The organism is Micromonospora sp. NPDC005413, from assembly GCF_040606435.1.
In the GTDB taxonomy this organism is placed as follows: domain Bacteria; phylum Actinomycetota; class Actinomycetes; order Mycobacteriales; family Micromonosporaceae; genus Micromonospora.
In genome coordinates this window covers 1-57,671 of sequence record NZ_JBEXEV010000018.1, presented here as the reverse complement: position 1 = coordinate 57,671, position 57,671 = coordinate 1, and the positions used below count along the sequence as shown (strand labels likewise).

Sequence of the window (57,671 nt, the reverse complement as noted above, 5' to 3'; positions counted from 1 at the left end):
TGGAAGCGGCTCTCGGCGTGGAGGCGCTGCATCAGGTCGTGGACGGTGCGGCGCACGGTGCGCTCGGAGAGCCCCAGCTGGCGGCCGATTGCCTCGTCGGTTCGCCCCTGGCGGAGCAGCCGTAGGATGGCGACGGCCTGGTCGGTCAGGCCGTGCTCGCCCGCGGTGGACGGCTGCGGGAACGGCGTGCTTTGCTCCCAGAGCATGTCGAAGAGCAGGCACAGCGCCGAGACCAGGCGGTTGCCGCGGATCTCCAGCGCGCCCCGGCCGGAGCGCGGCTCGATCGGGACGAGCGCGAACTGCCGGTCGACGAGGGTCATTCGCACCGGCGCCTCTGGCATCACGCGGCTCTGCTCGCCCTGCTCTGCCATCAGTTCGGCGTATGCGCGGGAGGCGGCGTCGTGCAGCGTGCACTCCTGATAGATGTGCCGGATTGTCACCCCTCGGGACAGGGCGATCCGGGTCAGCGTCTTGCCGGTCTCGATAGCTTCCGGCGGCATCGCCCGGCCGGTTGTCAGCGTCATGAAGCTCTCGGAGGCGGTACGGGCGTGCTCGGCGAGGCGGTCGCGCACCGTGTCGAGCCCTTCCAGCCGGACGATCTCCTCCCGCTCGCGGTGGGTGTCGTGGCTGGCGGCGCGGGCGAGGACCGAGGCGCGCGCCGCCTGGAGCTTCGCCTGCTGCGCGATCATCTGCTGTTCGGCTTGGTCGAGCATAGCGAGCGGGCCGATCTTGGGGCTCACCGCGCGTAGGGTGCCCGGCCGGCTGGTCGACGGCGTGATGAACGCGCGGTCGGCCAGGGTGGAGAGGGCGTCGTGGACGACCGTCTCCGGGATGTCGAGGTTCGTGACGAGCTCGTCGACGTCCCACGTCGGATGATCCAACATCGCCCAGTACACGGCTTCGGCAGTTGCCGACACACCTAGCCGTTCGAGCAAGATCTCCTCCATTGTGTTCACCGATTGATCACATTAGTTGAATCCGGGTCCTCCGCAAGGTCTCGAAACGGTGTCCGTTCGTCGACAAGGCCCTGGCCGGAGGGGGTCGAAATGGTGAACACGGGCAGGCATGCCCACCAACAAGACAAGTGGGTCCGCCGACCGCAAAATCGACAATCGTTGATTCCGGACGTCCGCTCAGCATGCCGGAACCGGCCGTGGCCGGTTCCGGCAGCGCCCGGAGTGATGACGCGGACATCGCCCGAACCGCACGCTCATTCCGGCGCCCGCAACCAAACGGGCGGCAGACGAGGGAGGTGCCCGATGCACATCGGGGCCGGAGTGGACAGCCGACGCATTCGCGACCACCGCGGCGAACGCATCGCGGATCCGAATCATCGAGGTACCCGGCCGTTGTCCGGGGTTCGTCTCACATGGGCGCACACGCAGACCTGGTCGGCCCGGTTCAGCGGAGGCTCGCCGTGCTGTTCACCCGGATCGCGCTGCGGCCGCCGCGCGATGATCACGACCTGTCCGCCGGCGAACTGACGGACCTGCTGTGGCTCAACGCCGCCGCAGCCGATGGCATCCGGCATATCCGTGCCCGCGCCTTCGCCGGACAGATGGAGGTCGCGGTCTTCACAGTCGCCTCGGAGCAGGCGATCTCCGACTACATCGTGCAGCGGGTCTGCCAGCGCGCGATCCGCAGCGTGCCGGCGCTGCGGGGCTGGACGGTCACCTAGCCCCCGCCCGGACGGGGAGGTCGCGTTGGAACGTGTCGCGGTGAGCGTGCCCGGGTACGACCGGCCGGCCCGGCCCGCGGCGTTCCGGGTGCTCGGCCCGTTGACCCTCACCAGCGGCGCGGACGCGCTGGTCCTGCCGCCGTCGAAGGTGACCTCGCTGCTCGCGGCGCTCCTGTTGCACCCCGACGAGGTGGTCTCGGTCGGCGCGCTGCAGCAGGCGATCTGGGGCGACGAGCGGCCCGCCTCGGCCAAGGCCGCACTGCAGACCTGCGCGCTGCGGCTGCGGCAGCTGTTCAGCCGACACGGCATCACCGGCAGCGTGATCAAGACCGTGCCGGGGGGCTACCGGATCACCGCCACCGCCGAGACCGTCGACCTGATGCGCTTCCGCGACCTGGTGGTCCGCACCCGCGACGAACCGGACCCGGAGGCGGAGCTGGCCATGCTGGAGGAGGCGCTGGCGCTGTGGAGCGACCCGATGCTGGCCAACGTGCCGTCGGAGGCGCTGCACCGCGACGTGGTACCCCGGATCAGCGAGGAGCGGGTCCGGGTGATCGAGCGGGTCTGCGACCTGAAGATCGGCCTGGGCCGGGATCGCTCCGTGCTGGTGGACCTCTGGACCGCGACCCGCGCCTACCCGGCGAACGAGCGCTTCTCCGCGCAGCTCGTCTCGGTGCTCTACCGCACCGGCCGGCAGGCCGACGCGCTGGCCGAGCTGCGCCGGGTCCGGGAACACCTCGGCAACGAACTCGGCGTCGCCCCCGGCCCAGCGCTGCGCGCGCTGGAGCTGACCATCCTGCGCGGCGAACCGCCCACCCCGGCCGGTCCGGTGGCCCGACCCGCCACCGCGCCGACCCAGCATCCGGTCGCGCCCGGCTTCGTCGGTCGGGTCGCGCTCGGTCGTACCATCGCCGATCGGCTCCGCGCGGGCTGCCCGATCGTGGCGCTCAGCGGCCCGCCCGGCGTCGGCAAGACCGCACTGGCACGGCACGTCGGGCAGCTCGTCGCGGACGACTTCCCCGGCGGCCACATCCGGGTGGAGATGGGCTCGGCCACTGGGTCGGCGTCGCCGCTGGAGCACGCCGAGCGGCAGCTGCTCGCGGCGCTCGGCCGGGGCGCTGGCACCCCCGGCGGCCGACGGCTGCTGCTGGTCGATGACGTGGTCGACGCCAGCCAGGCGCGCGAGCTGCCCGCTCTGTTGGCGCCCGGCGACGCTCTGCTGCTGACCAGCCGGCGGAGCCTCTCCGGTCCAGTCGCACGGCTCGGTGGCTGGCTGCACCGGGTGGAGCCGCTCGACCCTGCCGACTCACTGCAGGTGCTCGGCACCGCGCTCGGGCCCGAGCAGGTCGACGCCGACCGGCAGAGCGCCGCGGAGATCGCGGCGCTCTGCGAACACCTGCCGCTGGCGCTGCGCATCGCCGCCATCCGGATCCTGCTGCGCGCCCGGATGAGCCTCGCGGAGGCGGTCGAGTGGCTGCGCGCAGACCCGCTGGGCCGGTTGAGCCTGCCGGGCGAGCCGGACATGTCGCTCGGCTACCGCTTCGACGAGGCGCTGTCCCGTGCCGGCGGGGCGCTGGCGGCGGCGTTCGTCTGCCTGGCCACCGCGGCACCCAGCCCGATCACCGTGGGCCGGGCCGCGGAGCTGCTCGACGTCGAGCCGGCCACGGCTCGCGACCTGCTCGACGGGCTGGTCGACCACAGCCTGGTCGAGGAGGCCGCGGACCACTACTGGATCCGGGGGCTGCTGCGGCACCACGCCCGGGCCTCCGCCGACCGGCCCGCACCTGACCCCGGCCCGCCACCACACCCGTATCGAGCGAAGGGATCCCTGTGATGAGCACTGCCTACGAGACGGTGGCGCAGAGCCGGCCGCGGATGCGCCACGACGTGCTGTTCACCCGCACCGAGGACGGAGTGCTGTTCCACAACGCCAACAGCGGTTTCCGGCTCTCCTCCGCCGCCGCGTACCGGCTGGCGTCGCTGCTCGTCCCGCACCTGAACGGGCGTAACCGAGTCGCCGACATCTGCGCGCCGTTGCCCTCCGCGCAGCGCGCCATGATCGGCGAGCTGGTGAGCGCGCTCTACGCGCGTGGCTTTGCCCGCGACATCCCGGAGGATGAGAGCGACCCGGCGACGATCCTCGGCCCGGCGGTGGCCGCCCACTTCGCCACCCAGATCGCCTACCTCGACCACTACGCCGACCGGGCACCGCAGCGCTTCGCCACCTTCCGGGCCACCCGGGTCGCGGTGCTGGGCACCGGCCCCGCCGCGGTCGCGTGCGCCGCCGGCCTGCTACGCAACGGCGCAACGGCGGTGACCGTCTCACCGGCGGTCTCACCGGTGCTCGCGCCGGAGCTGGCCGGGCTGGACGCGGCGGGCTGCGCCGCGACCGTCGGGGCGCTGCCCACCGCCGGCGGCGAGGTCGGCTGGCCCGAGCTGGCCCCGGCGGAGATCGTCGTGGTGGCCGCCGGCGACGACGCGCCCCGCGACACCCTGCGGCTGCTCGCGGCGGGTATCCCCGTCGACCGGCTACTCCTGCCGGCCTGGGTGGCCGGCGGGCGGATGCTGGTCGGCCCGGTGCAGGGCGCGGGCCGTACCGGTTGCTGGTGCTGCGCGATGCTGAGGCTCGGCGACAACGACGAGACCGGCGCCGCCGGGCAGGTGTGGCGCGCCGCCGCGTTACCGTCCGGGGCCTCGCCGGCCGCTGCCCAGCCGGACGGGCCGCTCGCGGCGATGGTCGGCAACCTGCTGGCGTACGAGGTGTTCCGGCTGACCACCGGCGCGCTGCCGGCCGAGACCGACGGCAGCGTGATCGTGCAGCATCTCGCCTCGCTCGACGTGCTGACCGAGCCGTTGCTGCCGCACCCCCGGTGCGCCTTCTGTCGCCCGGGGCCGCCGGAGCCGGCCTGGGCCTCCATCGAGCTGGACGCGGCCACCCCCGAGGCCGAAGAAACGGCGGACCAGTCCGCGCAGGCGCAGGCCGCGGTGGCGCAGCTCGCCGCCCACCAGCCGCTGCTCCAACCGCACCTGGGGGTGTTCCGCCGCTACGACGACGAGCGGTGGGACCAGAGCCCGATCAAGATCGGCGCGGTCGAGTTCACCGACGGCAGCGGCCGGCGCCGCACCGTGAGCGCGTTCGACGTCCACCACGTCGCGGCGGCTCGGCTGCGGGCGTTGCGGGTGGCGGCCGTCGTCGGCACCGGCCACACCGCGGTCGGCGGAACCGCCCCCGACGACGCACCGCGGGTCGACGCCACCCGCCTCGGCCTCGCCTCGGGGTGGGGCGACACCGCCGCCGACGCCTGGGCGGCGGCCCGGTCACTGCTCACCGGCGAGGCGGCGGCGGTGCCGACGGCGGTGCTGGAGCCATTCGGGGCGGCGAACCGCGGTCGCGGCGCAGAGCCGACCAGCGCCGGTGGGGGAGCGGGCGGCGACCTCACCGAGGCGGTCCGGTCCGGGCTCGCCTCGGCGCTTGCCGGACACGCGCTGCGGCAGGTCGTCGCTGGCCGGACCATCGCCCGGCGGATCCGCCTCGAGACCATCGGCACCGACCCCGAGCTGGTCTTCCTGACCAAGTCGGCGGCGAACCTCGGCGTCGCCGTGGAGCTGCTCGACCTCGGCGGGCAGCCTGACATCGGGGTGACGGTGCTGCTGGCGCGCTCCTTCGACCCGACCCGCGGCCAATGGTCGTCCGCGTTGGCCGCCGACCCGGCGTGGACGGTGGCGGCTGTGGCGGCGCTGCGCGACGTGCTGGGCCAGGCGCAACTGCGCGCCCAGGACCCCGGCGCGGTGCCGGACATCGGTGACCCGGTGCTCGTCGACTTCGACGCCGGCACGGTGCCGGTGCACGCCGAGGTGGACGCCGCCGCCGGGGTGGTCCACCCCTGGGCCGACGTGCTGGACCGGCTGCGGGAGCACGGGTACGACGTGCTGGTGGCGCCGGTCGGCGGCGCGGACCTGGCTGCGGGCGGGCTGGTCGCGGTGAAGGTTCTGCTGGCCGCCAGAGACGACCGATGAGCGGCGGCGGGTCTGCGACCGACGAGCTGGTCTGCGCCGGGCTGGCCCGGCTGCTCGCCGAGCGGGGCTGCGACGCCGAGGTGGTCGCGTTGGGGGTGCGCGACGAGCTGAACGCGACCGCCCAGCCGGCGCGCGCGCCCCGGGTGCTGCTCTACGGGCAGCTGGCGCTGCTCGGGCCGATGCCGCCAGCGGCGGTCTGCCCGACCTGCCTGGCGCGCCGCTGGCAGGCGGTGCGCCACCGGGACCTGCGCGACGCGGTCGAGCTGGGCGGCGACACCGTGGCGGCGGGCCCTTGGCCGTACGCGACCCCGTTCGTCGCGGACTTCCTGCATGCCCTGCTCGACGCGCACCGTGCCGCCGGCGCTGCGCCGGACGTGCCCGGTAGCCCCGGCGCCGCGGTGGGGGAAGTCGGCATGGTGCTCCAGGTCGACCTGTCCACCCTGCGGGTGTACCGGGCTCCGCTGCTGCCCGACCCGGAGTGCCCGAGCTGCGGCGGTGGGATCGCCGACGCGCCGGAGCTGGCCGCGATCGAGCTGCCCGCCACCCCGAAGCCGGCGCCAGGTACGTTCCGCAGTCGGGACCTGGACGATTACCGGCTGAACGTCGAAGCGTTCGCCAATCCGGTCTGCGGCGCGCTCGGCGCGACCCTGTGGCAGGACGTCACCTCGCTCTCCACCTCTCCGGCGGTCGGCTCGTTCACCCTGCGCAGTGGCGGTTACCTGCGAGAGACGCTGTACGGCGGGCACGCCGACAGCTACCGGCGCAGCGCCCGGATCGCAGTGCTGGAAGGGCTGGAGCGCGCCGCTGGACTGCGCCCGCGCGGCAAGCGCACCGTCGTCACCGCGACCCTGCGGGAACTGGGCGGCGACGCCCTGGACCCGCGCGAGTGCGGGCTCTACACGGACGCGTTCTACCAGGCCAACCCGTATCTCCACCAGTTCGACCCGGACCGGCCGATCACCTGGGTCTGGGGCTGGTCGATGCGTGATCAGCGCGCGCTGCTGGTGCCGGAGATCCTCGTCTACTACCACGCGGCGACTGTCGAGGAGCGCTTCGTCCAGGAGACGTCGAACGGCTGCGCCTCCGGCGGATCGCTGGTGGAGGCGGTCTACCACGGCCTGATGGAGGCGATCGAGCGCGACGCGTTCCTGCTGGCCTGGTACGGCGGCCGGTCCCTGCCGGAGATCGACCCGGTCAGCATCGACCGGCCGCAGACCCGGATGATGATCGACCGGCTGGCCATGTACGGCTACCGGGCCCGGTTCTTCGACACCCGAATGACCTTCGACATCCCAGTGGTGACCGCGGTGGCCGTCCGCGAGGACGGCGGCCTCGGCGCTCTCGCCTTCGGCGGCGGGGCGAGCCTCGACCCGCAGGCCGCGATCACGGCGGCGCTCTGCGAGATCGCCACCGACTCGGTCATGGTCCGGGTCCGCGCCGGCGCCGACGAGCCCCGGTTGCGCCGCATGGTGACCGACTTCTCCCAGGTGCAGGGCCTGCACGACCACCCCTTGCTCTACGGCCTGCCGGAGATGGCACGGCACGCCGCGTTCCTGCTGGAGCGCGGCCCCCGGCCGGCGCCGATGGCGCAGCTGTACGAGCGGGACCGTCCCGCCCCGCCGGCCACCGCCGACCTGCGCGACGACCTCGAACGCTGCCTGAAGACGGTGACCGCGCAGGGCTTCGACGTGATCGCCGTCGACCAGACCACGCCCGAGCAGCGTGATCTGGGCCTGGCGACGGCGAGCGTGGTGGTCCCGGGGCTGCTGCCGATCGACTTCGGCTGGCTGCGCCAGCGCGCCCCGCACGCGCGGCGGTTGCGGACCGCGTTCCGCACCGCCGGGCTGCTCGACCGCGACCTGCGCGACGACGAGATCCACTCCGTTCCCCACCCGTTCCCGTGAGGTGCTGCCATGACGCCTGAAAATCCCGGCCTCGCCCACGCGTACGCGACCGCGATCCTGCGCCGCGGCCGTGAGCCGATGCCTCCGGTCGACTTCACCCCCAACTGGGGCGACGCACCCCGCCGCGGCAAGTACTACCCACAGGCGGGCGCCTTCGGGCTGCCCGCACCGCCGAGAGCCGACGTCGATCTGGACACCGCGCTGCGCGGCCCGGGCGACGCCGACGAGCCGTTCACGCTGCCGCTGCTGGCCGGCCTGCTGCACCACTCGTACGGGCTGCTGGGACGGCGCCTCGGCATCCAGGCCAACACCGACCTGGCCGCGCTGCCGTCATACGCGCACGCCAACTGGCACCGTGGCACCGCCTCCGGTGGAGGCCTCTACCCGTGCAGCGTCTACTGGGTCGCCGGACCCGACGCCGGGGTCACCCCCGGCGTCTACTACTACGCGCACGCCCGGCACGCGATGCAGCGGCTGCTCGGCGGCGACGTCAGCGCCCTGGTGAACGCGGCGGTCGACCCGCCCCGCCCCGCCAGCCAGTTTCTGGTCATCGGGGTGAAGTACTGGCAGAACGCCTTCAAGTACAACAACTTCTCGTACCACGCCGTGTCGATGGACGTGGGTACGCTGCTGCAGACCTGGCGGCTCTGGGCCGGCGCCCAGGGCCGGCAGATCCGGCCGGTGCTCTGGTTCGACCAGGCCGCCGTCGCCGAACTGCTCGGGCTCGCCCCCGACGACGAGGCGCTCTTCGCCGTCGTACCCCTGACCTGGGCCGCGCCCGCCCTCGCCGGCCCGGCGGAGTCGGTGCCGCGGCCGGCGATGGTCCGGGTCCGTCACCGCGACCAGGAGCGGTCCCGGACTCTACTCGGCTTCGACACCCTGCAGCAGATCAACCGCAGCACGGCCGCGGCGGTCGAGCGGCCCACCACCGGGGCACTGGCGCCCGCCGCCGCCCACCCGGCGCCGCCGGGCGCGACCAGCGTGCCGCTGCCCGCCGCAGCGCCGATGACGCTGCCCGTCGAGGCCGCGCTCACCGCCCGCCGAAGCAGCTTCGGCCGGCTCCTGGCCCACCGGCCGATGGCGGCTCAGCAGCTCGCCGCGTTGCTGCGGGCCACCGCCGCCAGTACCGTGCCGTCCGAGATCGACGGTCCCGCCGATGGCGCGCTGGCCCGGATCTACGCCTTCGTCAACCACGTCGCCGACGTGCCAGCCGGGGGATACGTGTACGACCCGCAGGAGCACAGTCTGGTCGCCGTCAGCGGTGGCCCGCCGGGAGCCTTCCTGCAACGCAACTACTTCCTGGCCAACTACAACCTGGAGCAGGCCGCGGTCGTGCTCGTCCCGACGGTGCGTACGCACGCCGTGCTGGATGCCACCGGGGACCGGGGCTACAACCTCGTCAACGCCACCGTCGGCGCGATCGCCCAGACCTTCTACACCGCTGCCGCCGCGCTGCGTCTCGGCGCCGGGGTGGCGCTGGGTTTCGACAGCGTCTCCTACGTCGAGGAGCTGGGGCTCACCGAGAGCGGCGAGTTTCCGCTGCTCATCATGCTCGCCGGCGACGACCGCGGGCAGCTCGGCGACTACCGTTACGAGCTGCGGTGATCCCGGCCGTGTTGTCGCAGAGTCCGCCGCGCAGCGCCGCCCCCGCCGGGTGGCGCACCGGCGCCTACTTCACTGCCCGGGTCACCGGCCTGCCACTGTCGACGGTCGATGCGCTGCGCTGCCCCACGGCGTGCACCTGGGCCGAGGACGTGCTCGCCTTGGAGCACCGGCTCGCGGCCGACGGGGCGCAGCTCAGTCAACTCCTCTACGAGCTGGTCAACGACAACGAGGACGAGTCGGCCCGGCGGCGGCTGCTGACACTGCGCCGGCAGATCTTCAACAACGTCCTGCCGGCCGCGCCCGAGCCGGCGCTCGCTGCGGTCGCGCAGACCCGACCCGAGGCCCTACCCGGCGTGCAGCGCTGGCTGGAGCGCCGGGCGCGGCTCGCGCGGCGGCACGACGAGGGAAGCGCGATCTTCGCCGCCGACGTCACCCGGGCCCGCGCGCAGCTGTGGCGGCTGGCCGACGAGCCGCGCCTGCGCGGCGGGCTCCAGCTCGCCTCACCGACTCTGGACGAGCAACTAGCCGCCGGAGCTCCACCGGAGCTGACCCGGCCGGCCAACAAGCGGACCCGCCGCGTCGAGCGCTCGTTGCTGTCCTACCTGTACCGCACCGCGTGCAAGACCAGCCCGTTCAGCACCTTCACCGCCGTCGCCCTGGGCCGCTTCTCCGACACCGGGTCGGGGCTGGAGATCACCGTTGGTGAGCAGTGGCAGCGGCATGTCCGGCTCAACGTCGTCCTGGTCACCCGGCTCGCCGACCTGATCAGTGCCGACCCGCAACGGCGCGGCGACCTGTCGGTGGAGCTGAGTCCCGGGTGGCGCCGCGACGCCGACCGGATCCGGTACGTGCGGCATTGGGTCACCGCTGGCGACGACAGCGCCGCGGTCAGCTTCGACTCGGTCCGTGACGGGCTCTTCTTCCTGCGCCGCAGCGGCGTCCTGGACGAGCTCACCGCCCTGCTTCAGGAGCGCGGCACGATTCGCTGCGTCGATCTGGTGGACCGGCTCTGCGCGGGGACCGGGGCCGAGCGAGGAGACGGTGAGGCGTACCTGTCGACGCTGCTGCGGCTGGGCATGCTCCGGCTGGTCGGCCTCGACACCGACGTGCACGTCGCGGACCCGATCCGGGTGCTCGCCGGCACCCTGGGGCAGCTCGACCGGCCGTGGGCCGAGCGGCTCGCCGGCCGGCTCCAGGAGATCACCGAGCTGGTCGACGTCTACCGACAGGGCGACCTCGGGCAGCGTCGCGAGCTGCTGCACCGGCTGCGGGCCGCGCTGTGCGCGGCGATGCAGTCGCTGGGGGAGGAGAATCCGACCCTGCCGCAGACGCTGCTCTACGAGGACAGTCGGGTCGCCGGTGAACCCGTCACCGTCGCTGCCGAGCCCTGGCGGCGGCTGGTCGGTGCGGACCTCGCCGCCGTGGAGCGGGTGCTGCCTGCCTTCGATCAGAACCTGCCGCACCGGATCATGTTCCACGGGTTCTTCCTGGCCCGGTTCGGCGTCGGCGGGCGCTGCGGCGACCTGCTGCGGCTGGTCGAGGACTTCCACGACGACCTTTACGACCAGTACTCGTCCTTCACCGCGGGGCGCCGCCCGTTCGGCGACGACGGCAGCTACACCCCCGAGGAGAACTGGCTGGGCCGGCCCGAGATGACGGCGCTCGACCATGCCCGGCAGCTTTTCGCCGGGCGGCTGGCCGCGCTCGCCGACGCCGACCCGCAGCGCACCGAGCTGCCGCTGCCGGCCGAACTGCTCGACGAGGTGGGGACGCTGCTCGGCGACACCACCCGCGGTGTCCACCCGCAGGGGCACTTCGTCCAGCTGGCGCTGCGCGAACCCGACCCGCTGCTGGTGCTCAACCAGTCCTTCGGGGGGCTCTCCTTCCCGTTCAGTCGGTTCACCCACTGCTTCGACGGCGACACCCCGACCCTCGCCGAGCGGCTGCGCGCCCAAGCGGCCGAGGTCACCCCACCGGACGTGGTCTTCGCCGAGCTGACCGGGGGCGCGGCCACCACCAACCTGAACCTGCACGCCCGGCTCACCGACTACGTCGTCGTCTGCCCCGGCGAGACCAGCAGCGTCCCGGCCGAACGGCAGCTCACCCTCGACGACCTCTACCTCGTGCACGACCCGCAAACCGATCGGATCGTGCTGCGCTCCACCCGCCTCGACCGGGAGGTCGTAGCCGTCTACCTGGGCTACCTGGTGCCGATGGCGCTGCCGCAGATCCCGCGCACCCTGCTGCTGCTGTCGCCGGCGTCGATGGTGCGCCTCGACGTGTGGCGCGGGGTGCCCGCGTTGGCCAACGCCGACGGGGTCACCACCCGGCCCCGGCTGCGTGCCGGCAACGTCGTGCTCAGCCGCCGCAGCTGGTCGGTACGGGTACGCGACCTGCCCGACGCGGGCGACCCCGGCGCCGACCCGGCGGCGTTCCTCGACTGGCGCCGGTGGCGGGTCCGACACGGCGTACCCGAGCAGGTCTTCGCCACCGTCTATGCGGCCAACCCGGACCGGCTGGTGACCAACCCGAAGCCGCAGTACGTCGACTTCGGCAGCCCGCTGTCGATGCAGGCGCTGCGGGCCGCCCTGGACGGGCCGGACGACCGGGTCGTACTGCGCGAGCTGCTGCCCGCCGCCGACGAGCTGGCCGCCCACGGCGAGCACGGCGGGCACGTCAGCGAGCTGGCCGTGGAGACCTTCCGCACCGAGGAGAGGAAGACCCGATGACCGTGTCCGACGCCGCGCCCACCGACGCCGAACACGCCGCCGACTCGCGCGGGCAGTGGCTTGCGCTGCACGTCTTCTATGCGGCCAACCCGCAGCCGCTGCTGGTCGAGTGCGTGGCGCCGCTGATCCGGGAGCTGACCGAGCAGAACCTGCTCGCCGGCCACTTCTTCATCAACTACTGGCTGGAGGGGCCACACGTGCGGCTGCGGCTGCGGCCGCGTACCCCGGCCGACGAGCCGGCGGTGCGGGCGCGCGCCGAGGCGGCGGTCAGCCGGTTCCTCGCCACCCGCCCCGCGCTGTACGCGATGGGCACCGGCTACCTGCGGGAGCTCTACGACATCCTTTTCGAGCTGGAGTTCCCCGCCGGGCGGCCGGCGGAGCTGGTCGACGCGAACGGGCAGATGCTGCTGCAGCCCAACAACTCCTACAGCTACCGGCCCTACGAGCCGGAGTACGGCAAGTACGGCGGGCCGGCGGGCATCGAGGTCGCCGAGTGGCACTTCCAGTACTCCAGCGACACCGTGCTGCGGGCTATCTCGTCGATGAACCTGCACCTGCGCCCGGTGCTGCTGGGCACCGCCGCGCAGCTGATGACGGTGCTCGCCGGCACGTTCCTGCCCGACCGGGATGAGCTGGTCGAGTTCCTCGACCGGTACCACCACTTCTGGCACCGGGCCTTCGCCGGCACCAGCCTGATCGGCGTCGACGAGTACACCCGGATGTACGACAGTGTCGCCGGTGAGCTGGGCGGACGGGTGGGGCAGATCCTCGCCCTCGTCGCGCAAAGCGAGACCCAGCGCCTGCCCGGTTTCCTGCGCGGCTGGGCCGAGCACGCCGTCCAGCTCCGGGAGAAGGTGCTCGCGCTGGCAGCCTCCGGTGAGCTGAGGGTCAGCGCATGGAGCGGCGGCGGCGACCGGGTGATCACCGACCCGGGGGAGGCGCTCGCGTCGCTGCTCTCGCCGTACCTGCACATGACCAACAACCGGCTGCACGCCACCATCCGCGACGAGGCGTACCTGTCCTATCTGCTCGCCCGGGTGCTGCGCGACCAGGCGGTGCCGGCGTGACCGGTTCGGGCCTGCTGGCCAAGCGCCCCCGGCTGCGCGAAGATCTGATCTTCTCTCGGCCGTTGCAGCGCGGCCCCGACACGGTCTACCTGGTCAAGGACCGGCGTAGCGGCCGGGCGTTCGAGATCGCTCCGAGGGAGCAGTTCCTGCTGCGCCGCCTCGACGGCGCCCGATCCCTCGCCGAGGTCGGCGCCGAGTACGCCGCCGAGTACGGTCGCCGTCTCGGCGATCAGCACTGGACCCGGCTGCTGTGGCTGCTGCACGAGCGCGACCTGCTATCCGCGCACCCCGCCGGTCCAGCCACCGCGCTCGGCGGCGGTGGCGGCGAGCGCGCGGCGGCCGGACCGGTGCGGCCCGGCGCGCTGGGTTGGTGGGCGCGCCGACTGCGGCGGCTGCTGCACCCGGCGGTCTCCGCGCTGCTCGCGCTGCTCGTCGTCGCGCTGCTCGTGGTGGTCGGACTGCGGTTCGGCCCGCTGTGGCAGGCTGCCCGCCCCGCTTTCGGCGACCCGGTCTGCCTGGTCGCGCTGGCGCTGCTCGCCTGGTTCGGCGCGGCGCTGCACGAGTTCGCCCACGCGCTTGTTGCCGTCCACTTCGGTGCCACCGTCAAGCGGATCAACCTGATCACCCTCACCTGCAAGATCGAGGACTACCTCTACCTTCCGCGGCGGTCCCAACAGGTGATGATCGCGGCGGCCGGCGGGGTGGCGAACGGGCTGGTCCTCCTGCTCGTCGGTGCCGCCCTCGCGGCGGTGCCGGGTGCCTTCGCCGACCGGCTCTTCAGCGCGTACGTGCTGGTCGGCGCTGCCCAGACGCTGATCAACGTCATCCCCCTGCCGCCGTTGGACGGCTACAAGATCGTCAGCCACCTGCTGGGCCTGCTGAACCTGGCCCCGGAGAGCCGCCGCTATCTGACGACGGCCCCCCGGCGGCTCCTACGCCGACCCGGCCCGCGCTACCCGCGACGGACCGCGGTCTGCCTCGGACTCTTCGCCGTGTGGTGGCTGCTCGCGATCGCCGCGGTCGCCGGCGTCGTCATCTTCTTCGTGGGCGCTCTGCTCCAGCCCGTCTTCGGAGCACTCGCCCATATTCTGCCCGCCGCGATCGTCGGCCTGACGATCGCCGGCTGGCTGGCCCGGCCACGCCGGGAACGTCCCGCGGACCGAATGCCGTCCCAACCACTCCATCAGGACAACCAATGAAAGGCGAGCCGATGTCACCCACCGACGGTCCAGCGATTGTGCTGGACGCCGTGAGCAAGTCGTATGGCGAGGTGAGGGCGGTCGACGAGATCTCCATCTCGATCGGCCGCGGCGAGTTCTTCGGTCTGCTCGGCCCCAACGGCGCGGGCAAGACCACGCTCATCGAGATGATCGAGGGCCTGCGTACCCCCGACACCGGCAGCGTCGCCGTGCTGGGCATGTCGCCGGCCCCGCGCAACCTCGACCTGCTGCCCCTGATCGGTGTGCAGACCCAGCGCTCGGCGTTCTTCACTCGGCTGACCGCCCGCGAGCACCTGGTGACGGTCGCTGCCCTCTACGGTCTCCCCCCAACCGCCGCCGAGCGGGCCCTGGAGCTGGTCGGGCTGACCGGCTCAGGCGACATCCGGGTCACCAACGTCTCCGGCGGTCAGCGCCAGCGCCTCGCCATCGCCTCCGCGCTCGTGCACGACCCGCAGGTGATCTTCCTGGACGAGCCCACCGCCGCGCTGGACCCACAGGCCCGCCGCGACCTCAGCCAGATGCTGCGCAAGCTCAAGGAGATCGGCAAGACCATCGTCTACACCACCCACCACCTCGACGAGGCGCAAGGGCTCTGCGACCGCGTCGCGATCCTCTCCGCCGGGCGGATCCTCGCCCTCGACAGCCCTCGCGGGCTGATCGCCCGCTCCGGCATCGGCACCCGCCTGGTCGTCCCCGCCGGCCGGCTCAGCCCCGAGCAGGCCGGCAGCCTCGACGGCGTCGACGGAGTCGGCGTCGAGGACGACGCGCTCGTGCTGCATACCACGCAGACCGCCCGAGTGCTCGCCGCTCTCGGCGCCGAGGCCGACCTGAACGACGTGGAGACCCGGCCGGCCACCCTGGAAGACGTCTACCTCGAGCTGATCGGAGCGCCGCAGGCATGAGCGCATACGCCGCACTCTCCCGGGCCACCTACAAGGCGACCGTCCGCGACGCCACAACCCTCTTCTTCACCTTCGCCTTCCCGCTGGTCTTCCTGGTCATCTTCGGGCTGATCTTCCGCGACCAGCAGGTCGGCGACACCGGCCGCGGATACGTCGACTACATCGCTCCGGGCGTGCTCTCCTGGGGTCTGGCCAGCGCCGCCCTCTTCGGGGTGTCGTTCACCCTGATGCAATGGCGCAACGACGACCTGCTGCGCATCATCCGGCTCTCGCCGACCAGCATCTGGTCGGTAATCGGCTCCCGCTACGTCGTCGCGCTGGGCATCGGGGTGGCGCAGAGCCTGCTCTTCGTCGGCATCGCCATGCTTCCGGTCTTCGGCATGCGCCCGGATTCGACATGGCCGCTCGCCATTCCGATCATGCTGCTCGCGGTGACGGCGTTCCTCGCCCTCGGCCTGATCGTCGGCTCCCAGGCGAACACCCCGGAGGCGGTCGCCGCGATCGCCAACTGCATCGTGGTACCGATGGCCTTCCTCTCCGGCTCGTTCTACCCCCTCGAACTGATGCCGGGCTGGATGCAGGTGATCTCCCGGGCGCTGCCGCTGCGCTACGTCAACGACGGCATGGCGTACGCCTTCACCGGCTTCGGCACCATGAACGACTATTTGCTCGCCTGCGCCGCGCTGGTGGCCTTCGGCGCCGTGTTCGCGGTCATCGGGGTGCGGACCTTCCGCTGGAGCAACGACTCATGACCGCGACCGCGGCGGCGGCAGCGCGCCCTGCCCCGCTCTCCGCCGCCGCGGCCCGACTGCGGGAGCACCTACGCCGCCGCTGGACGGCGCAGCCGGTGGGTGGCGAACCGCGGGTGGTGACGCTGGGCGACGCCGACGCGCTCGCGGCGGCCGGGCCCGATCGGCGCGACGCCACCGTGCACCTCAGCGCCGCCGCCGTGCTGATCGGCCCGTCCGGTGGCGCGGCGGGCCGGGCTTGCGGGCACTGCCTGGCCATTCGGTGGCAGCGGCTGCGCACCCGCAGCGAACGCGACGCCCTGGAGGTCGGCGACAAGATGACCGCGGTCGGCCCGTGGCCGCAGCTGACCACCTACCAGCTCGACGCCGTCTGGGACCTCTACCGCGTCGTCCACGCCGGCCCGCCGCTGCCGCCGCCGAGCTGGGACCGGCACAGTGCTCCGCTGCCCCGGGTCAGCCAGCTCGACCTGGGCAGCCTGCGGGTACGCAGCTATCCGGTGCTGGCCGAACCGCTCTGCGCCAGCTGCTCCGTCCCTCGGCCCGACACTCCCAACCGTCCAATGCTCGCGCAACAGCCCCGGCCCAAGCCCCGCCCCGACGTGTACCGGCTGCGCGCCCCGGGCGGCTATCCGCTGCCGGAGGCCGCGCTCGTCAACCCGGTCTGCGGCGCGCTCGGCGCGGGCACCCAGCTCACCATCACCTCACCGACCACCGCGCCGGTGACCGGCAGCGTCTTCATCCGCGGCTACGGCGGGCTGCTCGACGTCTCCTGGAGCGGCCAGTCCAGCGGCTACGACGCGAGCCGCTCGCTGGCCTACCTGGAGGGGCTGGAGCGCTACGCGGGCACCCACCGTCGGCGCAACGTCACCCCGGTCGTCGCCGCGTACGACGACCTCGGTGCGGAGGCGCTACACCCGGACCGCTGCGGCAGCTACCCCGACGCGGTGTACGCCGCCGACCCGATCCTTCGCCGCTTCGACCCGCAGCGGCCGATCCCGTGGGTGTGGGGGCAGAACCTGCACACCGGCAAGCCTGTGCTGGTGCCCCGTCGGCTCTGCTTCTACAGCTCGCCGGCCGCGGGCGACACCTTCCTGCTCTCCTCCTCCAGCGGTTGCGCCACCGGAAGCTGCCTGGAGGAGGCCGCCCTGTTCGGGCTGTTGGAGCTGATCGAGCGCGACGCGTTCCTGCTCGCCTGGTACGGCAACCTGACGCTGCCCCGGATCGATCTCGACACCTGCCCGCCGGCAGTGCGCGCGATGGCCGACCGCGCCGAGCTGCAGGGCTATCGCCTCTACGCCTTCGACAACCGGATCGACCTCGCCGTACCCGTGGTCACCAGCCTCGCCGTCCGCCACGACGGCGGTCCCGGCCTGCTGTCGTTCGCCGCCGCGGCGCACATCGACCCGGAGCAGGCGATCGCCGGCGCGCTCGCCGAGGCGCTCACCTACATCCCTCATCAGCCCGGCACGGTCCGTCGGCGCCGGGCCGAGCTGGAGCGGATGGCCGACGACTACACCCTGGTCCGCCGGCTGCCGGACCACTCGGCGCTCTTCGGCCTGCCGCGGATGTCGGTGCACGCTCAGAGCTACCTCGACAGCGGTGACACGCTGCCCGCCTGGAAGGTGTACGCCGGCTACCGGCCCCCGAGCACCCGGGACCTGCGCGACGACCTGCACCGGGTGCTCGATCTGCTGGGCATGCAGGGATTCGAGGCGATCATGGTCGACCAGACCACGCCGGAGCAGGAGGCAGTCGGGCTCTGCTCGGTCTGCCTGGTCGTGCCCGGCCTGCTCCCGATCGACTTCGGCTGGACCCGGCAGCGGGCTCCGCACCTACCGCGGCTGCGGAGCGCGCCCGCGGCGGCGGGTCTCGCCGACGCCGAACTCACCGACGCCGACCTCCGCCTAGTACCACACCCCTTCCCATAGTGCCGCCTTAGCTGGCGGGACGGGAGTCGAACAGAGACGTCGGGCCGCCCACCGGGCGTCCCGACGTCGTACCGCCGTCGCTCAGGCCGAGCAGCTGGTGGTGGAGGTGGTGCTACTGCAGGTCGAGGTGGTGCCCGACGAGGAGCAGGAGGCGAGGATCGCCTCGGACGCGTCGGCGTAGTCGGAGATCGCGAAGGTCTCCGACTCCAGCTCCAGGATCTCCTCGGCGAGGGCGTTGAGGTCGGTCTCGGGCGCCATGGTAGCTCCTAACGGTCGGTGTCCGGCCGGCTCGTCCGGCCCCGCCGCAAGCACACCCCAACGCGCTCACCGATCGCCCACGGCCGCCATCGCAAACCGCTGTCATTCGATGTCAGCGAAGTGACAGCGGTCTGGGCTTGGCTGACGCCATGGCACCACCCGGAGCGCAGACCGCCGCCCGCCCCGCCGGCCCAACAGTCGATCCGGAGACCATCGCCGACGCGACGCGGCTCTACCGCGACCTACACGCACATCCGGAGCTCTCCGGCGTGGAGGAGCGCACAGCCGCCCGTTTCGCAGCCGCGCTGAGGGAGATCGGCTGCCAGGTCACGACCGGAGTCGGCGGGCACGGCGTCGTCGGCGTCCTCGGCAACGGTGCCGGCCCGACCGTACTGATTCGGGCGGAGCTGGACGCGCTGCCGGTCGCCGAGGAGACCGGCCTGCCGTACGCCAGCACCGCCACCGGCGTGGACACCGACGGCCGGACCGTACCCGTCATGCACGCCTGCGGGCATGACCTGCACCTGGCCGCGGCGGTCGGCGCCGCAGGCCACCTGGTCCGAGACCGGGACGGCTGGCAGGGCACGCTGCTGATCCTGGGACAGCCGGCCGAGGAGACCATGCGGGGTGCGGCGGCGCTGCTCGACGACGGCCTCTACGAGCGGTTCGGCCGCCCCGATCTGCTCCTTGCCCAACACGCCGCCCCGCTACCGGCGGGCATGGTCGCCCACGGCACCGGCCCGATGACGGCCGGCTGCGTCACCCTGAACATCAGCGTGCCCGGACGGGGCGGACACGCAGCCACCCCGCACCTCTGCGTGGACCCGGTGGTGCTCGCCGCGACCATCGTCGTGCAGCTGCAGGCCGTGGTGGCCCGGCAGGTCAGCCCGGCCGATCAGGTGGCGCTCACCGTCGGTACGCTGCGCGCCGGCCACCATCCGGGAGTCATCGCCGAACACGCCACCCTCGGAGTGACGATCCGGGCGCTGCACGAGCCGACGCTGGACCGCGTGCTGAGCAGCGTGACCCGCACCGTCCGGGCCGCCTGTGAGGCCGCCGGCAGCCCGCGCGAGCCGACGATTCGGGTCGTCTCGCGTACCCCCGCCTACGTGGGGCACCCGGCCACGACCGCACGGGTGCGGGCCGCCCATGAGCGGGTGTTCGGGCCGGAGCGGGTCGGCTGGTGGCCGCCCTCCCTGGCGTCAGAGGATTTTCCGTTCCTGACCGCCGGGGGTATCCCGAGCAGCTACTGGATGCTCGGCACCGTCGGACCACGCCAGTGGCGGGCGGCGCCCGGCGCGAGCGCGGCCGAGAAGCTCGGCAACCTGCCGACGAACCACAGCCCGGCCTTCGCGCCGAGCATCGGGCTGGCGCTGCCGGCTGGTGTGGTGGCCCTGGTGGCCGCCGCACGGACCTTGCTCGCCACGGATCCGCGATCGTCGGAGCCGCTGCCCCCGCCGTCGCAGCCTCCGTCGCCGTCGCAGCCCGCGTCGCCGAGGCCGGAGCCGGAGGGATAAGCGGCTGGATCGGGCCGGTTGAACGGGTCGCCGGGCTAGAAGGGTCTGCCGGCGGCCCTCTACATCGAGATCCACGGCTGTAACGATTCGGGTTACAAAGATCCCTTATGCCCTCCGCCCCGGAGGGCTCCCTCTCGGCGGTGGGCACTCTACGGCCATGAGGGACGGCGGGACGCCCTCCCGGAGAGGGGGCGGCACCACGTCGGACACCACCGGCAGAGCGACCGCCACGTACGCCCAGCGACTGGTCCACCGCGAGACCGGCCGATAGCCGGGAGCGTCCGGTTGGTGCTGCGGACCGCAGGCGTTGGCGAGCCCGGCGAACAGGAGACCGCCGGTCACCAGCGCGATCCGGGCGCCGAGGTCCCGCCAGTCCGTGGGGCGTCCCGCCAACGCCGCCGGGATCTCGAAGAGCAGATGCAGCGGGAACGCGACGACCAGGAGCAGCGCGGCCGCCGCCCAGCTTCCGGCGGCTGTGGCGCGGCCAGAGAACTTGACCGCGGAGATGATCAGCATCGCGAGGGCGACACCGACGCCCACCGCTCCCCACCCGGCCCAGAACGGCAGCGTCTCGACGTGGTCCGCGCCGCATCCACCCGCCGGCTCGACCAGATTGGCTCGGTCGCAGGCGGTGTACCCCCACCGGCCACCCGCGATCCTGTGATCTTGATGCGGGTGTGGCGGGCGCTGAGTTCGGTGAAACGGCGGCGAGCGGCGCGGCGGTGGGCGCGGCGCAGTTCCGACCAGACCGCGTACTGGCGTACCAGGCCTCGGTGGCCGGTGGGGACGGATGCGAGCAGGCGGTTCAGCCAGCTGGGTAGCCGCTCCAGGTGCTCGTTTCGTGTTACCTGAAGTAGGTCTTGGCTGGTGGCCCGGGTCGGGCTCTGGACCGCCCCGGGCCAACCACGTAGCGCGGCTCCGCAGCGGCGCCACCTCCTCAGCTCAGCGTTTCACCCGCCAGCCTCAGCTCAACGGGTCACCCGCCAGGCCCTGGTGATGGTCTGCGCGATGCGGTTGCCGTCCCGGTCGACGGCGGTCACCCGGACGGTGGCGAACTCCGCCCCGGCGGGCGCGGCCGGGATCGTCGCGGTGACCTCCCGGTCGCCCCGGGTCGCCGCGTCTTGCCAGTGCGCCCCGTCGTCGTACGACACCGCGACGTCCACCGTGAACCGGCCCGGCCCGGTCGCCCCGGGCTGGTAGCCGGGCCGCAGCACCAGACGGTACGGCCGGTCGGCCCGGACCGTGTTGCTCAGGTCGGTGTCGATCTCGTAGCCGAGCTGCGACAGTGGCAGCACCGCCGGCTGGTCACCGCGTGGTCGCCCGGAGCGGAAGGTCCAGGTCGTCGACGTCGCGGTGGAGGTGGTCCACCAGGGCCGGTCGGAGAACCGGTCCCGGATGACGTCGAGCCGTAGCTCGTACCGCCCCGTGCTTCCCGGCACGGTGAACTGCGCGGCCGAGGCGGTGCTCCGGCCGACGAGCGTACCGTCCCGGCGCAGGGTCAACTCGGCACGGTCCGAGCTGCCGTCGATCCAGCCGTACGCCGTGGCGTCGCCGTTCGCGTACTGCGGAACGGCCACCCGGATCGCGTCGCGCGCCCGGTTCACCGGCAGCCCGTACGCGTGATTCGGGGTCACAGTCGCCGGCACCGCCGGGCGGGTCAGGGCCTGGAACCACACCTCACGCACCCGGTCGCCGGCCTGGTACGCCCGGAGCGGACCGTACATCTCGCCTCGCGGATTGCCGACCACGTACGCCTCCAGGATCGCGCTGGTCCGCCAGGCGACGCCCCGGGTGCTGACGTAGTCGGTCCGCCGATGCGCGGCGGTGATCGTCCTGCTGAACCCGAACCCGGTCAGCACCCCGTCCGGGAAGCCGGCCCGGGTGTCCCGGGACAGCATCTCCGGCGCGTGCTGGTGGAACTCGGACTCCACCGTGGCCAGCGCCAGCTCGGACCTCGTGTAGTGCAGGTCCTCCGGGATCCGGCCACGCTCCGGCAGCAGCAGATCGTATCGGTACGGCGACAGGGCGACGGCGTCCAGCGAGATCGTCACCGGGCCGTCCGCCAGCCGGTCCCGCAACTGCTGCGCGACTGTGGCGTCGATGCTGTACGCCGGGACCGTCGAGCCGTCTCCGTTCATGTAGTAGAAGCCCGAGGTCGACCCGGCCAGCAACACCATCCGCGCACCGGCCTGACCCGCCGCCCGCAACTGCGCGATGCCCGGTGGTTCCTCACCGTCTCCGTCCTCGTCGAGGCGCAGCAGGACCACGGCGTCCCGGGCCCCGGCCTTGGCCAGTTCGGCAGGCGTGCCGTCGCCACCGTCGACCAGCCGGGCGCTGCTCCGTCCGTCCAGCAACGGTGCGTCGAAGACCGGCAGCGGCTCCGGCAGGGTGAAGCCGTCGGCGCCGGTCACCGTCGCGGTGAGCGTCGGCACGGCCAGATCCCACCGGCTGAAGAACTGGAAGGTGCCGGTCGACACCGGTCGGGTCGGCGCGGCGTACACCCGGCGCGTCTGTTCCAGGCTGAGCAATTCGCCGGAGAGCAGCGTCGCCGCCGCCGTGCTGCGCTGCCAGACCAGGGCGGCCCGGGTCGCCGTGCTCCGTTGCGGGGTGTCGATGCGCATCTCGCGGGCGGTCCGTGCGTCCTGACGGAGGGTCCGGTCCCGGTCGATGATCAGCTCCGGTTCGCTGAGCATCGTGGCATCCTTCGGGAAGCCCGATTCGGCCATCCCGAACACCCAGGTCGTGAGGGCGTAGCGCCCGGCCGGCAGTTCGATGGTGGCGGGCCGCCCGTTGAAGAGATGTGCCCAGTGGGTCGCGCCGGTGTCCAGATTGAACAACTGGCTCCGGCTGTTGAAGCCGCCCGGGGCGTGGCCGTCGCGGTCGACCGCCTCGATGGTCAGCGTCCGCGTCGGCGGGACGAGGTCGAAACCGATCGGGGTACGCAGTTCCGCACCACCGCCCTGGGCGGTCAACAGCCCGGCGTACAGGTTCGGGACGGTGGCGCTCGGGTCGAGCCGGACGACCGCACTGGCCCGCCCGCCGGCCGGGATGGTGAGCCGGGTCGGCGAGACGCCGAGCACCGCCCGCCGCTGGTCAGCGCCCAGGTCACGGGCCTCGGCGGTGAGGGTGAGGGTCACTGGCCGGCGGCCGGAGTTCGTGAAGCCGACCGTAGCCTCCCGAGCCGGCGTGCTGGCCGGGATCCTGCCCAGCGCGATGGTCGCGGTGTCGACGGTGACCTGTTGGTCCAGGGCCGCCGCGACGTTGACCCGGCCGGCCCCCTGCGTCTGCACCGGTGTGCCCCGGGTCTCGGTTGCGCTGCTGACCAGGGCGGCCTTGAGTTGGCCGGCCCTCCAGTCCGGGTGCCGCTGGGCGAGCAGCGCCGCCGCTCCGGCGACGTGCGGGGCGGCCATCGAGGTGCCCGACATCGCGGTGTAGTTGGCGTCGACCACCTCGCCGAGGGTGGTGCCGGCGGCGCGGGCCGCGACGATACCCACCCCGGGAGCGGTGACCTCCGGTTTGACCACGCCGTCAGCGAGCCGCGGTCCACGGCTGGAGAAGCTGGCGATCTGGTTCCGTCGGTCGACCGCGCCGACCGTCAGCGCGCTGTCGGCAGTACCGGGGGTGGCGACGGTCTGCCGGCCGGGGCCGGCGTTGCCGGCGCTGACCACGAAGAGAGTGCCGGAGCTGGCGGTGAGCGCGTCGAGTGCCTCGGTGACCGGGTCCGGCCCCGGGTCCGCCTGGGCGCCGAGGCTCAGGTTGACCACCCGGGCGCCCTCGCGTACCGCCCACTCCATTCCGGCGATGATCCAGGAGAGGTCTCCCGAACCACCGTCGCCGAGCACCTTGCCGATCAGCAGCCGGGCTCCGGGGGCCACCCCCTTGCCGCCCGGGCGACCGGCGGTGCCGCTGCCGGCGATGGTGGCGGCGACGTGGGTACCGTGGCCGACCCGGTCGGTGGTGTCGGCCGTCTCGGTGAAGCTCGCCGCGGCGCTGACCCGGCCGGTGAGGTCAGGGTGGGTCGGGTCGTAGCCGGTGTCCAGGACCGCGACCTTGACGCCCTTGCCGTCGTAGCCGGCCCGCCAGCCGTCGGGAGCACCGATTTGGGGCACGCTCTCGGTCAGGTCGGCGTGGACCTGGCGGTCCAGCCACAGCTTGCCGAACCCGGTCGCGAGGGTGGCGACGCCGTCGGCATCGACCTTCGACCGGCCGGGTGAGCCGGCAGAGACAGCGGCGACGGTGGCCCAGAAGTCGCGGGCCCGGGCCTTCTCCTCCCGTACCGCGATCGCCCCGATGCTGGTCAGTTCGCGCTGCCGGGTGGCGCCGGCCGGGGTGGCCGGTGCGGCGGCGCGGAGCCCCGGTGCCTTGGGGGCACCGGTGAGCAGCAGCGGCAGCGTCGGCCGGGCCGCGTCGTGGTAGCCCTTGGCGACCAGATCGGTGATGTTGAACAGGGCCGGATCGACCCGCCCGGCGGCCACCAGGGGGAGCGCCTCGTACGGCGTGACGTGAACATCGCCGTCGCGTTCGGAGAGTTGGAAGCCGAGCCCCTTCGGCGTACCGCGGTCGTCCACCTCGGCGACCTGTCGTCCATCGGGGAAGGTGGCGAGTCGGACCACGTCCCCGGTCACCAGGGTGACGGTGTGTACCGTCGCCGCCGGTCCGTTGGACGATGCTGGCGTGACTGCGCCACCGTCCGGTGCGGCGGCGGCCGGTGGAGTCCCAGCGGCCAGGACGGCGACGGCGACCGCGAACGCGACAACCGTACGTGACACTTTGACCACGAAGTCTCCCTTGACGTGCTGTTAGATCATCGAGCAGCGTCACACTTCGTCGCCGCAGCGGTAAAGAATCCAGGGTGAGCGCAGCTGCGCCATGACCCAGATGCGCCAGGAGGTTCGTTCGTGCTGAGACCCGCCGGGCTGAGCGCGGTGGAGGAGTCCACCTACCTCACGCTGATCCGGCAGGGCGGCGCCCGGGTGACGGAACTCGCGGACCGGATGGGACTGTCGGAGGCGCGGGTACGACGCGTCGTCGCGGTCCTCGAACGCGAGGGCTTCGTGCACCGCACCCCGCCACCCGGGGAACGGGTCGTACCGGTGCCGCCCGACCTCGCCGTCGAGCAGCTGATCCGGCGCCGGTACGCGGAACTGGAACTGACCCGGGAATCGGCGCACCGGCTCGCGGCCGAGGCGCGGGGCCGGGCGAGCAACCGGCGTACCGAGGAACTGATCGAGATCGTCTCGGGGCGGGCAGCAGTCGGCCGGGCCTTCGAACGGGTGCAGCGGACCGCCCGACGGGAGATGCGGGTGCTGGTCGCACCGCCGTACGCGAACCCGGCCTCGGTGAACGCCACCCAGCTCGACCTGGAGGCCGCCGGGGTTACCTACCGGGCGGTGTACGACAGCACGGCGCTGGACGACGCCGAGTTCGCGGCCAACGCCGCCGCCCACATCCGCTCGGGGGAACGGGCCCGGCTCGCCGTGGCGCTGCCCACGAAGCTCGCCGTCGCGGACCGCACCCTGGCGCTGTTGCCGCTGGCCTGGAGCGCGTCGGCGCACAACGCGGCGTTGCTGGTGCATCCGTGTGGACTGTTGGACGCCCTCGTCGCGCTCTTCGAGACGGTGTGGACCCAGGCGACGCCCCTGTCGGCGGCCGGGGTGGCGGTGTCGACGGCCGACGGCATCTCCGCCGAGGACCGGCACCTGCTCGCACTGCTCGTCTCGGGCCTCACCGACGAGGCGGCCAGCGCCCGACTCGGCGTGAGCCGGCGGACCGTCGTACGCCGGGTGCAGGTCCTGATGGAGCGTACCGACTCCCGGTCCCGGCTCCAGCTCGGCTGGCAGGCCCGCGAGCGCGGCTGGCTCTGAGCGGGAGACGGGACCGGGGCGAAGTTCGGAAAGGACCGATCGTGGGTGCCGGGGGAGCGGGCCGTCGCCGCCGACTATCTCGGCAGCACCTTCTCGATGACGGCCTCACCCGCGAACTCACCGAGATCCGTGAGCAGTTGGCCGTGGCCCACGCCGACCTCCGGGAAGCTCCCCGGCCAGCTGGCGCAGCCATACGTAACTGACGCCCAATCGAGCGTTGCCAGCTGTTCGATTTCCTCATCCCATCGAGCCGGTCAGGCGGCGCCGGAGAGCCGTCTTCACTCGCCCACCGACGTGCGGGAATTCGGTTGGTCCCAGGTCAACGCTTGGTTACCGTCTTCCACCGTGACACGCCCAGGTTTTGACTCGTACCTGATCTGCGCGACGCCCCGCTCGGGAAGTACCTTGCTGTGCGGTCTGCTGGACTCGTCCGGGGTTGCCGGCCACCCAGCCTCCTACTTCAATCGCAAGAGTTTGAATGAGTACGCCGACGACTGGCGTATAGCACGACCGCGTGATGGACGGATCGACGAAGCGTTCGTTCGAGCGGCGCTAACCGCCGGCAAGACTGCGAACGGTGTCTTTGGCGGGAGGATCATGGCAGAGACGCTGCCGGAACTGATAAGTGGCCTTGCCGCCGCCGCATCTATACCAGCGGTGACGGATGTAGACCTATTGAGCGCCCAGTTGGGTCAACTCAGATTCGTTCACCTGCGGCGACGCGACGTCGTGGCCCAGGCGGTGTCGTGGGCAAAGTCACTGCAAACCCATTTCTGGCATCCGGGCGAAGCCGTCGCGCCCGGACGCCAGGATCCTCATTACGACGAAGAGCTGATTGGTCGGCTTGTCGCCACGATCGAGAGATCCGAGGCGGACTGGACAGTCTGGTTCGCCTCTCACAGCATCGTGCCTTGCGAGGTGACGTATGAGGAGTTGGCGGCAGATCCGCCCCGCACTGCACAAAAGGTGCTCGACTATCTCGGTCTGAATGGTCCGCCGGATCGGCAACTGGTGGTCGGGCACCGTCGACAGGCCGATCAACTCAACGCAGACTGGATAACGAGATTTAAGTCTCGCTGAACCGTCGCCTGCCGTGTCGGCGGGGGTCGCGCCGTTGGCGACGAGGTCGCTCGTCTTTCCCGCCGAGCGATTCCAGACTGTTGTCGCGTGTCCCGTCTTCGCCAGGGCGGCTGCAAGAGCGCTGCCCATCGCGCCCAGTCCGAGAACGCTCACCTGGACGTCGTGGTTCGTGGTCATGTTTCTGGGGTCGGTAGGCGTCGCGGGCGTTGTGGCGTAAGGCTTTGGCGATGAGGGGTCGCGGAGCGTCAGCCGGCCGTCAGGCCGTCACCCAGACGGAGATCGGGCGGCTACCCGCCTACGGCGGCGGCTCCGGCGCCCAGCCCGAGACGGTCCACCGCGGCGGACACGAGCTCGTCCGGAGGCAGCGCGACGTCGAGCACCAGCCCCGACTCGCCCGGCTCGAACCGTTCCAGGATGGCCAGCTGAGAGTCGAGGAGGCTCGCCGGCATGTAGTGCCCGGCGCGCTGGGCCATCCGCTCCCGGATGACCTCCGCCGTCCCGTCCAGGTGGACGAAGTCCACGCTCGGTGGCCCCTGCCGGAGCACCTCCCGGTAGGACCGCTTCAACGCCGAGCAGGCCAGCACCGTCGACACGCCCTCGGCGTTACGGCTGGCCATCCAGTCGGCGAGGGCGCGGAGCCAGGGCCAGCGGGCGGCGTCGTCGAGGGGTACGCCGGAGCGCATCCTCGCCACGTTGGCCTCGGGGTGGAACTCGTCGGCCTCGGCGAAGGTCAACCCGGTGAGGGCGCTGATTCCCCTGGCCACGGTCGTCTTGCCCGCCCCGGACACGCCCATCACGACGACATGTCGGGGCAGGGGAGTGGCACGGTGCTCACCAGTCATGGACGGTCCCGTCCTTGAGGCGGTTGAACGGCAGGTAGGCCGGCACGTACGGGAACCGGTCGGCGGCCTTCTCGTCGAGCTCGACGCCCAGCCCCGGCTGCTCGCCCGGATGGAGGTAGCCGTCGGCGAATGTGAAGGACTGCCGGAAGACCTCGTCGGTCAGGGCGCCGTGTCGCATGTACTCCTGGATGCCGAAGTTGTGGATGGCCAGGTCGAGGTGCAGGGCGGCGGCCATGCCGACCGGGGAGATGTCGGTCGGGCCGTGGATGCCGGACTTGATCTGGTACTGCGCGGCGAAGTCGAGTAACTTGCGCATCGCGGTGATGCCGCCGGTGTGGGTGACGGCGGACCGGACGTAGTCGATCAACTGTTCGCGGATGAGCGTCTGGTAGTCCCACACCGTGTTGAAGACTTCGCCGATCGCCAGCGGCGTGGTCGTGTGGTGGCGGACCAGGCGCAGGGCCTCCTGGTTCTCGGCGGGAGTGCAGTCCTCGAGCCAGAACAGGTCGTACGGCTCGAGGTCCTTGCCGAGTCTGGCGGCCTGGATCGGGGTCATCCGGTGGTGACCGTCGTGCAGCAGCGGAAGCTCGGGGCCGAACTCGTTGCGTACCGCCTCGAAGACGCCGGGCAGGTGGCGCATGTAGGAGCGGGTGTCCCAGTCCTCCTCGGCTGGCAGCGGGGTGCGCTGCGCCGGTTCGTAGTCGTACCGCTTGCCGTCGGCGCTGGGCTGCGCGGCGACCCCGTAGACGGCGTTGATGCCCGGGACGGACGTCTGGACCCGGATCGATCGGAAGCCGAGTTCGAGGTGTTGGCGGATCGAGTCGAACAGCTCGGGGACGTCCCGCCCCGACGCGTGGCCGTACGCCATGATGCCGGTTCGCGACGCGCCGCCCAGCAGTTGGTAGAGCGGCATGCCGGCGGCCTTGGCCTTGATGTCCCAGAGCGCGACGTCCACGGCCGCGATCGCCGCCATGGTCACCGGTCCGCGCCGCCAGTACGCGGAGCGGTACAGAAACTGCCAGGTGTCCTCGATGCGGTGCGGATCGCGTCCGATCAACAGCGGGACGACATGGTCGCGCAGGTACGAGGCGACCGACAGTTCCCGCCCGTTGAGGGTGCCGTCGCCCAGGCCGGTGACCCCGTCGTCGGTGGTGATCTTCAGAGTGACGAAGTTGCGATCCGGGCTGGAGACGATGACGTCCGCTGCGACGATCTTCACGAGGTGCCTTTCTCAGGTGCCGCGCTGGGCGGGTTCAACGGATGGTGCTTCCAGTCTCGTGTCCATCCAAAAGGGACAGTTCGTTACGGCGCGGCAGGCCCTCCCAGTCGCCGTGACCGGAGACGGCGAAGGCGCCCAGAGTCACGGCGCGGTGCAGGCGGCCGTCGAGGTCGAGTCCGTCGAGATGCCCGGAGAGGTAGCCGGCGCTGAACGCGTCACCGGCGCCGACCGCGTCCACTGCGGTCACCGGCACCGCAGCGACGTGCCGGACGCCCTGGTCGGTGTGGGCCCGGACGCCGTCGGCGCCGAGCTTGACCAGGACGGTCTGCACGCCGCGCGCCAGCAGGCGCGCGGCGACGGTGGACTCGTCTGCCCCGGGCTCGTCGACGAGGTCCAGCTCGTCGGCCGAGGCGATGACCAGCGAGGCGTACGCGGCCAGCGGGGTGAGCGCCTTGCGGGCCGCCTCCCGGGTCCAGAGCCGGGCCCGGTAGTTGACGTCGAGGCAGACGACCGTTCCGGACCGGGACGCTGTCTCGGCCGCCCAGGTGGCGGCCTCGCGGGCGCTGCCGGACAGCGCCGGGGTGATCCCGGTCAGATGCAGGACCCGGGCGCCCTCGGCGATAGGTGTGCGGACGTCCTCGACGTTCAGGGCGGACCCGGCCGAGCCGGCCCGGTGGTACCGCACCCGGGTCACGTCGGCGGTGCGCCGTTCCAGGAACATCAGCCCGGCGGGACGGGCGGGATCCGTGGCCACGCCGTCGACGCGTACGCCCTCGGCGCGCAGTTGCCGCAGCACGTACTCGCCCAGCTCGTCGTCGCTGACCCGGCCGACCCAGGCGGTCCGGTGGCCGAGCCGGGCCAGTCCGATCGCGACGTTGGACTCCGCGCCGGCCAGGTGCATGGTCAGGGCACCCCCGACGGCCAGCGGTCCGGCCGTCCGCAGCGACACCAGTGACTCGCCGAAGGTGAGCACGTCGACCGCGGTCATGAGACCGGCCGGTGGGTCGCCGCCGCCAGGTAGGCGCGCGCCCGGGCGCGCAGCGCGTCGAGATCGCCGCCGGCGGCGGCGTCGCCCACCAGCGGGCCGCCGACGCCGACGGCGATGGCCCCGGCGTCCAGGTAGGCGGGCATCTCGGCCAGGCCCACCCCGCCGACCGCGACGAGGGGAAGCTCCGGGAACGGGTCGCGCAGCGCCCTGAGGTACGCCGGTCCGCCGAGCGAGGCGGGGAAGAGCTTCACCGCGGACGCCCCCATCCGGACCGCGGTGTACGCCTCGGTCGGGGTGAGCGCCCCGGCGGCGACCGGTAGTCCGCGGCGGACGGCCTCGGGGATGGACTCGACGACGGCTGGTGTGACGACGAAGTGCGCTCCGGCGGCGGCCACGTCGGCGACGTCGGCGGCGGTGAGCACCGTCCCCGCGCCGATCAGCGCTCCGGCCGGCGCGGCCGCCCGGATGGCGTCGATGGCGTGCAACGCTCCCGGCGTCGTGAGGGCCACCTCGACGATGCGTACGCCCTCCTCCAGCAGCGTTATGCCGGTGGCGATCGCGGCGGCGGTGTCGGTGCCGCGGATGATCCCCAGCACGCGGGCTGCGGCGAGTTCGCCGGTCAGGTCGAAGGTCATGCTCACCACTCCGCGTAGGAGCCGTCGGGGTGCCGGAAGGTGGGGCTGCGCCAGACGTGCCCACGCTTGTCCGCGGCCCGAACCGCCTGCTCGTCGATCTCGATGCCGAGCCCGGGCGCGGTGAGCCGCTCGATGTGCCCGTCGACGAATTTCAGCGGCGTGGTCTCCACGACGTAGTCGAGCACCTCGGCGCCGAGGTTGTAGTGGATGCCGATGCTCTGTTCCTGGATCAGGTAGTTGGGTGTGGCGAAGCCGATCTGCAGGCACGCCGCGAGGGCGATCGGCCCGAGTGGGCAGTGCGGAGCGAGCTGCACGTCGTACACCTCGGCGAGCGCGGCGATCCGGCGTACCTCGGAGATCCCGCCGGCGTGCGAGAGGTCCGGCTGGGCGACCGCGATGCCGGCCTGGAAGACGGGCAGGAACTCCTGCCGGCTGTAGAGCCGCTCTCCGGTCGACACCGGCGTGGTCGTGGACCGCACGAAGTCGCCGATGAGGTGGGAGTTCTCCGGTACGACCGGCTCTTCGAGAAAGAGCGGCCGGTACGGCTCGAGCAGCGGGGCGACGCGGCGGGCGTTGGCGAGGGTGAACCGGCCGTGGAAGTCGACGGCGACGTCACGCTCGTCGCCCAGCACCTCCCGGGCGGCGGCGACCCGCTGGACCACCCCGTCCAGTTCGGCGACCGACGCGATCGGGCTCATCCGCCCGGACGCGTTCATCTTGACGGCCGTCAACCCGGCCGCCATCTGGGCCGCGATGTGGTCGCGGACCTCGCTGGGCTCGTCGCCGCCGACCCAGCCGTAGACCCGGATCCGGTCCCGGACCGGGCCGCCGAGCAACTGGTGCACCGGCGCCCCGTACCGCTTGCCGGCGATGTCCCACAGCGCCTGGTCCAGGCCGGACACGGCGCTGGCCAGGATCGGGCCGCCCCGGTAGAAGGAGCCCTTCGTCATGGTCTGCCAGTGGTCCTCGATCCGCAGCGCGTCCCGGCCGATCAGCAGCTCGCTGAGCTGCTCGACCGCGGTGCGGACGGTTTCGGACCGGCCCTCACAGGTCGCCTCGCCCCAGCCGACGATTCCGGATTCGGTCTCGACGCGGACGAAGAGCCACCGGGGCGCGACGAGGAAGGTCTCGACCCGTGCGATTGTCGTCATGGTGTCCTTAGCCCTTCGTCGCGCCGGCGGTGAGGCCGGAGACGACGTACTTCTGCACGAACAGGGCGATCAGCATGATCGGCAGGGTGACGACGCTGGCCGCCGCCATGAGGCCGCCCCAGTCGATGCTGGCATAGCCGACGAAGTCGAAGATCGCGACGGGCAGGGTCTTGGTGTCCGCGCCGGAGAGCACCAGGGCGAACATGAAGTTGTTCCAGGAGAAGATGAACGACAGGATGCCGGCGGTGGCCACGCCTGGGATCGACAGCGGCAGCGTGACCCGGCGGAACGCCCCGATGTGGGTCAGCCCGTCGACGAGCGCCGCCTCCTCGAGTTCGACGGGGAGGCTGTCGAAGTAGCCCATCATGATGTAGACCACCAGCGGCAGTGACACGAACATGTGGCTGACGACGAGCACGCTGAACCCGCCGACCATCTTCAGGTTGGAGAAGACGTAGTACCAGGGCACCAGCAGCGAGACGCCGGGGATGACCCGCGCCATCAGCACCACGACCGCGGACTTCCTCATGTTGAAGCGGCTCATGGAGTACGCCGCGGGCACACCGAGGACGATGGAGAGCACCGTGGCCGCGAAGGCCACCCAGAGGCTGTTGCCGATGAACTGGACGTAGTTGGCCTGCTCCAGGACGTTTGCGTAGTTGTCCATCGTGGGCGAGAAGACGAGCGCCTTGCCCGTGTCGTAGATGTCGACGTTCGTCTTGAACGACGCGGCGACCATCCAGAGCAGCGGTGCGAGCAGCGCGATCACCACGACGGTGAGCGCCACGACGCGGAACACCCGGTACGTGGGGCGGGGCTTCATCGCTGCGCCTCCTTCCTACGAGACGTCAGGGCCCACATCGATCCGATGATGATCAGGAAGAAGATGATGAGGACGGTCGATGAGATGCCGTACTCGTTGTAGTCGAAGCTCAGGCCGTAGGCGTACACGTTGAGCGTTTCGACCTCGTGGAACGAGCCGCCACCGCGGCCCTTCGTGGCGTAGAGGATGTCGAAGGTCTTCAGCGCGTCGATGCCACGCAGCAGGATCGCGACGATCACGGTCGGCATCACCAGCGGCAGGGTGACGTGCCGGAACCGCTGCCAGGTGCTGGCGCCGTCGATTCGCGCCGCCTCCTGGGGCTCGTCGGAGAGCGAGCTCAGGCCGGCGAGCAGGATCAGCACCACCATCGGGGTCCACTGCCAGACGTCGATGAAGATCGTCGTGGGCAGCGCCGAGTGCTGGCCGGCCAGCCACGGTTGCGGGCCGATGCCGACCCAGCCGAGGACCTGGTTCGCCAGGCCGATGTTCGGGTCGAAGATGAGCCGCCACATCATGCCGACCGCGACCGGGGTGGCGACCAGCGGCATCAGGATGGCGACCCGGACCCATTTCTGACCCCGGAACGGTCGCCACAGCAGCAGCGCGACCGCCATGCCGAGGACGACCTCGAACAGCAGCGCGACGACGGTGAACGCGGCGGTCCGGGCGACGGCCGGCCAGAACCGGCCGGTGTCCGAGAGCACCTCGACGTAGTTCTGGAAGCCCACGAACTCGGATTCCGCCCGGACCGAGCCTTCGGCGTCGGTGAGGCTGAGGTATCCGGTCCAGGCCAGCGGGAAGATGATCAGCGCGGCGACGAAGACCATGGCCGGCGCCGCGAAGAGCCATTTGCGGTGGTCGTTGGCCCAGCGGGCCCACGCCGGCGTGTCCGGCGTCTCCGAGGTTGTACGGGGGGGTCTGGTGGGGGTGGTCACTGCTGCCATGAGATCTCCGGGGTGGGCGGGCCGGACGGGGGTGGCGGAGCCGGACCGGCCCACCACCCCCGCGCCAGGCTTACTTGGCCTCGTCGTCCAGGAACTTCTGGAACGCTGCGTTGGCGGTGTCGGCCGCCGCCGCCGCGTCCTTGCCGGCGATGGCGTCGACGATCGGCTGGCCGACGATCTCGCGGGCCTGGGCGACCTTGTTGACCAGCGGGCGGTCGTGACCCACGCCTTCCTTGGTGCTGGCCGCGATGGCCTCGACGAGGTCCTTCGGGTACGTCGCGGTGCCCTCCGGGTTGGTCCAGACCGAGCTACGCGCACCCGGCACGCCGGACTTCTGCTGCGCGAGCGTCTGCTCCTTGCTGGTCGCCCACTCGACGAACTTCCAAGCGTTGCTCTGGTTCTCGGAGTTGTCGTTGATGCCCAGCGCCCAGGAGGGGATGTTGTACGGCTTCGAGCCGGCGGGGCCCGCCGGGAAGGGTGCGAAGCCGACGGTGTCGGAGACCTTCGACTTGGCCGGGTCGGTGGCGTTCTTGTAGAGCGAGTTGGCCTCGGTGTAGAACGCGGCCTTGCCCTGGGTGAAGATGGCCATCGCCTCGGGCCAGCTCATGTCGGTGCTGACGTTCGCCGGGCCGTGGTCCTTGAGGAGCCCGCCGTAGTAGGCGTACGCCTGCTTGGCCTGCTCGCTGTTGACGGAGGCCTTACCGCTGCTGTCGACGAAGTCGCCGCCGAAGCTGTAGAGGAAGCTGGAGAACTGGGTGACCGCCGGCGACTTTCCGGTACGGGCCACGAAGCCCGCGACGCTCGGGTCGGTGGCCTTGATCTTGGCTGCGGCTGTCTTGAGCTCGTCGAGAGTCTTCGGCGGGGCGGTCAGACCGGCCTTGGCCAGCAGGTCCTTGCGGTAGTAGAGGACTTCCTGTTCGGTGATGATCGGGACACCGACCGCCTTGTCCTCGTACGAGGTGGCCTCCACCGGGCCGGCCTGGAAGTCGCTGAAGTCCCAGTCCTTGTTGGACTTCACCTCGTCGGACAGGTCGGCGAGGTATTTGTTCTTGGCGAACAGCTTCCCCTCCTGCAGGGGGCGGTACATCATCACGTCGAGGTCGCTGGAGCCCGCGTTCAGCTTGACGTTGTACTGGTCGGAGAGCTGGTCCTCGCCGAGCTGGGTGATCTCGACCTTCAGGCCGGTCTGCTTCTCGAACTCGGGCAGGGCCTGCTTGATGTTCTCCGTCCACACGTGGTTGGCCAGGGTCACCCGCACCGTCTTCGATGCGGCGCTGTCGTCACCGCCGCCGCACGCCGACAGGCCCATGGCGGCAACCACGGCCAGAGAAGTTCCAAATATCGATCGACGCCGCACGTCCATCTCTCCTTCTGTCCTGGTCGCCGCTTCGGGGGTGGAGCGCGACCTCGCGGTTAACGTCCGCTTAACGTCCGGATGCTAGGCCGATAAAGCGGATTTATTCAAGTAGTAATGTTCAACTGATATGCTCCAAGGCGTGGACCGGTCCTCATCAGGGGTTGCAGCCGTCCAAAAGAAGGCCCCTGCCGAGGCCGGGCTGCACGCACAAGTTCTCGACCACCTCGGCACCGCCATCTGCGGCGGCCAGCTGACACCCGGCTCCGTCCTGAACATCGACGAGCTGGTCGACCGGTACGGCGTGTCCCGCTCGGTCGTCCGCGAGGTCTTGCGGGTGCTCGCCGCCATGGGGTTCATCGAGACCCGTCGGCGGGTCGGGGTGATGATCCGGTCGGCACGCGACTGGAACGTCTTCGACCCGCAGGTGATTCGCTGGCGACTGGCCTCCGAGGGCCGGATGGCGCAGATGCGCTCGATCACCGAACTACGGACCGCCGTCGAGCCGCACGCCGCCTGGCTGGCCGCTCGCCGGGCCGACCACGACGAGGCGAGCGATCTCGTCGGGTTGGCGGCCAAGATGTGGGCCGCCGGGAAGGCCGGGGATGAGGACCGCTTCCTCCGCCTCGACATCGAGTTCCACCGGCGGGTGCTGGCAGCCTCGGGTAACGAGATGTTCGTCAAGCTGCAGGACCTGGTGGCGGAGGTGCTCACCGGCCGCCACCACTACGACCTGATGCCGCACTACCCCCACGAGCAGGCTCTCCAACTGCACGCCGACGTGGCGCAGGCGATCCAGCGTCACGACGGCGCCCGCGCCCGTGCCGCCATGGTCCAGATCATGGAGCAGGCGTTCGGCGAGATGAAGTCGATGTGGGAGCAGACCGGCGAACCCGGGCGGGGCTGAGCAGGATCGCAGAACCCGACCGGCCCCAGATCCGTGTGGACCCTCTTCACTGATGACGTGATCGCCTCTGGCCGGGCTTCCTACCCGACCTAACGGACCACACCAAGATCAACCACAAAGTTCTGACAGGCCCACGAACCCGAGTGCGGGTGGGCTGTGATGAGCGTACTGCTCTGCTTCGGTTCCGAAAGTCCCGGGCCGCCGGCAGGAACTTCCGCGCGTACGGCAGGGACTCCCGCCAGCCGGTGAACAACTGCTCGACCTCGGCCTCGGCCGGCGGCACCCGCGGTACGTCGTGGTACGGCTTGCTCAGCCGGTTGAAACGCCCTCTGAGCGCAGGTGATCACCGCAGCCCACACGAAGTGGATTTACCCGTTCACCGGGCTGCAGCCAACCCAAGCACCGTCGGCGGGTCGGGTATCCGGCGCATCATCCGAATCAACGTCATCTAAGACACCGACGCCGCAATCCGATGCGCCAACCGGGGTGCGCGGTCAGGCAGCCGCCGGGATATGTCTGGCAGCACCGCGTACGGGAGACCGGCGGGCATGTTCTCGCCCGCGTCATCCGACGCGTCCGTCGGCGGGGCGCGCTCTCGCCGACGGACCTCACCGGAAGACGGAGCCTACGGCTTGCGGGCGAGTAGCCCGACAAAGGTGTGATAGGTGTCAGTCTGCTTCGGAGCGGGCGTGCCCGGCTCTGGACGCCACTCGGCCAGCGACACCAGCCCCGGTTCCAGCAGCGTCAGCCCATCGGCGAAGGAGAGGATCTCCTCGTCGGTACGCCAGCGGCCGGTGCCCAGCGACTCGTTGAAGACCCGCTCGACCTCGCGGGCCTTGCGGGAGCCCTCTGGGTCGCGCTCGGCCGGGTCGCGGAAGTGCGAGATCGCCACGTAGCTGCCGGAGGGCAGCGCGTCGATCAACGCCGCCGCCACCGCTCGCGGATCCTCGTCGTCACCGAGGTGGTGCAGGATCGCGAAGAGCAACAACCCGATCGGCCGGTCGAAATCGAGGAACCGACGTACGTCCGGGTGATTGAGGATCTCCTGCGGTGCCCGGATGTCGGCCTGGATCACCGTCGCGGTGCCCTCCGCGGCGAGCAGGGCCCGCCCGTGGGTCAGGACGATCGGATCATTGTCCACGTACACCACTTGGGCCTTCGGGTTGTGCTCGGTGGCGACCTCGTGCACGTTGCCCTGGGTGGGCAGCCCCGATCCAATGTCGAGGAACTGGTCGATGCCCGCCTCGGTGACAAGGAAGCGAATCACCCGACGCAGAAAGGCCCGGTTCGCCTGGCCGGCCGCCGGCCCGTCCGGTGTGATCTGCAGGGCCTGCTCGGCAACCTTTCGGTCGACCTCGAAGTTGTCCTTGCCCCCCAGGAAGAAGTCATAGACCCGAGCCACGCTGGGAATGCGGGGGTCGATGCCGGGGGGTGCCGCCTTGTCGCGGGTCACAGGCGTCTCCATTCGATTGGGATGAGCGCAGGCTGAGGTCTGCGGGCGGTGCCGGCGTTGCGGGCGAGTGTAGCGATCGGGAGGGTTGAATTTCGCCCCGACTGGTATCGCTCCCATCGAATCGTCCCCTCACCAGCGCACTCATCGAGCGACGCGCCGTAGCGGACGCCGACCGGCATCTCTGGCCGAGTGCGGCACGGGATCTGTACAGGTACGGCGTCCGGAAGCTCAAGGTGCGCTCGATGCCTGGCGCGCTCACTGTCTGCTGCCCCGAGTTGGCCGCGTGACCGGCCGGAACCGTCCCCCTCCCCGCGGGCTGGCGGCGCTGCTCATCAGTTTCGGCCGCGGTTCTGTCAGCACCGGGGCGGTGTCCCGTAGGTTGGTGGCGTGCGAGGAGAGGCGGACCACAGGATGACGGCGGCACCAGGCCAGCGGCCGAGTGCTCTGGATCCGGTGGTTGCCGGACACGGCGCAGAGGAGGATCTACGGGCGTTGTTCGGGCAGTCCACCGCCCTCTTCGTGTCGCTCGCCGGGCCGGAGCACCTGGTGGAGACGGCGAATCCGGCGTTCTTCGCCACCGTCGGCGAAGAACGGGCTCGCACCGGGGTCGGGCTGGTCGACCTGATGCCCGAACTGGCTGGTCAAGACTTCATCGCTCTGCTGAACCAGGTCTACCACACGGGTGAGCCCTACACCGGCCGTGACGTCCGGGTCGTGCTGGGCGGGGGCCCGTACGCGCGGGAGGCGTACTTCGACTTCACCTACGAGCCGCGACGAGACGTCAGCGGCACCGTGACGGGGATCCGGGTGATCGCGGTGGAGACCACCCAGGTCAAGCAAGCCCAACGGCTGATGGGCGAACACCGGGCTCTGCTGGAGCAGATCGCCCGTGAGGCACCCCTGGGCGAGGTGCTCGACGGCATGGTCCGCTGTATCGAGGATCTGGCCCCGCAGGAGGTGCTCGTCTCCGTACTGCTCGCCGATTCCGACGGTCGGCACCTGCGTCACGGCGCCGCGCCCAGCCTGCCCGACTTCTACAACAAGGCCATCGACGGGATCGCCACCGGTGAAGGCGTCGGCTCCTGCGGCACCGCTGCGCACCGTCGGGAACCGGTCATCGTCACCGACATCACCACCGACCCGTTCTGGAACGACTTCCGTGACCTGGCCGGCCAGGCCGGATTGGCCGCCTGCTGGTCCACGCCGATCCTGGCCCGCGACGGCGGCCTGCTGGGCACCTTCGCGATGTATCACCGCACTCCGCGTTTCCCGCAGGACGCTGACCTCGCCCTTGCCCGGGTCTTCGCCGGCACCGCGGCCCTGGCCATCGAACGCCACCACATCGAACAGGCGAAAGCAGAGGCCGAAGCGCGCGCCAAGTCAGCTCATGACGAGCTCGCCAAGGTGATACGTGTGGAACGGGAGCTGCGCGCCGAGGCTGAGCAGCGCGCCGGTGCCGCCGCGGAACTCGCCGCCCGGATGCGTGCCGCCGCGGCGACACAGGCCACCATGCCGCACCCCGAGCGTTGTCAGCTCGGCGGCGCCACGCAGTGCACCGCACCGGCCGAGATCAAGATCGCCGATTCATGGGGTGACGCGGCGTGGGGCTGCCCCGCCCACGTCGAGGAAGCCATCCTCAACGTTCGGTCGGTGTTCATCGCCAGCGAAGAACTCGGCGGCCTGGCCGCCTACCTCAACCGCTGACACGGCCACCGGGTCGCCGGGCCGCCGCCCGAGTGATTCAGGATCGGTGGGCTGCCACGTTGATGACGTTGCCGTCCGGCGCGCGGACGAAGAACCGGCGCACTCCCCATTGCTCCGTGGTCAGCGGGTGCACGATCTCGTAGTCGAGCCGCTGTGCCTCCGCGTAGGCGCCGTCCACGTCGTCCACCTGCACCGAGATGACCGAATCCTCGGGTGCGGACGCGTCGCCGGAGACGAGCTGCACGTTCGCGCCGGTGTCGGGCGAGGTGTAGCGGGCCACCCAGCCCAGGTTGAACTCCTCGGTGCTCAGCCCGAGATAGTCGGTGTAGAAACCCTTCGCGGCGCTGATGTCAGCCACTGCAAGGTTGGCGAGAACGCGGACGACGCGCATGCGGACCTCCTGCTCGGACTGGGGCGCTCCCGATTATCCCTGCGGCAGACGCGTTCCGTGATGACTGAGGTAGAGGGGCAGCGCCGGGCTGTCGAGCCAGGCCGCGAACAGACCGACCCCACCGTCGGTTCGCGTGACGACAGCGCGCTGCTACGCATCGAGGCCGCCGCGGATGCCGCCGCCGTCGACGACCTTGGCGAGGTCCTGCGCCGCCCGGGTAACGGCTCTCCAGCTGGCTCACCACCGCAAATCACCTCCGGGGGATGCGTACGAACTGAGCGACAATTCGCCGCCCTCGGGTCGCGGCCGAGTTGCCTGATCATCGCCAAGTCGACGCCAAGTGAGTGCCAGGCGTGCTCGTCAAGGGTCGGCACGAGAACGTACCGGCCGTCCTGGGCAGGTACCGGGCCGGCCCTCGATGGCCGGCCGCCCCGAGCGGGCCGCTGACCGCAGCGGCCGGAGGAGAACATGGGCACGACCGATTCCGAGACCGGGCCAAACCTCATCGGCTTCCGGATCAACCACCGCACGATGCGGGCCGACACGCGGCGGCTGGCCGACCTGTCGGCCGGCGTGGCCGCCGGTCACATCACGTACGACCGCCGTCGGGCGAAGGCCCTGCGGACGTACGTGTGGCTGCTCTGCGCCGGCATCCACCATCACCATCGAATGGAGGACGAGGTCCTCTGGCCGGTGCTGGAACGCTCGGCCGCCGCCGAGATCGACCTGCGGGACCTCAGCGACGACCACGCGGCACTCGATCCGGTGCTGGACGAGGCGCGCGCGTCGGTGGACGACCTGGTCTCCGTGTTCACCTCGGGCGATCCGGCGCAGGGACAGGTGCGAGCCTCGGCAGGGCGCCTCGCCGCGATCCTGGCCCAGCTGCGCGACGTCCTCGACGAGCACATCGAGGAGGAGGAACGGCTGATCTTCCCGGTGATCCGACGATACGTCAGCGTGGCGGACTGGGTCACGGTGGAGCGGGCCGTGCGCAAGGGCGGCGCGCTGCGCTTCGAACTGCCCCGGATCGAACGTTACGCCCGGCCTGAGGAGTTGGACGAGCTGAAGCGGATCGCCGGACCGGTGCTGCGGCTGACGCTCGCGGCGTTGCGGCCAGGTTTCCGCCGCCGGGAGGCGATGGTCTTCGGCGGGTGACCGGACACGGCGATCGCGTTCAGGTCGCCGGCACGTACGCCGATTCATCGCACCATGGCACGGCTCCGGCCGTGCGGGCCAGCCGGAGCCCGGCGTCCCGATGCACGGCGGCGGCTGTCGGTTCGCCGAGCGTGGCGGCGAGTTCGGCGAGGGTCTGGTCCACCGGCCCGAGCGAGATCGTTCCACACTCCAGCCCGGCGAAGCGCCCGGCCCACGGCAGTAGCTCGCGGTAGCAGCGCCGTGCGGCCGGAGCGTCGCCGAGCCGTGCCGCGACCTGACCGCGCAGCGTCATCCAGTACAGCCACAGGTAGTCGGGACGGATCGGGGCGTCCGGTCGCCAGACGGCCCGCGCCTCGGCATGGTCACCGGCGGAGAGCAGCGCGTGGGCCAGCACGTCGTGGGTGTCGTCCGGCACCCGCGCGTGCACCTGCCGGATCTCCCCGATCACCTCGTGTCCACGTCCGATGGTGCTCAGTACGGTGAAGCGGCCCATGAGTCCCATCGCCGCCGCGTTCGGGCCACCGACGCGGCTCATCCGGTCACTGATCTCCGCGTACCGGCGCGACGCCTCGTCGAGATCTCCTCTGAACAGGGCGCACAGGCCAGTGAACCATCCCATGACGGCGAGGATCAGGCCGAGCTGTCCCGTGGTGGCCTCCTCGACCGCGCGGTCGACGTGGTGCCGTGCCCGATCGAAGTCGGCGTCCGCGAGGGCGGCCTGGTAGAGGATGTGGTGGGCCTCGCAGCGGTACGCGGTGAGGCCCGCAGCCTCGGCTGTCGCGAGCAGTTCCCGTCCGACGGCGGGCAGTTCGTCGCGATGGGCGGGAGCGACGGTGACGAAGTAGCGCGCGTTGAGCGCGCGGCAGAGCACGGCCGGGTCGTCCTGCCGGCGGGCCAGCAAGAGGCCCTCCCGGGTGACCTCGTCGGCGCGATCCTGGTCGGCGCCTTCGATCTCGAAGGCGAGGACGCTCAGCAGCCGGGAACGCAGCTGGGGACGGTCGTCGCCAACTCGGGACAGCTCCCGTTCGAGCAGCCGGACCAGCGGCTCGTCGACGAGGCGGTCGGGCCTGATGGTCCAGGTAATCGGGGCGTCGAAGCAGGTCAGGGCCGCATGGATGGCTGTGGGATCGCCGATGCCGCTGGCCAGTCTGACCGCCTCGCCGCGGGCGGCACGCGCGGTGAGTACGTCACCGGCGAGCGCGCTGGCGGTGGCCAGGCTGCACTGCAGGTCCAGGCGCGTGTGGGCGGCAGTCGCCGGGGCCAGGTCGGCCGCGCGAAGCGCGCCGGCCCAGAGCGCGGCGGCCTCCCGAGGGGCGCCGAGGTCACCGGCGCGGCGCGCGGCGGCGGCGAGGTGTCCGATCGCGTCGGCGGCGGTGGACGGGGTAAGGGCCGCGAGTGCGTGCCGCCCCATCGCCGCCACGTCCTCGAAGCGCTGTTCCTGCAGCACGGTGAGGATTCGGCGGTGGATCCGAGTGCGTCGCAGCAGCGGGACACTGTGATAGAGCACGTCGCGCATCAGGGCGTGCGCGAATTGCACCCGTCCCGCCGCGGGTTCGACGAGCAGCCCCGCGGTCACGCCGGCCTCCAGACCGTCGAGGACCGCTTCCTCTGGGCCGCCGTCGACCGCGAGCAGGGTGTCGACGGCGGCGTCCGCTCCGAAGACGGCGGCGTGCCGCAGCACCGTCTGCGCGGCGGCCGGCAGCCGTGCCAGCCGCCGTGCCAGCACGTGCCCCAGCCCGGCGGGGATGCCGTTGAGCGCCGCCGCCGGTCCTTCGGCCGCGATCAGTTTGGCCAGCTCGATCGTGAACAGTGGATTGCCCGCCGAACGGTCCCGGACGGTGCGCAGCAGCTCGGTGTCGGTGGTGTCCACGCCGTGCCGGCGCAACAGTTCGGTGACGGCGTCGGCGTCGAGGCCGCCGAGCTCAAGGTCGACCGCCGGTACGCCGGCCAGCGCGGCTCGGGCCGCCGCGAGGTCGTCGGTCACCTCGTCCGGTCGGTACGTCGTCACGACGAGGACGGGTGCCCGTGCGAGGGCGGCGGCGAGGTGGCGAAGGATCCGCAGGGTTTCGCCGTCAGCACGGTGGACGTCCTCGATCAGCACGAGCAAGGGGCCCTGGCGGGTCAACCGGGACAGGTAGGCGGCCAGCGCTTGACGGAGGTGGAACTCGTCGTACTCGCCGGGTGTCTCGACCGGCGTGCCGAAGTCCAGGAGCAGGCGTAGACCGTGGGCTTCCGCCTCGTCGGGCGGGAGGTGTCGGTGGGCGGCGGTGACCACTTCGTGCCATGCCCAGGCCGGAGGGGCGCCTTCTACCTGCGGGCAGGTCCCAGTGACCGAGTGCCAGCCGTTCGCGGCGAGGGAGTGGGCGAAGTGTTGTGCCAGCGTCGACTTCCCGGCTCCCGCTTCGGCGCCGACCCAGCAGATGCCGAGACCGGCCCCTGCGGCACTGTCGGCTGCGGCCCGTAACCGGGCCAGTTCTGCCGCGCGGCCCAATGCTCGCCCCGGATGTGCTGAGGCAGTGGGGGCATGGCAGAACGGGGTCGTCGGGTCGGGCAGCCCGGCTGCGGGGTCCGGCGGGGCGATGGTAGCGGCAGTCGCTTCCAGGCGGGGACTCTGCCGCAGCAGGTCCGTCTCCAGGCTCCGCAACTCACGGCTGGGGTCGATGCCCAACTGCTCAGCCAGCGTGGCGCGGACCGCGCGCAGCACGTCGAGCGCCTCGGCCTGCCGCCCGAGGCGGTACAACGCGACCGCGAGCAGCATGGCGGCCCGCTCCCGCAGCGGATGCTCCCGCACGTGCGGGTCGAGGTCGAAGACCACCTCGTTCGGGCGAGCCAGGTCCAGCAGCACCTGTGCCCGCTGCTCGACGGCGGTCAGTCGTAGCTGGGACAATCGTTCGCTTTCCCGATCCGCCCATGGCTCCCCGACGAACTCGGCGTACGGTGTGGCCCCGTTCCAACAGGCGAGGGCCTCGTTCAGGCTGGACACGGCTGCGACGGGCCGGTGCTCGGCGTCCGGTGTCGCCGCCCGGAGCAGCGCCTCGAACCGCCAGGCGTCCACGTCCGCTGTCGGTAGCCTCAGGGCGTAGCCAGGGGCGACGGTGACGAGGATCCGGGCGGGCGCGCGGGACGGTCGGTCCGGTTCCAGCGCCCGGCGCAAATTCGACACGTACACCTGCAGGGCGGCCTGGGCTCGCGGGGGCGGATCTCCCGACCACAGATCCTCCACGAGCCGGTCGACCGACAACACATGGCCGTCTTCGGCGACGAGCCGGGCCAGCACCGCGCGCTGCCGGGGTGCCCCGAGGTTGATCATGGCGTCGTCGCGGGTGGCCCACACCGGGCCGAGCACGCCGATCGTCGTCACGCTGTGACCCTAGTCAGGCGAGCCCGCCTCGGAGATCGAACATCCGGCAGTTCCGGCTCGCCGGTCGGGCCACTGTTTCTGGCCGGGTGTCTCCATGTCCGGATTGTGCTCACGACGAGCCCAGGCCGGTCGCCAACGATTCCCAATCGATTCCCAACCGTCGCGTCAGGGTGAGGAGGCACAACGACGGAAGGATCTGCAATGCGCAACATTCTTGTCACCGGCTCGGTGGACGGCATTGGTCTGCGAACCGCGGCCCAACTCATCGCCCAAGGGCATCAGGTGGTCCTGCACGCCCGCAACGAGGAGCGGGCGGTGGTCGCCAAGACGGCGCTCCCAGCGGCGGCCGGGATCGCGGTCGGCGACCTGCGCTCGATCGAGGAGACCGCCGCGCTCGCCGGGTCGCTGGCCGGGCTCGGACGCTTCGACACCATCGTGCACAACGCTGGGATCGCGCGGCTGGACGCCCCGGAGCGGGAGTTGACCGCGGATGGTCTGGAGTCGACCTTTCAGGTCAACGTTCTCGCGCCGTACCTGCTGACGGCGTTGCTCCCCCAGCCGGAGCGTCTCGTCTACGTGTCGTCGGCGATGGCTGCGGACGGTGTGGTCGACCTCGCCGACCTTCAGTACGACGCTCGCCCGTGGAACGGGGTCGAGGTGTACTGCAGCTCGAAGCTGCTGGACCTGATGCTCGCCTTCGCGGTGGCCCGTCGCTGGCCCGGAACCTTGAGCAACGCGGTCGACCCCGGCTGGGTGCGCACCAAGATGGGCGGCGACGCCGCGCCGACGAACCCCGACGACGCCGCGCGGGCCCAGGTGCGCCTCGCCGTGGGCACCGACCCCGACGTCCTGGTCAGCGGGCATTATTTCAGTGAACGCGACTGGCGACCGTCCCGCTCCAGCGTGGATCCGGCACTGCTCGACGAGTTGCTCAGACACTGTGGTGAGCTCACCGGCGTCGACCTGCCCGAGGAGGCGTCGGCTGCGCACTTCCGGCAGCACCTCGACGGTTGATCTTCACGGCTGGCAGCGGAGTGAGCGTCTGGTCCAGGATGTCGCGGTGCAGCTCGGCGAGCTCCGGTCCGGGCTCGACGCCCACTTCGTCCAACAGGCGGTTGCGCGCCTCGTACAGCACCATCAGCGCGTCCCCCTGACGGCCTGTCCGGTACAACGCCCGCGCCAACAGCGTCCAAGCCCGCTCCCGCAGCGGGTGGTCACTGAGGAACGCCCGGAGCTGCGCGACGGCCGTATCGTGGGCGCCCACCTCGACCAGGGCGGCCAGGCGATTTTCTATCGCACCGGTCCGCAGCTCCTGGAGCCGATGCGACTCCGCGACCACGAACTCGTGGTCCGTGCAGTCGGCGTACGCCCGTCCCCGCCAGAGTGCGAGCGCCGCGTCGAACCGGGCCAGCGCGGACCGGGCCTCGCCGGCAGCCAGCAGGTCCCGACCGTGGGCTGCCGCCGTACCGAACCGGTCGGCGTCGAGTGTGCGCGGCCCCAGCCGCAACGCGTACCCGGCACCGTCCCGGACGAGTATCCGCCCCGGCTGCCGTGGCGCCCGGTCGGGCTCGAGCGCCCGACGCAGCACAGATAGGTAGCCCTGCGCGGTGACCCGGGCACTCGGTGGAGGGTCGTGCGGCCACAGGCAGTCGACCAACACCTCGATCGACACGAACCGGCCGCTGGCGACGACCAGCCGGCACAACACCGTACGAGGTGCCGGGCCGCCGACGGTGACGGCCCGATCGCCGTGCCGCACGACGGTCGGGCCGAGCACACCGAGTGTCAGACCGGGCCGGCTGTCGGACTCACTGGACATGGTCATGACAGCGGCCCGTTGTGCGTGGTTCTCATGGATGGCTTCCTCCGGTGTGCCGCAGCCGCGGACGAGTGGTGACATCTACGAGGCCGGGCCAGAGTTGGCGGACCCTTAACGTCGGCTTGGCGGGCTGGTGGCGAGGTGGGGATGCTCTACCTCGGCGCGGATCAGCGGCTTCAGGCATACGACGATCAGGGCGGCCGGGCCTACGCCGGGACTGACTGGGGATCACCGGCGGCGTCACGGGCCGTCATGGCATCCTCCCGGCCGGGTTCCTCGCTCTGGATGGGTGCGGTGCAGCCACTGCTCCGGGATGGCGAAACCGTCTACGTCAGGTCCACGGTCGGGTCGAACCCGGCGAAGCCAGGCGCCAGGAACCGCTCACCCCAGTCGCGCATCAGCAACTCGTACGCCTCGACCGGGTCCGGCACTGTGCTCAGATACGGTGCTGCGTTCCAGGTCAGCGTGAGTTGGTGGCCGTAGGGGCGTCGACTGCCGCTGCGGTCAGGACCGTCGAAAGCGCCACGCCTAGGACGACAGCCGTAGCAGCAGCGATCCGGCCGGCACGTCCTCGGGTCGGTAGGTGACCACCACACTGAGCGAGGGGGACTGTCGGGCCACGAGGATCAGCAGCAGCTCCAGGGTCGCGTCGTCGGACCAGGACGTGCTGACAGCGGTAGGAGAACGAATCCGCGCCATGCTGGAGCTGACGATCAAAGGGCTCGATCAGCGCAGGATCGCCTCGACGAAGTCGGCGCCGAGGCGGGCGCAGACCGTCAGGTCGAGCTGGTGGTGAACGTATCGCCCGCGCCTGCTCACCGTGGTGAGCCCGGCCTGCTTGAGCGCGGTGAGGTGGCGGGAAACCTCGGGCGCGCTGAGCTGCCACGCCTCGGCGATCTCCCCGGTCGTGTGCGGGCCCCGGGCGAGCGTGCGGGCGATCCGCCGCCGCACCGGGTGGGCGAGCGTGTCGATCCGCCGTTGGATCAGGTCGAGCGGCACGGGGTGCGGCAGCCCGGCCTCGGCCGCCGGATACTGCACGACCGGCCGCCAGCCCGGCGCGTGCACGACGAGTAGGTGCGGTCGGCCGAACGCGGTCGGGGTGAAGGTGACCCCCTGCCCCTGCGCGGTAGTCGCGTTGTCCTGCAGCTTGTCGATGAGGATCCGCCGTCCGTCGGGGGAGCGGGTCGTCGCGGGGGAGACCGCTGCGAGCACCGGGTCGAGGCCGTGCCGGGCCAGCAGGTCCGCCTTGTGCCGGGAGTCTGCGGCGAGCTGATGCTGCACCCGGGCCCACGACTCGGCGAAGAAGGCCTGCTCACAGTCCTCTAGGAGGCGGCGCACCCAGGCGCGTACACCCGGAGGGTCGGCGAGGAGTTGGTCGGCGAAGTCGGCCTGGCGCGGCCCGCGAGCCAGCGCCAACTCCCGGGCCCGGTGCCGAGCGTCGGCGTCGACCAGCGGTGAGGGCAGGCGACGCTGGGGCGTGGAGCCGCAGCTCGTGGTGATCAGAGCAGCCGCGACATAGGTCTCGTCGTCGAGCCGGTCCACGTCGTCGAGCTCGGCGGCGAGGGTGTCGCGAGGCTGGCCCGGCACGAAGAAGTCGGCCCGAGCCGACCGCCACAGGAAATCGGCCTCCAGCAGCCGGTCGCTCAGCTCCGGCTTGAGCGACGCGGCGGTCGTGGTGATCCAGCCGTGCAGCGCCGGGTGGTGCGCGGGCTCCGCCAGCGCGTGCAGCATCGCGGCCAGCTCACCCAGGGGTGAGGGGGAAAAGATAAAGCGCTCATCCGGTACGCCGGTAATGTCGATCGTCAGTCCCACGCCGCCCATCGTGACACCACCCGCCGGGACGGGCCGCGACACTTGACGAGGATCGTCAACCGGCGTGGCCCGGGACCACCCGGCGGCGACCGTGGTCGGCGTGACGAAGCAGAAGGATGAACGGCTGGGCTGGGCGGCGCTGCTGCACGCCGGCGGCGGTCCGCGATACACGCTGGCTCTGATGATCGACTCGGTGGGCGGCGGCCTGCTCCGCCCGTTCCTGCTGCTCCATGGCATCGTCGTGCTCCACCTGAGTGCCCTTGCGGCAGGGCTGGCGCTCTCGGCCGGGCTGCTCGCGGGCCTGGTCGTACTGCCGCTCGCGGGACGGTGGATCGACCGGGGTGCGAGGTCGGCCGTCGTCGCGGCGACGCTGCTCGTCCGGGTGGCCGGCGTCGGCGTGCTGCTCGCCGGGAACGGCGAGGCGGGCTTTTTCGCCGCGTCGGTGCTGCTGGGGTTGGGCAGCCAGGCCTGGCCGGCCGCGCACGCGGCCCTTGTCGCCGCCCTCACCACCGGCCGCCGCCGGGATGCGGCGCTCGCCGCCGGGCGTTCGGTGCGCAACGCGGGCCTCGGCACCGGAGCGCTGATCGCCACTGTCGCGGTGACGGGCGGGGACGGGGTCCTGCGGGCGCTCGCCGCCCTGACCGGGCTGGGGTTCCTCGTCTCCGGGCTGCTCGTCGCCTCGATGCGGCTGCGGGTGCCCGACCGCCCGGCGGTGGCGAGCGAGCGGGGCGGGGTGGGGCACCTGACCGGGCTGCTCTTGGCCAACCTGCCCTTCGCGCTCTGCTTCAGCGTGCTCGAGGTGGCGCTGCCCGCGGTGATGGTGACGCAGCTCGACGTGTCGCCAGTCTGGTCGGCGGGGATGTTCGTGGGCAACACCGTGCTCGTCATCGCGGTGCAGGTGCCGCTCGTCGTCTGGCTGGGCCGGTGGCACCGCAGATCGGTCCTAGCCGCCTCGGGGGTGGTCCTCGCGGGCTCCTATCTGGGGTTCTGGGCGGCGGCCGGGGTGGGTGGCGAGGCCGGTGCGGCGCTCGTCGCGATGGTCTGCGTGCTCTACACCGCCGGGGAGATCCTCTACACGGGTAGCGGGACCGCGCTCGTCATCGCGAACACGCCGGAACGGCGGGTGGGGCGTGCGCTGGTGCGCTGGCAGCTCTCCACCGGGCTGGGAATGGCCGTCGCGCCCGCGGTCCTGACGGGCCTGCTCGCGGTCGGCCCTTCGGCGCTGTGGCTGATGCTGGCACTCCCCACACTGGCCGGTGCGGCCGTGGTGCTGCGCACGCCAACGGGAGAGGGGGTCAGGCCGGGCCGGTGGCGCTCGGCGCGGCTGCGGTGGAGCGGCTGAAGGGACAGTGGCACTGCCGGCACCGACGTGCTCGACGGTCGACACGTCGAAGGCAAGCTCTCGTGCGCCGGGCCACCTGGCGGTCGTACGCGTGAAGGCGTGAGGTGTCGAAGAAGTGACGCAGGCAGGGTGCGCTCAGCGCCGGATCCGGGAGGGGTCCTGGCGCAGCAGGCTGAGGTAGTTGTGGGCGGCGTGCCAGGCGGGGGACCAGTCGATGTCGATGTCGGCGTCCTCGTACGGCGCCGTGGTGCAGCGCGTACCGGGCGACGCCGTGCGACAGGATCGCGTTGAGTTCCTGCTCCGCGTCCGCTCCGGGTTGTTCGAGGGCGCGGCGTAGCGCCGCGCGGGCGTGCCGCAGTGGGGTCGACGGCGCTTGGTCGTCGGGTCGACCCACCGAACCCGCGCTCGGTAGGGACGTTTCCTGCCGGCTCGCACCTCCAATTCGGAGGCCAGCGGTACGCCGATCGGTGGCTCTGCGGGTGTGTCGGGCGACGGTCGGCCCGCAGCGTTGACTACAGGGGCGCGCGATGGCTGTCTGCTCTGCGCCGCCATCGAGAGGGCCGCCCCGATTCATCTGGGGCCATCAAGAAAAAGGCCAACCTCTATTTTGAGACCCCTGAATGAACGAGGTGTCCCCCTGAAAAACGTCGAAGGGGGTCATGAAGGTGACCCCCATGAAAAGTGTCAATGAGGGCTGGTGGATAGCTAAACTGAAAACTATCGATGAAAGGGCATCGAGCGATCTCCATGTCGAGCTACCCCTTGAAAAGTATCGATGTTCGTGTCCGCCGCGCTCGTCGTCCTCCACTTCGAACACGAGCGCACCGCACCACCTGATCACGCACCGCCACGAACCGTTACTCCGAAAGGTTCATTGACAAGCTGGGAAAGGCCTGAAAGGGTCTCGCGTACAACGAATTCATCCTATGTTTTTTGGATCTGACCATTAAGAGGAGTCACGGTGATGCGGAAGAAACCTCTTGCGCTGACACTTGGCATGTCATTGCTCCTATCCATGGGTGTAGCGGCTAACGCCTCCGCGACCAGCTCCGGCGAGGAGCGCTTCCAGCCGGGCGTCACCTACGACCTGTCGGTGACCGACGCCGAGCGCGACGCGATCCACACGGAAGTCGAGGCGTTGGCTGGACGCGTCAACAGCGCGCGGGCGGGGGACGGCACCTACGATCCGCTCAGTCTGATCGGGGCGATGCTGGACGGGTCGAGCTACGACTCCATCTCCCGAGGCGGCACGGCCGCGACGGCGTACCCCTTCCCGGTCAGCAACACCGAAGCCAACCAGAACGAGTACGACCGCAAGGTCGCCAAGCTCGCCTGGGTGGTCAAGCTGGCCACCGACCTGGGTTTCCCGGTGGTCGTCCAACGCCAGCCCGACAAGTACGTCTACGCAGAGATCGGTGACCCGGACGCCCCGGAGATGGTCATGGCGTTGAGCCACCTCGACTCGCCGACGGCTTCCGTTTCGTCAGCCCAGCTGGCGCGCTGGCGGGACGCCGATGGCAACCTCGGCACTCCTGGTGCGTACCACTCGCCCTATGTCCAGGACGGCTGGGTCTACGGGGCGGGCGTGCAGGACGACAGCGGCCCGACGCTGGCGACGCTGCTCGCGGCCAAGGCGCTGCTCGAGGCGGGGTTGCCCCTCGACCGACGCATCCGCATCGTCATGGGAATCTACGAAGACGGCGGTCCCGGCACGCCCTCGACGGCGAACACCGCCACCTTCCAGTCCATCCCGTACAACTCGAACCCGAGCTTCTACGACAACTGGGCCTACAAGAACCTCAATCGGGAGGAGATCCCGATCGCGGCCTACACCTCCGACTCGCGGTTCCCGGTCATCGTCGGCAACTCCGGATCGGTGACCCCGCCGGTGTCGATGAGCTTGTCCGCAGACAGCACCAAGGCCTTCCGGCTGACGGATGCCACAGCCAGCGTCACCCGGCGCGAAGGCGACCCGACACTCAAGGACATCGCCTACGGCAGCACCACGCAGATCGCCTCGCGGGCCATTTTCACCCTCGACGTGGCGGAGGCCGGCTCCGCCGAGCGCGACCGATTCGTGTCGGCGATCACCGCTGCCGCGACCACGAAGGGTTGGCTCCCGGCTGCTCCCCGCACCACGCCCAAGGTGCAGACCACGATCACCGGCGACTCGCTCACGCTGGAGATCAACACCGATGTGGCGATGGAGATGCCGACCCCGCAGTACGGCAAGAATGCCGTCGTGTGGGGAATGTTCCTCCTCTCCAAGGGACTCGGCGCACTGGGAATCACGGCCGCCGACATGCAATTGAAGAAAGCCGCCGACGGCATCGCCGACCTGTTCTTCCGCGACGGCGTCGAAGGCGAAGCCTATATCGGCAAGTACATGGGCATCCCGGCGAGCCTGTTGCGCAACCCGAGCAACGGCACGCCGAACCTGACCCTTGCCCTCATGGCAGGCATCAATTCAGAGACACCGACGAGCTTCTACACGGACGCCTCCGGCAGCCTCAGCATGCCGATGTATGTGCGCAGCATGCACATCACCGCGGCTGACTCCGGCCAGGCGGCGGCGGCGGTCACGGCCGCCTTCCAGGCGAAGGGGTTCACCATCGGCAACCTCGGCTCGCCCGTCGGCGCCGGGCTGTATGTCACTCACGACAACCCGCTGACGGCTCTTCAGTTCGGGAGCTACCAAGCCTCGATCAACCGCAACCCGGAGAAGTTCGCGGATCCATATTCCCTCATGGACGTGGTCTATCCGCAGGGCACGACCGGTGGCACCCTGGCCAGCAGCTTCCGCAATAAGATGACCGCCTTCGGCGCCGTCATCCCGGGTAACGAGCGCTGGTGGCACACGGCCAACGAGCGGATGAAGGTCGACTCGGCAGTGCAGATGACCAAGATCATGGCCGATGGCATGCTGGAGATGGCCCGGTACTCCGGTCCCGCCGGCGCCAAGTTTATGGATGCAAGCATCCCGGGGCTGAACGCCGACCGGGCGGACCTCGACCTGCTCGACGTCACGATCGGAACCTACAAGGACGCGTCGGCCGCTGTCGGCGCGAGCCAGTTGGGCACCCAGGCCCTGCTCGGCGCCACCTCGTTCAACATCCCGATGTGGAACGGGCGCGGCAACTCGGCCCCCACGGCGTCGGCTTTCGCACTGGGGCACGCCCCGGGAGGGGTCTACCTGCCCCTGACCGACACCGAGTACCTGAACAGCACGTACGTGGCGCCGATGCGTCTGGAGTTCAAGGCGGAGCGCCCCGACTACATGTCGGACGCGGCTTGGGCGAAGTTCGTCGCCGGCGGCTACGGCGACTTCCAGTTCAACATTCTCGTCGGCGACGCGGTCGTGCCGCTGGCCGTTCCTGCGGGGCAGAGTGCGGACAAGTACTTCTCCTCGCGCATCTCGGCCAACAACCCCGACGCCATCTACCTGTCGGTCAACCTCGCGATCACCGATGCCCCGTACACCGGGGTGCAGACGATCCTCGCGGATTCCAAGACGGACCTGTACAAGGTCAATCCGACGTACTTGGCCTCAAACCCTGATCCGTTCCCCGGGCGCGGGGCCGTCGAACAACGGGGCTTCTTCGTGTTCGGTGATGGGCAGAAGAACGCGGAGTTCTCTTCACCCGGCGCGGTCTACGTGACAGTCGCCAACGCGGTCATCGATGCGAAGCCGTCGGCAGTGGTGAAGAAGTTGAAGGGCAACAAGAACGAGTTGACCATCACTGTGAAGCAGACCCACATCAACGGCAGCGAGTCTCCTGTGACGGCCACGTTCACCATCGACAACAACGCTAACGGCACTTACACCGTCGGCGATTACAAGGTATACGTCGAAACCAAGGGCAACACCCAGGTGCGGTCGATCTCCATCGTGTGACGCGTGTGAACCGGAAGTTCAGCGCGCGCGAGAGGGCATGCGCGGTGCAGAGCCCCGGCACATTCGTGAGGGTGCTCGGCTTGATGTGGTTGGTGTAGACGCGCCCGGGCTGGTGGTGGCAGGGCGGGCATGACCGGTTCAGATGATCATCGAGGTTCCTACGCCTTATTGATCGTCCGAAGTGAGTCATGCCCGCGCTGCCATCATCGCTGATCTCGTCCTTGTCCGATCTGCCCGACCCGAAGCCCAGCTGCTGGGGCAGGCACCTCGCGGTCATCAAGGGGCTTCGACCAGGGCAGCGGCGGTGCCGTGGTGGTCGAGGCGGTAACAGCGGCCCGAACTCGGCCCACAGTTCGTCGGAGCCGATCCACGGTGGCTGCTCACCCCTCCTCACGCTCAGACAGGACGATTTCGACGTCCCTAGGACACGTCGATATCCGGAGATGTTGTCCCACGATGTGGCGGTTGCGGCGTGAGTATCAGCTGTCCGAGTTCCTGGGTGCATCGCGTGAGCGCGACGTAGAGGCCGTTCCAACCGCGCGGTTCAGCGGCGATGCCTTGGGGGTCGATGAGTAGCGTCGCGTCCCATTCCAATCCCTTGGACTGGGTCGCGGTGAGCACCGGCACATCGCTCAGTACGGCTAGAAGTTCGGCGACGCGCGCGGCGGGGGCGATGACGCCGACCGTGCCACCATGCCACCGTTGCTGCAACTGCCGCACAGCTTCGGCGGCGGCGTCGGCAAGCTCGGCGGACGTGATCGTGAGCTCCCAGGGGGCGATGCCGGAGGAGCGAACCGCTCGTGGCGGCGCGTTGTGGCTGCCAGCTTTCTTCAGGACCGGTTCGGTGAGGTCCATAACCTCACGCGGAGTCCGGTAGCAGATGGTCAGTTCTGCGGCGGTCCAGCGGTCTCCGAACGCGGCCTGCACCGCTTGTCCCCAACTGGTGTGCCGGTGCGCTGCCTCCGCCTGGTCGATGTCGCCGACTGCGGTGATGGAGCGACTGGGACAGCGCCGTAAGACCATTTGCCACTGCATCTCGGACAGTTCCTGTGCCTCGTCGATGACGACGTGGCCGTACACCCAGCCGCGCTGCCGGCGAGCGCGGTCGGCGACGAACTCGCCCTGTGGTTGCGGGGCGTCGACCTCGCCGAGTAGGTCGGCAAGGGCGTCGAGCAGGGGAATGTCGCTCGATGCCCATGGGGCGGGCTCGGCCGAGACGGCGGTGATCTCCTCCAGGGACAGTTGCGGGGCGAACCGCGCCAGCAGGGTGCGGTCGGTCAGGAGATCACCCAGCAGGGTTCCGGCGTCGAGGGTGGGCCACCATGCCTCGATGAACCGGGCGATGGTGGCGTTCTCGGCGATACGAGAGCGAAGATGTTCGATCTCTTCCTCGGAGCGTAACCCGTCGATGTCACTGCCGGTGGACGTCCTGCCGGACTGGTGGTCCTGCTCCATGCCCCTGTCGACGCGGGCGAGGATGTCCTCGAAGCCCTCCTCCATCTGGTTCATCAGCGCCTCGCGCTGCTCGACGACGACTTCGGCAAGGAGGTGGTGTAACTGCTCGGCGAACGCCGCGCGGGCGCGGTGGTACGGGCGTCCCTGCACCGCCGAGGTGAGCGCCTGCGCCACCGTTGCGGCTGTGATGACGTAGAACTCGCCCTCCCAGCGCAGCTTCAGCTCGCGGGGTCGGGGGAGCAGCGACGTGACGTGGTTTTCGAGCGCGAGCTGCCAGAGGGCGCGGCCCTTGATTTCGGCGAGAAGCCGGCTCTCCTCGCGGCCCACGCGAATCTCGGTCAGCAGAGTGTCGCAGGTCGCCGAGACGACGGCGGTCTCACCGAGAGCGGGTAGCACCTGGGCGATGTACTGGAGGAACCGCGGCGAGGGGCCGAGGACCAGGACCGCTTGGTCGGCCATCTTTCGGTGGGCGAACAGCAGGTAGGCGACGCGGTGCAGAGCAACCACGGTCTTGCCGGTGCCGGGACCGCCCTGAACGATCAGCGGACCGGTCGCCTCGGCCCGGATGATGTCATCCTGTTCGCGTTGCAGCGTGGAGATCGCCGTCGACATGCGGCCGGTGCGCCGCTGGTCGAGGGCGGCAAGTAGAGCGCCTTCACCGACGAGTTCCGTCGTTATGGTCCCGTCCAGTGGCTCGTCGTCCACGCCGACGACGGCCGATCCCCTCGTGCGTATGTGACGGCGCCGTGCCTGACCTTGTGGGTCGACAGCCGTCGCGGTGTAGAACGGCCGAGCTGCGGGAGCGCGCCAATCGAGCAGCAGCGGCTCACCGTCCTCGCCGTCGTTGCGGAGACCGACACGGCCTACGTGTCGCACGGTGCCATCAAGGCCGTCGAGGCGGCCGAAGACCAGGCCTTCCCGTGCCCGCCGTAGCTCTTCGTACTGCTGGCGAAGCATGCGCTGCCGGGCCCGTTCCAAGGCGTCCAGGACCTCTGACGAAAGCTCGACCTGTAGGTGGTCGGCCAGCCTGTCGCGCCGGGCCGTGGCCAAGTCGAGAAACGCCTGTTCCTCGGCGACCGCGGATCGGCGCGCGACGCCCTCTGCGGTAGAGGTCGACGGTTCACCGTCCGGTGTTACTTCGCTGACGCCAGCGGTGCCGTTGTGCAGAGCAGACTTCCGGCGCATTCGCAAATCCTTGTATTGGCGTCCCCTCGGCCCGGATGAGCCGCAGTGCATTCGGCGGCAAGCATAGAGTCGGTTTCCCTCGTCGGCCAGGAACTCCGCCGGCAGAGATGGGAATCTCAATGCCTTGCAGTTCCGGGTCGCTTGTGGCCTCAATCAATCTTGATTCGCTCATTGACAGTCCGGTCTCTATCTGATCTGCGGGTGCGTTCCGACCAGCCACACGTCGCCCACGATGCGGATCCATGACAACAGCACCATCGGGAGTGGGCCAAGCCGCTGTTCCAGCCAGTGAAGGTGCACTTCGGCCTTAGGGTCGGGTGGGGTGTACGGCTCGGTCAGAGTCTGATCGTCGTTGTCCTCGTGGAATCGGTAGCCCTGCTCGCGCACGCGTGACCCTTGATTGACGTGCACCGGCTCGGCGGGCCATCTCGTTGCAAGCCGCCTGCGCCTCTGGGTGTGAAGGCTGGCTCACGGACACGGCTGCGAAGATGCCGCATCTCATGCCGAACCCGCTCTCGTTCGTCGGCGATGAAGCGGTTCACCCAGTCCGGCCGCGTGGTCATTGCAATCAAGGTTTCTCAGTCAACCGTCTTCAAGCGACGGTCCGCGCGACACTGCACGCCCCAATCTCGCGGGAGCCATCCGGTTCACCGATCGATGGTTGGGACCGCTGACGGTCTCTCGAGGCAGGAGTTCGTCCGGACTGCCCGGCATGGGAAGCGCTTCACGATCTGCGGTAACGAGCCCGGTAACGGAGGGGATCGCAACGGCGGATGAGGCGGTGAGCCGCAGCATAGAAGGCACATGAGGGCGTCGCGCTTGTTCGTCTCTAAAGACGTTTCAGCCTATCCCGGCATGGCGCGACAGAGATTTCGCGTATTGATGCCGTCCCGTACTGCCTGCTGCATTGCGCGGACGTCGCGGCCGGGCTTTTCGCGGGGTTGCCGCGGTCGGATCAACGCGCGACCGGTCTGCGGTATCTGCGAGGCTGATGCTGGACGGCCGGCGGAAGTCGATGCAGCCGATGGCGCAGCGTCTCGGGGTGGATCACCAGCCTCGCCCCTTCAGTAAGGGCGGCCGGTGGCGTGGTCCGGGAACACGAAAGTGTCTTCTGGTCTGGAACGATGGGACTTGTCTAGGGTTCCATCTGTCCGTCTCGGAAGGTGCCGGGATGGCGCGCCGCAGGCCTTTCCGGCGGGGCGGGGGATCGGGTCCTACACCTCCGGCTCCCAGGCGAAGAGCTGGTCGAAGATGCCCCGGTCGCCCTCGACCCGCAGTGACTCCGTCAGAATCCGGCCGTAGAAGAACATGACCAGCTCGTTGGCGGTGCCCCAGGCGGTGACGTCGGCCGCCTCCGGGCTCTCACCGGCGGCAGCGACGCGCGGGAGCCGGGCGGCGCGCGCGCCGTCGGAGGTGAGCCAGACGCGCCAGGAGTGGCCCTCGGTGGCGTGGTAGTCGACGACCGCCGGCTTGTGCGGCCACGGGGCCGTTGTCGCGCAGCAGGTGGTCAGGAACTCGTCGACCCCGTCGAGCGCCACCTCGCTGGACAGCGGCTGCGGGGCGCCCACCGCGACCTGGGCGTCGTAGGTGTGCACGGCGAGCTGCTGGAGCTGGTGCCGAGCGACGGCACCGCTGGTCTGCGGCGACTGCGACGGGCCCCACCACGTCCAGCAGCCACGGTCCGGTCCGGCCTCCCGCAGCGCGTCCAGCAGCTCCCGCATCGAGGCGGCGTACCAGGCCAGCAGGGCCTCGCGCTCCCGGGGCACCGCCGGGGCAGACACGGCCGCAGGAGCGTCGGCGGGCCCCGCGGCGACGGTGGCGGCCCACTTGTGGCGCCCCTCCCCAAGGTGCTGTACCAGGTCGAACAGCGTCCACTCGGGGCACGTCGGCACCCGCACGTCGAGGCTGGACGCGGCGGCGACCGCGGCCTGGAAGGCGCTCGATCGTTCGTCCATCAGGCGCAGCCGGTCGGCGAACTCCAAAGTCATTTCCACGGCGGCTTTGTACCACCGCACACCGATAAGCGACAGCGAATTTCACCGCCGCCGCCGGGAAAATGTGTTGCCCGGCGGCCCGCCGGTTGACCATGCCGACCGCCATGGATCAGTAAGCAGTGGCGCACGCGCGGACCGAGGACGGGTAAGGGCTGCCGGCGAGTCCTGGACGCGATCTACGAGCCCGCGCTCGCCCGGCTACGGGCTGCTCGCGCCATCGCACGGGAGTTGGCGTGGCTGCAACTGGCCGAGACCCGTGCCCGGGTGCCGGCCACCATCGTGCTCGGCAGGGCGTTGCCGGGGTTCGTCCTCGACATCGACGCGACGATCGTGCTCTGTCATTCGGAGAAGGAATCCGCGGCGGCGACGTGGAAACACACGTTCACCAGCCAATCCGCCGGGCTTAATGAAAGACGGAGGCCAGCAGTTGCAGCAGTTCCTGATCCCCGCCGAGCAGATCGACCAGATCCGCGGACGGCGGGCAGCATCGAAACTGGCCGAGGGTGAACGGTACCGGCCGAAGTGGATGATGGCCCTGGAGATTCTCGACGAGCTGGCCGGTTGGGATCTGCGCTGGCTCGGATTCTGCCCACTCTGCCACCAACTGGTACCAACCGAACATTGCACTACTAAGGCGTGTTTCGTAAGTCAGGCTGGCGGGGTCGAGGTCACGGCGTGGCGGTGATCGACAACTGAAGAGGTCTCCGGTATCTGGTTCTGCGAC

The 57,671-nt window shown here is 70.7% G+C and carries 41 protein-coding genes and 5 pseudogenes (1 of these 46 running past the window's edge); 24 read left to right on the top strand and 22 right to left on the bottom strand.

The features are described 5' to 3' along the window. Positions 1-947 carry the 5' portion of a LuxR C-terminal-related transcriptional regulator gene (locus ABZS37_RS19590; protein WP_355170781.1) on the bottom strand. The gene continues 37 nt to the left of window position 1, outside the view, so only the first 947 of its 984 coding nucleotides appear in the window; it begins with the start codon at positions 945-947; the stop codon falls past the left edge of the window. A 422-nt stretch (positions 948-1,369) separates the two neighbouring features. Between ABZS37_RS19590 and ABZS37_RS19585 the strand changes: the two genes are divergently transcribed. From ABZS37_RS19585 to ABZS37_RS19535, 11 genes are read left to right on the top strand one after another with little or no spacing between them, the layout of a single operon-like run. After that, on the top strand, positions 1,370-1,678 hold the full coding sequence (locus ABZS37_RS19585) for a hypothetical protein (protein WP_355170779.1): 309 nt from the start codon (positions 1,370-1,372) through the stop codon (positions 1,676-1,678). A gap of 25 nt (positions 1,679-1,703) precedes the next feature. Continuing rightward, positions 1,704-3,512: a BTAD domain-containing putative transcriptional regulator gene (locus ABZS37_RS19580; RefSeq protein WP_355170777.1), complete on the top strand. Its 1,809-nt coding sequence runs from the start codon at positions 1,704-1,706 to the stop codon at positions 3,510-3,512. Next, positions 3,512-5,695: a TOMM precursor leader peptide-binding protein gene (locus ABZS37_RS19575; RefSeq protein ID WP_355170775.1), complete on the top strand. Its 2,184-nt coding sequence runs from the start codon at positions 3,512-3,514 to the stop codon at positions 5,693-5,695. Before ABZS37_RS19580 ends, ABZS37_RS19575 begins: the two co-directional genes overlap by 1 nt. Beyond that, complete coding sequence (locus ABZS37_RS19570) at positions 5,692-7,599, top strand: TOMM precursor leader peptide-binding protein (RefSeq protein ID WP_355170773.1); 1,908 nt, start codon at positions 5,692-5,694, stop codon at positions 7,597-7,599. Before ABZS37_RS19575 ends, ABZS37_RS19570 begins: the two co-directional genes overlap by 4 nt. Before the next feature lie 9 nt (positions 7,600-7,608). Then, positions 7,609-9,204 (top strand): nitroreductase family protein, encoded by a 1,596-nt coding sequence (locus ABZS37_RS19565; RefSeq protein WP_355170771.1) that lies wholly within the window; start codon positions 7,609-7,611, stop codon positions 9,202-9,204. Continuing rightward, a complete protein-coding gene (locus ABZS37_RS19560) occupies positions 9,204-11,933 on the top strand; it encodes a lantibiotic dehydratase (protein WP_355170890.1) in 2,730 nt (909 codons plus the stop codon). Before ABZS37_RS19565 ends, ABZS37_RS19560 begins: the two co-directional genes overlap by 1 nt. Beyond that, the gene (locus ABZS37_RS19555) at positions 11,930-13,000 is read left to right on the top strand and encodes a lantibiotic dehydratase C-terminal domain-containing protein (RefSeq protein ID WP_355170769.1); all 1,071 of its coding nucleotides are present in this window, start codon (positions 11,930-11,932) and stop codon (positions 12,998-13,000) included. The genes ABZS37_RS19560 and ABZS37_RS19555 overlap by 4 nt, the downstream gene beginning before the upstream one ends. Continuing rightward, complete coding sequence (locus tag ABZS37_RS19550) at positions 12,997-14,199, top strand: M50 family metallopeptidase (RefSeq protein WP_355170767.1); 1,203 nt, start codon at positions 12,997-12,999, stop codon at positions 14,197-14,199. Before ABZS37_RS19555 ends, ABZS37_RS19550 begins: the two co-directional genes overlap by 4 nt. Then, a complete protein-coding gene (locus ABZS37_RS19545; RefSeq protein ID WP_355170765.1) occupies positions 14,196-15,122 on the top strand; it encodes an ABC transporter ATP-binding protein in 927 nt (308 codons plus the stop codon). Before ABZS37_RS19550 ends, ABZS37_RS19545 begins: the two co-directional genes overlap by 4 nt. Beyond that, the gene (locus ABZS37_RS19540; protein ID WP_355170763.1) at positions 15,119-15,874 is read left to right on the top strand and encodes an ABC transporter permease; all 756 of its coding nucleotides are present in this window, start codon (positions 15,119-15,121) and stop codon (positions 15,872-15,874) included. The genes ABZS37_RS19545 and ABZS37_RS19540 overlap by 4 nt, the downstream gene beginning before the upstream one ends. Then, a complete protein-coding gene (locus ABZS37_RS19535) occupies positions 15,871-17,799 on the top strand; it encodes a TOMM precursor leader peptide-binding protein (protein ID WP_355170761.1) in 1,929 nt (642 codons plus the stop codon). Before ABZS37_RS19540 ends, ABZS37_RS19535 begins: the two co-directional genes overlap by 4 nt. Before the next feature lie 81 nt (positions 17,800-17,880). Here ABZS37_RS19535 and ABZS37_RS19530 read toward each other — a convergent pair whose 3' ends face one another. Continuing rightward, the gene (locus tag ABZS37_RS19530) at positions 17,881-18,057 is read right to left on the bottom strand and encodes a thiazolylpeptide-type bacteriocin (protein WP_073827725.1); all 177 of its coding nucleotides are present in this window, start codon (positions 18,055-18,057) and stop codon (positions 17,881-17,883) included. Between the two features lie 149 nt (positions 18,058-18,206). On the opposite strand from ABZS37_RS19530, the pseudogene ABZS37_RS19525 reads away from it, so the two are divergent. Then, a pseudogene (locus ABZS37_RS19525) lies at positions 18,207-19,484 on the top strand (amidohydrolase); the annotation flags it as partial. A gap of 195 nt (positions 19,485-19,679) precedes the next feature. On the opposite strand, the gene ABZS37_RS19520 reads toward ABZS37_RS19525, so the two are convergent. Together ABZS37_RS19520 and ABZS37_RS19515 are read right to left on the bottom strand one after the other, a co-directional pair. Further along, a complete protein-coding gene (locus ABZS37_RS19520) occupies positions 19,680-20,114 on the bottom strand; it encodes a hypothetical protein (protein ID WP_355170759.1) in 435 nt (144 codons plus the stop codon). A 428-nt stretch (positions 20,115-20,542) separates the two neighbouring features. Further along, on the bottom strand, positions 20,543-24,352 hold the full coding sequence (locus ABZS37_RS19515; protein ID WP_355170757.1) for a S8 family serine peptidase: 3,810 nt from the start codon (positions 24,350-24,352) through the stop codon (positions 20,543-20,545). 120 nt (positions 24,353-24,472) lie between these two features. On the opposite strand from ABZS37_RS19515, the gene ABZS37_RS19510 reads away from it, so the two are divergent. Beyond that, on the top strand, positions 24,473-25,438 hold the full coding sequence (locus ABZS37_RS19510) for a helix-turn-helix domain-containing protein (protein WP_355170756.1): 966 nt from the start codon (positions 24,473-24,475) through the stop codon (positions 25,436-25,438). 345 nt (positions 25,439-25,783) lie between these two features. Continuing rightward, positions 25,784-26,518, top strand: a complete 735-nt coding sequence (locus ABZS37_RS19505) for a Stf0 family sulfotransferase (RefSeq protein ID WP_355170754.1) — start codon at positions 25,784-25,786, stop codon at positions 26,516-26,518. Positions 26,519-26,527: 9 nt separating this feature from the next. Here the strand turns inward: ABZS37_RS19505 and ABZS37_RS19500 are convergent. From ABZS37_RS19500 to ABZS37_RS19460, 9 genes and pseudogenes are all read right to left on the bottom strand, one after another. After that, positions 26,528-26,695: pseudogene (locus ABZS37_RS19500) on the bottom strand (NAD(P)-binding domain-containing protein); the annotation flags it as partial. 110 nt (positions 26,696-26,805) lie between these two features. Continuing rightward, on the bottom strand, positions 26,806-27,360 hold the full coding sequence (locus tag ABZS37_RS19495; protein ID WP_355170752.1) for a gluconokinase: 555 nt from the start codon (positions 27,358-27,360) through the stop codon (positions 26,806-26,808). After that, positions 27,350-28,579 carry a D-mannonate dehydratase ManD gene (manD, locus tag ABZS37_RS19490; protein ID WP_355170750.1) on the bottom strand — a complete coding sequence of 410 codons (1,230 nt, stop codon included), beginning with the start codon at positions 28,577-28,579 and terminating at the stop codon, positions 27,350-27,352. Before manD ends, ABZS37_RS19495 begins: the two co-directional genes overlap by 11 nt. 34 nt (positions 28,580-28,613) lie before the next feature. Beyond that, positions 28,614-29,567 (bottom strand): sugar kinase, encoded by a 954-nt coding sequence (locus ABZS37_RS19485; RefSeq protein ID WP_355170748.1) that lies wholly within the window; start codon positions 29,565-29,567, stop codon positions 28,614-28,616. Then, positions 29,564-30,202 (bottom strand): bifunctional 4-hydroxy-2-oxoglutarate aldolase/2-dehydro-3-deoxy-phosphogluconate aldolase, encoded by a 639-nt coding sequence (locus ABZS37_RS19480; protein ID WP_355170746.1) that lies wholly within the window; start codon positions 30,200-30,202, stop codon positions 29,564-29,566. The genes ABZS37_RS19485 and ABZS37_RS19480 overlap by 4 nt, the downstream gene beginning before the upstream one ends. 2 nt (positions 30,203-30,204) lie before the next feature. Beyond that, positions 30,205-31,353: a galactonate dehydratase gene (dgoD, locus tag ABZS37_RS19475; RefSeq protein ID WP_355170744.1), complete on the bottom strand. Its 1,149-nt coding sequence runs from the start codon at positions 31,351-31,353 to the stop codon at positions 30,205-30,207. 7 nt (positions 31,354-31,360) lie between these two features. After that, a complete protein-coding gene (locus ABZS37_RS19470) occupies positions 31,361-32,176 on the bottom strand; it encodes a carbohydrate ABC transporter permease (RefSeq protein WP_355170742.1) in 816 nt (271 codons plus the stop codon). Continuing rightward, positions 32,173-33,120 (bottom strand): sugar ABC transporter permease, encoded by a 948-nt coding sequence (locus ABZS37_RS19465; protein WP_355170740.1) that lies wholly within the window; start codon positions 33,118-33,120, stop codon positions 32,173-32,175. The genes ABZS37_RS19470 and ABZS37_RS19465 overlap by 4 nt, the downstream gene beginning before the upstream one ends. Positions 33,121-33,190: 70 nt before the next feature. Further along, positions 33,191-34,429, bottom strand: coding sequence for a sugar ABC transporter substrate-binding protein (locus tag ABZS37_RS19460; RefSeq protein WP_355170738.1), 1,239 nt, complete (start codon positions 34,427-34,429; stop codon positions 33,191-33,193). Positions 34,430-34,616: 187 nt separating this feature from the next. On the opposite strand from ABZS37_RS19460, the gene ABZS37_RS19455 reads away from it, so the two are divergent. Then, complete coding sequence (locus ABZS37_RS19455; RefSeq protein WP_355170736.1) at positions 34,617-35,381, top strand: FadR/GntR family transcriptional regulator; 765 nt, start codon at positions 34,617-34,619, stop codon at positions 35,379-35,381. A 625-nt stretch (positions 35,382-36,006) separates the two neighbouring features. Here ABZS37_RS19455 and ABZS37_RS19450 read toward each other — a convergent pair. Continuing rightward, positions 36,007-36,834, bottom strand: coding sequence for an SAM-dependent methyltransferase (locus ABZS37_RS19450; RefSeq protein ID WP_355170734.1), 828 nt, complete (start codon positions 36,832-36,834; stop codon positions 36,007-36,009). 411 nt (positions 36,835-37,245) lie between these two features. Here ABZS37_RS19450 and ABZS37_RS19445 point away from each other — a divergent pair, with 411 nt between their 5' ends. After that, positions 37,246-38,538, top strand: coding sequence for a GAF domain-containing protein (locus ABZS37_RS19445; protein WP_355170732.1), 1,293 nt, complete (start codon positions 37,246-37,248; stop codon positions 38,536-38,538). A gap of 37 nt (positions 38,539-38,575) precedes the next feature. Here the strand turns inward: ABZS37_RS19445 and ABZS37_RS19440 are convergent, their stop codons facing one another. Next, the gene (locus ABZS37_RS19440) at positions 38,576-38,929 is read right to left on the bottom strand and encodes a VOC family protein (RefSeq protein ID WP_355170730.1); all 354 of its coding nucleotides are present in this window, start codon (positions 38,927-38,929) and stop codon (positions 38,576-38,578) included. A gap of 468 nt (positions 38,930-39,397) precedes the next feature. Between ABZS37_RS19440 and ABZS37_RS19435 the strand changes: the two genes are divergently transcribed. Then, complete coding sequence (locus ABZS37_RS19435; protein ID WP_355170728.1) at positions 39,398-40,084, top strand: hemerythrin domain-containing protein; 687 nt, start codon at positions 39,398-39,400, stop codon at positions 40,082-40,084. Positions 40,085-40,103: 19 nt separating this feature from the next. Here the strand turns inward: ABZS37_RS19435 and ABZS37_RS19430 are convergent, their stop codons facing one another. Further along, a complete protein-coding gene (locus ABZS37_RS19430) occupies positions 40,104-43,445 on the bottom strand; it encodes a BTAD domain-containing putative transcriptional regulator (protein WP_355170726.1) in 3,342 nt (1,113 codons plus the stop codon). A gap of 201 nt (positions 43,446-43,646) precedes the next feature. On the opposite strand from ABZS37_RS19430, the gene ABZS37_RS19425 reads away from it, so the two are divergent. Then, entirely contained in the window at positions 43,647-44,459 is an 813-nt protein-coding gene (locus tag ABZS37_RS19425) for an SDR family NAD(P)-dependent oxidoreductase (protein ID WP_355170724.1), read from the top strand. On the opposite strand, the gene ABZS37_RS19420 is transcribed toward ABZS37_RS19425, so the two are convergent. The 3 genes from ABZS37_RS19420 to ABZS37_RS19410 form a co-directional block, all read right to left on the bottom strand. Next, a complete protein-coding gene (locus ABZS37_RS19420; RefSeq protein ID WP_355170722.1) occupies positions 44,395-45,270 on the bottom strand; it encodes an AfsR/SARP family transcriptional regulator in 876 nt (291 codons plus the stop codon). The two genes, ABZS37_RS19425 and ABZS37_RS19420, sit on opposite strands and share 65 nt — an antisense overlap. 522 nt (positions 45,271-45,792) lie before the next feature. After that, on the bottom strand, positions 45,793-45,963 hold the full coding sequence (locus ABZS37_RS19415) for a hypothetical protein (protein WP_355170720.1): 171 nt from the start codon (positions 45,961-45,963) through the stop codon (positions 45,793-45,795). 27 nt (positions 45,964-45,990) lie between these two features. After that, positions 45,991-47,085: a DUF5937 family protein gene (locus ABZS37_RS19410; RefSeq protein WP_355170718.1), complete on the bottom strand. Its 1,095-nt coding sequence runs from the start codon at positions 47,083-47,085 to the stop codon at positions 45,991-45,993. 55 nt (positions 47,086-47,140) lie between these two features. Between ABZS37_RS19410 and ABZS37_RS19405 the strand changes: the two genes are divergently transcribed. The 3 genes from ABZS37_RS19405 to ABZS37_RS19395 all read left to right on the top strand — a co-directional run bounded on the left by ABZS37_RS19405 (position 47,141) and on the right by ABZS37_RS19395 (position 52,313). Next, positions 47,141-48,418, top strand: coding sequence for an MFS transporter (locus ABZS37_RS19405; protein WP_355170716.1), 1,278 nt, complete (start codon positions 47,141-47,143; stop codon positions 48,416-48,418). Between the two features lie 214 nt (positions 48,419-48,632). Beyond that, positions 48,633-48,755 (top strand): hypothetical protein, encoded by a 123-nt coding sequence (locus ABZS37_RS19400; RefSeq protein WP_355170714.1) that lies wholly within the window; start codon positions 48,633-48,635, stop codon positions 48,753-48,755. A gap of 627 nt (positions 48,756-49,382) precedes the next feature. Next, positions 49,383-52,313: a M20/M25/M40 family metallo-hydrolase gene (locus ABZS37_RS19395; RefSeq protein WP_355170712.1), complete on the top strand. Its 2,931-nt coding sequence runs from the start codon at positions 49,383-49,385 to the stop codon at positions 52,311-52,313. Positions 52,314-52,733: 420 nt separating this feature from the next. On the opposite strand, the gene ABZS37_RS19390 is transcribed toward ABZS37_RS19395, so the two are convergent. Together ABZS37_RS19390 and ABZS37_RS19385 are read right to left on the bottom strand one after the other, a co-directional pair. Next, positions 52,734-54,953 (bottom strand): UvrD-helicase domain-containing protein, encoded by a 2,220-nt coding sequence (locus tag ABZS37_RS19390; RefSeq protein WP_355170710.1) that lies wholly within the window; start codon positions 54,951-54,953, stop codon positions 52,734-52,736. 186 nt (positions 54,954-55,139) lie between these two features. Next, the gene (locus ABZS37_RS19385; RefSeq protein WP_355170708.1) at positions 55,140-55,340 is read right to left on the bottom strand and encodes a hypothetical protein; all 201 of its coding nucleotides are present in this window, start codon (positions 55,338-55,340) and stop codon (positions 55,140-55,142) included. A gap of 491 nt (positions 55,341-55,831) precedes the next feature. On the opposite strand from ABZS37_RS19385, the pseudogene ABZS37_RS19380 reads away from it, so the two are divergent. Next, positions 55,832-56,007: pseudogene (locus ABZS37_RS19380) on the top strand (transposase); the annotation flags it as partial. Positions 56,008-56,167: 160 nt separating this feature from the next. Here ABZS37_RS19380 and ABZS37_RS19375 read toward each other — a convergent pair. Beyond that, on the bottom strand, positions 56,168-56,941 hold the full coding sequence (locus ABZS37_RS19375; RefSeq protein WP_355170888.1) for a maleylpyruvate isomerase family mycothiol-dependent enzyme: 774 nt from the start codon (positions 56,939-56,941) through the stop codon (positions 56,168-56,170). Positions 56,942-57,106: 165 nt separating this feature from the next. On the opposite strand from ABZS37_RS19375, the pseudogene ABZS37_RS19370 reads away from it, so the two are divergent. Together ABZS37_RS19370 and ABZS37_RS19365 are read left to right on the top strand one after the other, a co-directional pair. Continuing rightward, a pseudogene (locus ABZS37_RS19370) lies at positions 57,107-57,331 on the top strand (IS1380 family transposase); the annotation flags it as partial. A 40-nt stretch (positions 57,332-57,371) separates the two neighbouring features. Continuing rightward, positions 57,372-57,521, top strand: a pseudogene (locus ABZS37_RS19365) (IS701 family transposase); the annotation flags it as partial. Positions 57,522-57,671: the final 150 nt, after the last annotated feature.

Coding starts and splice junctions, on each gene's coding strand:
- ABZS37_RS19575 (WP_355170775.1), top strand. CDS start 3,512: ATGAGCACTGCCTACGAGACGGTGGCGCAGAGCCGGCCGCGGATGCGC.
- ABZS37_RS19400 (WP_355170714.1), top strand. CDS start 48,633: ATGTCGATGTCGGCGTCCTCGTACGGCGCCGTGGTGCAGCGCGTACCG.
- ABZS37_RS19570 (WP_355170773.1), top strand. CDS start 5,692: ATGAGCGGCGGCGGGTCTGCGACCGACGAGCTGGTCTGCGCCGGGCTG.
- ABZS37_RS19555 (WP_355170769.1), top strand. CDS start 11,930: ATGACCGTGTCCGACGCCGCGCCCACCGACGCCGAACACGCCGCCGAC.
- ABZS37_RS19410 (WP_355170718.1), bottom strand. CDS start 47,085: ATGGGCGGCGTGGGACTGACGATCGACATTACCGGCGTACCGGATGAG.
- ABZS37_RS19415 (WP_355170720.1), bottom strand. CDS start 45,963: ATGGCGCGGATTCGTTCTCCTACCGCTGTCAGCACGTCCTGGTCCGAC.
- ABZS37_RS19375 (WP_355170888.1), bottom strand. CDS start 56,941: ATGACTTTGGAGTTCGCCGACCGGCTGCGCCTGATGGACGAACGATCG.
- ABZS37_RS19480 (WP_355170746.1), bottom strand. CDS start 30,202: ATGACCTTCGACCTGACCGGCGAACTCGCCGCAGCCCGCGTGCTGGGG.
- ABZS37_RS19540 (WP_355170763.1), top strand. CDS start 15,119: ATGAGCGCATACGCCGCACTCTCCCGGGCCACCTACAAGGCGACCGTC.
- ABZS37_RS19440 (WP_355170730.1), bottom strand. CDS start 38,929: ATGCGCGTCGTCCGCGTTCTCGCCAACCTTGCAGTGGCTGACATCAGC.
- ABZS37_RS19445 (WP_355170732.1), top strand. CDS start 37,246: ATGACGGCGGCACCAGGCCAGCGGCCGAGTGCTCTGGATCCGGTGGTT.
- ABZS37_RS19545 (WP_355170765.1), top strand. CDS start 14,196: ATGAAAGGCGAGCCGATGTCACCCACCGACGGTCCAGCGATTGTGCTG.
- ABZS37_RS19420 (WP_355170722.1), bottom strand. CDS start 45,270: ATGACCATGTCCAGTGAGTCCGACAGCCGGCCCGGTCTGACACTCGGT.
- ABZS37_RS19425 (WP_355170724.1), top strand. CDS start 43,647: ATGCGCAACATTCTTGTCACCGGCTCGGTGGACGGCATTGGTCTGCGA.
- ABZS37_RS19565 (WP_355170771.1), top strand. CDS start 7,609: ATGACGCCTGAAAATCCCGGCCTCGCCCACGCGTACGCGACCGCGATC.
- ABZS37_RS19460 (WP_355170738.1), bottom strand. CDS start 34,429: ATGGGCCTGTCGGCGTGCGGCGGCGGTGACGACAGCGCCGCATCGAAG.
- ABZS37_RS19395 (WP_355170712.1), top strand. CDS start 49,383: ATGCGGAAGAAACCTCTTGCGCTGACACTTGGCATGTCATTGCTCCTA.
- ABZS37_RS19485 (WP_355170748.1), bottom strand. CDS start 29,567: ATGACCGCGGTCGACGTGCTCACCTTCGGCGAGTCACTGGTGTCGCTG.
- ABZS37_RS19470 (WP_355170742.1), bottom strand. CDS start 32,176: ATGAAGCCCCGCCCCACGTACCGGGTGTTCCGCGTCGTGGCGCTCACC.
- ABZS37_RS19495 (WP_355170752.1), bottom strand. CDS start 27,360: ATGACTGGTGAGCACCGTGCCACTCCCCTGCCCCGACATGTCGTCGTG.
- ABZS37_RS19435 (WP_355170728.1), top strand. CDS start 39,398: ATGGGCACGACCGATTCCGAGACCGGGCCAAACCTCATCGGCTTCCGG.
- ABZS37_RS19390 (WP_355170710.1), bottom strand. CDS start 54,953: ATGCGCCGGAAGTCTGCTCTGCACAACGGCACCGCTGGCGTCAGCGAA.
- ABZS37_RS19465 (WP_355170740.1), bottom strand. CDS start 33,120: ATGGCAGCAGTGACCACCCCCACCAGACCCCCCCGTACAACCTCGGAG.
- ABZS37_RS19530 (WP_073827725.1), bottom strand. CDS start 18,057: ATGGCGCCCGAGACCGACCTCAACGCCCTCGCCGAGGAGATCCTGGAG.
- ABZS37_RS19535 (WP_355170761.1), top strand. CDS start 15,871: ATGACCGCGACCGCGGCGGCGGCAGCGCGCCCTGCCCCGCTCTCCGCC.
- dgoD (WP_355170744.1), bottom strand. CDS start 31,353: ATGACGACAATCGCACGGGTCGAGACCTTCCTCGTCGCGCCCCGGTGG.
- ABZS37_RS19585 (WP_355170779.1), top strand. CDS start 1,370: ATGGGCGCACACGCAGACCTGGTCGGCCCGGTTCAGCGGAGGCTCGCC.